Origin of the sequence: Saccharothrix sp., assembly GCF_031180885.1 — a bacterium.
GTDB lineage: Bacteria > Actinomycetota > Actinomycetes > Mycobacteriales > Pseudonocardiaceae > Actinosynnema.
Genome location: NZ_JAPSLK010000010.1, coordinates 57,672 through 115,342, shown reverse-complemented (window position 1 = coordinate 115,342; position 57,671 = coordinate 57,672). Strand labels below are relative to the sequence as shown.

Sequence of the window (57,671 nt, the reverse complement as noted above, 5' to 3'; positions counted from 1 at the left end):
TCAGGTCCTCGACGCGCGGCAGGCCGACGCGCTCCCCCGCCGCCAGCGCCAGCTCCAGGAACGCCGTGCCGGGCACCAGCACCGAGCCGTTGACGACGTGACCGGCCAGCCACGGCTGCGCGGTGAGCGACACCTCGCCGGTGAGCACCACCTCGTCCCGCTCGGCCAGCTCGACCGCGGTGGTGACCAGGCCGGTGGCGCGGGGCCGGTCGGTCAGCCAGTAGTGGTCGCGGCGGAACGGGTAGGTCGGCACGTCGTCGGCGCGGTCCGCGCCCGGCACGAACGACGCCACGTCCAGCGGCGCGCCGTGGGTGTGCGCGTGCGCCAGGCCCCACACCGCGGTCGCCGGCTCCGGCCGACCGGCCCGTCCCAGCGACACCGCCGTGACGCCGGCGGCCTGGGCGAGCGGCGCGAGCACCGCGTCCGGGCCGACCTCCACGAACACCGTGGCGCCGTGCTGCTCCAGCGCGCGGACGGCGTCCAGGAAGCGCACCGTGCCGCGGATCTGGCGCGCCCAGTGGTCGGCGTCGGCCGCCAGCGGCGCGCCGGTCACGGTGGAGATGACCGGGATGCGCGGGTCGTGGTGGGTGACCGTCACGGCGACCGCGCGGAACTCGTCCAGCACGTCGTCCATGTACGGCGAGTGGAACGCGTGGCTGACCTGGAGCTTGCGGGCGCGCGGGAACCGGCTCGCGAACGACGTGACGGCGTCCTCGTCACCCGCCAGCACCAGCGAGGTGGGGCTGTTGACGGCCGCGAGCGCCACGCCCTCGGGCAGCTCGCCGAGCTCGGCTTCGGTGGCCTGCACGGAGATCATCACGCCGCCGGGCCGGGCCGACTGCATGAGCCGGCCGCGTGCGGTGACGAGCTCGGCCGCGTCGTCGAGCGTGAGCACGCCCGCGACGTGGGCGGCGACGAGTTCGCCGATGGAGTGGCCGGCGACCAGGTCGGGGGTGAGGCCGTGGTGCTCGGCCAGTCGGAACAGCGCGGTCTCGAAGGCGAACAGGGCGGGCTGGGTGTAGCGGGTCTCGTGCAGCTCCGGGCGGTCGCCGAACATCAGCTCCTTCAGCGGCACGTCCAGGTGCGGCGCGAAGGCGTCGGCGACCTCGTCCAAAGCGCGGGCGAACACCGGGAACGCCTCGTACAGCTCACGTCCCATGCCCGCGCGTTGCGCGCCCTGGCCGGTGAACAGCACCGCCGTGCGGCCGTCCGGGACCGCGCGGCCGGTGAGCGGCGCGGCGCTCGCGAAGTCCTTCGGCGTGACGCCCACGAGCACGGCCCGGTGGTCGAAGCGGGTGCGTCCGGCCAGCGTGCGGGCCACTTCGGCGATGTCCGCGCGGCCCCGGACCCGGTCCAGGACGGCGAGGGCGGCTTCGGCGTCCCGGCCGCTGGAGATCCACGGCACGGGCGTGGTCACCTCCGCGCGCGTCGGCTCGCGGACGTCGCCCTGCTCCAGCACGAGGTGCGCGTTGGTGCCGCTGATGCCGAACGAGGAGATGCCCGCCCGCCGGGGACGGTCGGCGGGCCACTCCCGGGCCTCGGTGAGCAGCTCGACCTTGCCCTTGGTCCAGTCGACCTTCGGCGTGGGCGCGCCGACGTGCAGGGTGCGCGGCATGACACCGTGCCGCATCGCCTCGACCAGCTTGATCACGCCGCCCACACCGGCCGCCGCCTGCGCGTGGCCGATGTTGGACTTGAGCGAACCCAGCCACAGCGGCTCGTCGCGGTCCCGGCCGTAGGTGGCGAGGATGGCCTCGGCCTCGATCGGGTCGCCCAACGACGTGCCGGTGCCGTGCGCCTCGACCAGGTCGACGTCCTTCGGCTCCAGCCCGGCGTCGGCGAGCGCCTGGCGGATGACCTGCTGCTGCGAGCGGCCGTTCGGCGCGGTCAGGCCGTTGGACGCGCCGTCGGAGTTGATCGCGCTGCCCCGGATGACGGCCAGCACGCGGTGACCGTTGCGGCGGGCGTCGGAGAGGCGTTCGAGCACCACCATGCCGACGCCTTCCGCCCACGCCGTGCCGTCCGCGTCGGCGGCGAACGACTTGCAGCGCGCGTCGGCGGCGAGGCCGTGCTGGCGGGAGAACTCCAGGAACATGCCGGGCGTGGCCATGACCGTGACGCCGCCCGCGATCGCCGCGCTCGACTCGCCGCTGCGCAGCGACCGCACCGCGAGGTGCAGGGCGACCAGGGACGACGAGCACGCCGTGTCCACCGTGAGCGCGGGCCCGACCAGGCCGAGCTGGTAGGCGATGCGGCCGGACATCACGCTCGGCGTCGCGCCGGTCAGCACGTGCCCTTCGGCCTGGTCGGACGCCTCGTGCATGCGCGGTCCGTAGTCGGCCGCCGTGCCGCCCACGAACACGCCGGTCCGGCTGCCGCGCAACGACTCCGGGTCGATGCCCGCCCGTTCGACGGCCTCCCACGCGGTCTGGAGCAGCAGCCGCTGCTGCGGGTCCATGGCCAGGGCCTCGCGCGGCGAGATGCCGAAGAACGCCGGGTCGAACTCGCCGGCGCCGGCCAGGAAGCCGCCCTCGCGCACGTAGCTGGTGCCGGAGCGGTCCGGGTCGGGGTGGTAGAGGTCGCCCGACCAGCCGCGGTCGGTCGGGAACGGGCCGATCGCGTCACGGCCCTCGGCGACCAGGCGCCACAGGTCGTCCGGCGACTCCACGCCACCCGGGAAGCGGCACGCCATGCCGACGATCGCGATCGGCTCGTCGTCCTGCTCCAGCCGCTCGAACGTCTCCTCGGTGACGTCGTCCCGCCGCAGGCAGGCGATCACGGCCTGCGGGGTGGGGTGCTCGAACAGCAGGCCGGTGGGCAGGTCGCGGCCGGTCGCGGCGGCCAGGTTCTCGCGCAGCTCGACGCCCATCAGCGAGTCGAACCCCAGGTCGCGGAACGGGCGGCGGGCGTCGACCTTGCCCGGTTCCGTGCCGAGCACCGCGGCGACGTGGTGCAGCACCAGCCGGGAGACGTCCGCCGACCGCTCGACCACGACGGGCTCGGCCCGCTCGTCGAGCCAGTGCCGTTCGCGCTGGAACGGGTAGGTGGGCAGCTTGATCCGCCGCCCGACGTGCAGGGCGGACCAGTCCACGGCCACGCCACGCGCGTGCGCTGCGGCGAACGCGGTCAGCGCGGTGGTCACCTCGTCGTGGCCCTTGCGCATCATCGGGAACGCGCGCACGCCCGCCTCGGCCGCCATCGCCGAGCACACGCCGTCCGGTCCCGCCTCGACCAGCGTGGTGACGTCCAGGGCTCGCACGGCCTGCAGGAAGCGGACCGGCTCGCGGACCTGGCGGACCCAGTGCTCGGGGTCGGTGAGGTCGGCGTCGGGCCGCACGGTCGACACCACCGGGATGACCGGCTCGTGGAACGTGAGGCCGCGCACGACGTCGCGGAACTCGTCCAGCATCGGGTCCATCAGCGGCGAGTGGAACGCGTGGCTGACGGTGAGCTGCTTCGTGCGGCGGCCCAGCCCTCGGGCATAGGCCAGGACGGCGTCCTCGCGGCCCGACAGCACCACTGAGCGCGGACCGTTGACCGCGGCCAGCGCGACGCCGTCGGGCAGGTCCAGCTCGTCCTCGGCCGCCTCCACCGCGACCATCGCGCCGCCCGGGGGCAGCGCGCTCATCAACCTGCCGCGCGCGCTCACCAGGGCGCAGGCGTCGGGCAGGGACAGGATGCCGGCGACGTGGGCGGCGGCGATCTCGCCGATGGAGTGACCCAGCACGACCCGCGGCGTGAGGCCCCACGACTCGGCCAGCCGGTAGGCGGCCACCTCGACCGCGAACAGCGCGGGCTGGGTCCACGCGGTGTCGTCCAGCCCGTCGCCGGAGGCGATGACGTCACGCAGGCCGGGGTCGAGGTGCGCGCACACCTCGTCGAAGGCCTCCGCGAACACCGGGAACGCGCGGTGCAGCTGCGCGCCCATGCCCGCGCGCTGGGCACCCTGACCGGTGAAGACGACACCGAGCGTGCCGTCCCCGACCGTGCCGCTGACGACGTGCGGTGCGGGCACTCCCGTCGCGATGGCGTCCAGGCCCGCGTCGAGGGAGTCGCGGTCGGACGCGACCACCACCGCCCGGTGCTCGAACGAGGTGCGCGTGGTGGCCAGCGACCAGCCGAGGTCGCGCGGCTCACCCTCGGTGCCGCGGATGAGGGCTGCGTGCGCCCGCAACGCCTCGGGCGTGCGCCCGGACACGGGCACGACCGCGAACCGAGCGCCATCACCGGCCGCCTCGGCGCCGGCCGCCGAACCACCGCCCGGCACCGACCCGGCACCCGCCGAACCTGCGCTCGTCACCGTCGGCGCGTCGGCGGCCGCGACGGCGGGCGGTTCGGAGACGACCACGTGGCAGTTCGTGCCGCCCATGCCGAACGAGCTGACGCCCGCCACCAGCGGCCGGTCGGGGTGCGGCCACGATCCGCGTCCCGTGTGGACGGTGAGGTTGCGCTCGTCCAAGCGCAGCTCGGGGTTGGGCGTGGTGAAGTTCAGGCTCGCGGGCAGTTCGCGGTGGCGGATGGCGAGCACCGACTTCAGCAGGCCGACGATGCCCGCCGCGCCCTCCAGGTGCCCGATGTTGGTCTTCACCGACCCGACCGGCAGCGGCTCGGACCGGCCCGCGAACACCTCGCCCAACCCGGCCGCCTCGATCGGGTCGCCGACCGGCGTGCCGGTGCCGTGCAGCTCCACGTACTGCACCACCTCGGCGTCCACCCCGGCCCGCCGCTGCGCCGCCCGCACGACCGCCGCCTGCGCCGCGGGCCGCGGCACGGTCAGGCCCGGCGTCGCGCCGTCGTTGTTGACCGCGCTGCCCCGGATCACCGCGTACACGTCGTCGCCGTCGGCCAGCGCCGCCCGCAACGGCTTGAGCACCAGCACCGCCGCACCCTCGCCGCGCACGTACCCGTTGGCCCGCGCGTCGAAGGTGAAGCACCGGCCGTCAGGTGACAGGCCGCCGAACCTGTCAGCGCCCAGCGCTCCCTCGGCGAGGATGTTCAGGTTCACGCCCGCCGCCAGCGCCAGCGGCGACTCACCGCTGCGCACGCTCTCCGCCGCGAGGTGCACCGCGACCAGCGACGACGACTGCGCGGTGTCCACGACGACGCTGGGACCGCGCAGGTCCAGCGCGTAGGACACCCGGTTGGCGATGATGCCTCGGTGCGTGCCGGTGTTGGTGTGCTGCGTGATCGCGCCGCGCCCGAGCACCAGCCCGGCGTAGTCGTCGCGCAACGAGCCCACGAACACCGATGCCGCCGTGCCCGCCAACGACCCGGGCACGATCCCGGCGTCCTCCAACGCCTCCCAGGCCAGCTCCAGCACCAGCCGCTGCTGCGGGTCGGTGGCGGCGGCCTCGCGCGGCGAGATGCCGAAGAACCCGGCGTCGAAGTCGCCGACCGCGTCCAGGAACGCGCCGTACCGCGCCCCGCGCACCGCCTTCGTCTCCGGCGACAGGGTCTCCCACCGGTCCGCGGGCACCTCGGTCACCGCGTCCCGGCCGTCGCGCAGCAGCCGCCAGAACGCGGCCGGGTCGGCCGCACGGGGCAGCCGGCAGGACACACCGACCACCGCGACCGTGTCGTCCAGGTTCGTCATCGACAAGCCCTTCGCGAGCGGGATGGTTTCCGATCTCCGGTTCTACCGATGAATTCCACCGACCCAGTCATGAAACGGTCGTCGAACGTTCTCCGGTCGGCGGATTACCGGCGCGTGACCGGGTCCTGGTTAACGTCGTTCCCGTCATTCCGGCCAACCCCGAGAAAAGGACTGGTCCCCATGACCACGAACTTCCCGCTGCCCGAGGACGCCACCAAAATGACCGCGCTGTACGTCCGCGCGATGAACTCGGGCGACGTCGACGCCGTCCTGTCGCTCTACACCGAGGACGCGGTGTCGGTGTGGGACCCGGAGAACCCCGTCAGCGGCGCCGAGCACGCGCAGGCCGTGAAGGAGTTCATGGCCAAGCGCCCGGTGATGCGCGCCGAGCTCAAGGAGTCGTACGTGACCGGCGACACCGCGCTGCTGGTGGTCGACTGGTCGTTCGACATCGAGGGCGAGGAGCCGCTGTCCGGCACCGGCCTGGACGTGCTGCGCAAGGGCCCGGACGGCAAGTGGCGCTACGCCATCGACAACCCCTTCGGCGACGACTGACATGCGGCCGCGACTGGCCGAGGCGCACCTGGGTGGCCTGTTGTCCCAGCTGGGGCTGGACGCCGAGTACGTGCGCGGCGAAGCGGACACGCTGTGGTGGCGCAGGCCCGCCGGCGACGAGGTGCCGGTGGTGGACTTCGTCGGCGGCTACGGCTCGCTGGTGCTGGGCCACAACCACCCGGAGATCGTGGCGCACGCGCGGGACCTGCTGGCGCGGCAGGTCCCGGTGCACGCCCAGTTCTCCTACCACCCCTACGCCAACGACCTGGCCCTCGCGCTCAACCGCGTGCTGTGGCGGGAGTTCGGCACCGACGAGCCGTACTCGGCGATCTTCGCCAGCACCGGCGCCGAGGCCGTCGAGATCGCGTTGAAGCACGCCGAGATGGCCCGCGGCGCGCGGGTGGCGGCGCTGCGGGAGGAGATCGAGGCGCATTTGGCCGACGCGCCCGCCGACCTCGCCGAACGGGTGCGCGAGCACAACGAGAGCCGGTACGACACGCCGCCGGTGTTCCTCACGCTGGAAGGCTCGTTCCACGGCAAGCTCGCGGGCAGCGTGCAGCTGACCCACAACGCCGGCTACCGGCTGCCGTTCCGGACGCTGGCGGTGCAGGCGCGGTTCGTGTCCGGCGGCGAGGTCGCCAAGGAGGTCGAGGCGTGCCGCGTCACGCTGCTCGACGTCCAGGACGGCCGGTTGGTGGAACGGGACCTGCCGGTGATCGCCGCGTTCTTCGTCGAGCCGATCCAGGGCGAAGGCGGCATCCACGTCCTCGACGCCGAGGTGGCCGCCGACATCCGGGCCGCGGCCGACGCGGGCGGCTTCCCGGTGGTGGTGGACGAGATCCAGACCGGTGTCGGCCGGACCGGCGCGTTCTTCGCGTCGTCGCACGTCGGGCTGCTCGGCGACTACGTGCTGCTGGCCAAGGCGCTGGGCGGCGGCGTCGCCAAGTCGGCGGTGACGCTGATGCGGCAGTCGAAGTACGTGCCGGACTTCGAGCTGGTGCACAGCTCCACGTTCGCCAAGGACGCGTTCTCCTGCCACATCGGCACGCGGGTGGTCGAGCTGGTCGAGCGGCTCGACGCGTGCGGGCGTGCGGCGGAACGGGGCGCGGCGCTGGAGTCGGCGTTGCGCGCGGTCCAGGCCGAGTTCCCGACCGTGGTCGCCGACGTGCGCGGTCGCGGCCTGATGCTCGGCCTGGAGTTCCACGACCAGACCGGCGCGCCCGGCCCGGTGGGTGAGCTGGCCGGGCAGGGCCTGCTCGGCTACGTGCTGGCCGGCTACCTGCTCAACGCCCACCGCGTGCGCGTCTTCCCCACCGCGAGCGCCACCCACACCCTGCGGTTCGAGCCGTCGGTCTTCATCACCGACGAGCAGATCGCCCAACTGGCCACGGGCCTGCGCGCCGCCTGCACGGCCCTGCGCGACAACCCGTCGGTCCTGCTACCCGGCTGACCCGAACCCCCGGGGGTCGGCTGTCACCGACGGCCCACCGACCGCTCCCCTCCGGTCGGTGGGCCGTTCTCACCGCTTGAGGGCGTTGAGGAACGCCTGGAAGGCCACCGGCCGGAACACCAACGTCCCCGCCTCCCGCCTCTTCGTGTCCCGCACCGCCGCCCGTTCCGCGGACCGAGCCACCTCGACACAGTTCTGCGCCCCACCACTGCGCGACGACTTCCGCCACATGGCCGCTCCTAAGACAGCTCGCGAATACGCCGATTGATCTTCTCAACCGTGCGCTGCTCGCTCAAGGCGTTGGCCCGGAGGCTGTCGAAAGCCAGGTTGTAGGTCCGGACGTGCTCGCGCCCCAGGTAGTCCGACGCGGTCAGCCCTTCGACGTAGACGATCCCCGGTCGCCCCGCGAGCAGCGTCAGGATCGTGAAGGCGACACCGTGGGAAGCGTGCGCGCCGGCGTCGAACGGTATGACCTGCACGCACACATGCGGCAGCTTGCCCAACGCGCGCAGCTCGGCGAGCTGCGCCCGCATCACCTCCGGACCGCCGATCTCGCGGTGGAGAGCCTCTTCGCTGAGCACCAGCCACAGGCGTGGCGCACCGTCCGACTTCATCCACTCCAGGCGCTTGGCCCGGTCCTCGGCCATCCGGTCGACATCGGTCGCCGAGGCGGTCACCGACCGCTCCAGCAGTGCCCTGGCGTAGTCGGCGGTCTGGACGATGCCCGGGACGCAGTCGATGTTGAAGACCTTCAACTCGGTGGCCGCGCGCTCCAGGTTCACGTACTTCACCGAGTGCTCCGGCACCCGGGCCGGCGGCAGCTTGCGACGCGACTCGGTCGCCAGCCGCCGCAGCTCCGGCTGGGCGACCTCGGGAATCCCGTAGATCCGGACGATCTTCGCCAGGTCCTTCTCGCTGACCTGCAGGTCGCCCTGCTCGACCTTCGACAGCTTCCCGGAGTAAAAGCCGAGCGCCTTGCCGGCGTCGGCACTGGACAGCCCGGCGGCCTCTCGCGCGTCGCGCAGCTCGGCACCCAGCAGGATGCGCTGCACGATCGGACCGGGGTCGGGTGTGATCACAGCCCGGAGTCTGCCCGACCGCCCGATTGACCCGGCTGCCATTCACTCCATCGAGCGGACTCCGTGTCACCTACACATCAAACTGAATTTCAATCGCCAGCGTTGCGCCATGACCGACACCGAGCTGGTGCCTGACCTGGACACCTTGGTCGCCGAGATGGTGGCCGACGACGCGCCCGCCTGTTCGCCGTCGTCCAAGTCCACGACAACACCGACGCCGACATCGCCGCCTGGGGCCTGGCCTTCCCCGACCACGCCGAAGTCGTCTCCACGACCGGCAACACGCGGATGCGAGTGGGTCCCCGGGCCGCGCCGCCCGCCTCCTCAGCCGCCCACCCTCCACCACCGCCCGCCTGGTGAGGGTCGACCGCTGAACCGCCACGTAGGGTGCGGCGGTGGACGTTCGCTTGCGCGCAGCCCTGGTCGGCATCGCGGCCAACCCCTCAGCGCCACCGGACGTCCTGCTCCGGCTGGCCGCCCTGCCCGAGACCGCGTCGGAGATGGCCTGGCGGCAGCAGGCGCTGCCCGACGAGGTCACCGAGCGGTTGCTGACCGATTTCGGCCCGGAGGTCGCGCTCGCCCTCGACCGTCCCGACCGGTCCGACGCGGTCCGGCGCAGGATCGCCGAGGACCCGGACGCCGAAGTCCGCGAAGCCCGACGGCGGTTCGTCGAGCACACGATCGCCGCGGGCAACCGGGTCACGCCCGACGACCTCGCAGTGCTCGCCGGCCCCGACGGGCTCACCGGCCTCGCCCGTGACCAGGACCCGCTGCTGCGCGCCGCAGTGGCCGGCAACTGGGTCGACATGCCCGTCGAACTGAGACGGGAACTGCTCGCCGACCCCGACCCGCGCGTGCGACGGGCGGCGGTGGGCTATCCGCACCCTTCCGTGCCCGAGGACTTGCTCGCTCGACTCCTGGCGGACGAGGCGACCCGGGCCGAGGTCGCCGCCTATGCCGCGTTGACACCGGAGGCAATCTGTCAGTGCATGGCCGGTGACGAAGAGCTGCGCGCCCAGCTGGCGGTCAACCCGACGCTGCCGCCCGAGGCGCGCGACCGGCTGGCCGACGACCCGAGCCCGTACGTGCGCTCCCGTGTCCTGCTGCGCCAGGACTTGCCCGACGACCGACGCGGGGCGTTGTTCGCCCACCTGGTCGGTGCGGCCGAGGACGAGCACGACAGCGAGGCGTTCGTCGCGGTGGCGATGTTGGACCACGAGCGGCCTCGCTGGGTGGACGCCCTCCCCGTGGTCGACCGCGTCCGCCACCTCGACTCGCCGGTCCCGGGCATCCGGCGCGCGGGCGCGGCCGGCCGCGACCTGCCGTCGGACGTGGTCGAGCGGTTGCACCGGCACGATGACCTCGGCGTTCGCCGGATCGCCGCACGGCGTCCCGACGCCCCGGGAGACGTGCTCGAACGCCTGGTCATCGAGCACGGCGAGGATACGAAGCACCGGCCGGGCCACACCGAGCACCCCAACTTCCCGCCGGCGGCGTTCGTCGCGCTCGCCGCCTCCGACGACCCGGCCCGACGGGTGCTCGCCGCCCGCGGAACCGACCTGCCCGCCGACGTCCTCACCGCCTTGGCGCGCGATGACGACAAAGCCGTCCGCACCGCCGCCGCGCGCCACCCGCGCCTGCCGGCGGCCGTCTTGGACGACCTGCTCACCGACGACGTCACCGCTGTCGTCCAAGCGGCAGGGGCAAACCCGGCGCTGCCTGCGGACACCATGCGGGCACTGCTGGACCTGGCAGGGCTGTGACCGGTCGGCGGCTGGGGTCGCCGGCGCGCCGCCCGACGACCCCAGCCGCCCAACCGACTACAGCGGCACGTTGCCGTGCTTGCGCGCCGGGCCGCGGCGGCGCTTGTCGCGCAGCATCTCCAGCCCTCGCCGCACCGCCACACGCGTCTGCGCCGGGTCGATGACGTCGTCCACCAGACCGCGCTCAGCGGCGTAGTACGGGTGCGCCAGCTCGTCGACGTACCGCGCCACCAGCACCTGCCGCAGCTCGTCCGGGTCCGCGGCGGCGGCCAGCTCCTTGCGGTGGACGACGTTCACCGCCGCCTCCGCGCCCATCACCGCGATCTCGTTGGTCGGCCACGCCAACGACAGGTCGCAGCCGATCGACCGCGAGTCCATCACGATGTACGCGCCGCCGTACGCCTTGCGCAGGATCACCTGCACCCGCGGCACCGAGGCCTCGCAGTAGGCGTACAGCAGCTTGGCCCCGTGCCGGATGGCCCCGCCGTACTCCTGGTCGGTGCCCGGCAGGAAGCCCGGCACGTCCACCAGCGTCACCAGCGGGATGTTGAACGCGTCGCAGAACCGCACGAACCGGGCCGCCTTCTGCGACGCCGCCGTGTCCAGCACGCCCGCCAGCACCAGCGGCTGATTGCCGACCACGCCGACGACCCCGCCGCCGACCCGGGCGAACGCGCACACCACGTTGGCCGCCCAGCCCTCGTGCACCTCCAGGAACTCGCCGTCGTCCACGACCTCGGCGATCACGCCCCGGATGTCGTAGGGCCTGCTCGGCTCCACCGGCACGAGCGAGGCCAGCTCGGGCCGCACGTCGTCGTCCTCCGGTGGCTCGTACGACGGCGGCGGCTCCAGGTTGTTCGACGGCAGCAACGACAACAGGTACCGCACGTCGGCCAGGCAGCTCTCCTCGTCGTCGTGCACGAACGACGCCACGCCCGACATCGAGCCGTGCACGTCCGCGCCGCCGAGCTGGTTGTGCGTCACCCGCTCGCCGCTGACCGCCTTCACCACGTCCGGCCCGGTCAGGTACATCTGCGCGGTCTCGCGCACCATGAACGTGAAGTCGGCCAACGCCGGCGAGTACGCCGCCCCGCCCGCGCACGGACCCAGGACGACGCTGATCTGCGGGATGATGCCGGACGCCTCGACCTGGCGGCGGAAGATGCCGCCGTAGCCGTTGAGCGCCATCACGCCTTCCTGGATGCGCGCGCCGCCGCTGTCATTGAGCGCCACGATCGGCGACCCGGTGGCCACGGCCATGTCCATGACCTTGTGGATCTTCTCGGCGTGACCCGCGCCCAGCGACCCGCCGGAGATGGTGAAGTCCTGCGCGTAGACGAACACCCGCCGCCCGTCCACCGTGCCGGAGCCCGCGACCACGCCATCGGTGTGCGCGCCGGTCGTGCCCCGCCGGTACATGTCGACCTCGACGAACGAACCGGGGTCCAGCAGCAGCTCCAGCCGTTCCCGCGCGGTCCGCTTGCCCAGCCGGTGCTGGCGCTCCACCGCCACCCGGTCGCCCAGCGCGATGCGTCGGGCCAGCTCGTCGCGCCGGTCGCGCAACGCCCGCATGGTGTGCTGCGGCGGCGGCTGCGTCGGGCGCACGGCGGGCCGGATGTCGATCTCGGAGATGCTCATCGTCGCCTTTCGCTCGTGTCGACCTGCCAGAAGCCACCGTCGAGGAACACCAGCCCCGCCCGGCCGTCGCCCCGGCCCGCGCCGAGCACCCGGCCGAAGAACACGGAGTGGTCGCCCGCCTCGTGGACGTCGGCCAGCTCGCACTCCAGCCAGGCCAGCGAGCCGGCGAGCACCGGCGCCCCGGTGGCCGGTCCGGGCGCCCAGTCGACCTGCTCGAACTGGGCCGGGCCCAGCGGCCGGTCGCGGGCGGCGAACCAGCGGGCGCTGGCCTCCTGGTCGCCGTGCAGCACCGAGGCGGCGAAGTGCCCGGACGCGGTGATCGCGCCGTGCATGACCGCGGTGTGCGCCACGCAGCACAGCACCAGCGGAGGGTCCAACGACACGGAGCTGAACGCGTTCGCGGTCATCCCGTGCATGTGCTCGCCACCGACGGTCAGCACGACGACGCCGGTGGCGAAGCGGGCCAGGGTGGAGCGCATCTCGGTCGGGGACACCCCGGTCAGCTCGGGTGCCAGTTCCATCGCACACGTCCTTCCCGCGAGCAGGGCGCGGGCCGCGCCGGGCAACGCGGCCCGCGCGTGCGGCTCAGCCCTGGATGTCCTCGACGCGGTCGGCGACCGGGCGGTCGACGGCCATCACCCACTTGCCGTCCTCGCCGCGGACCAGCACGTCCGTGCACTTGCCGAGGATGCGCTGCTTGCCGCCGTCGGGCTTGGTGATCTCCAGGTCGTAGTCCACGATGATCAACGACGTGTCGCCCGCCGTGTAGTTGGCCTTGACCTTGGACTTCAGCTTCGGCTTGGTGGCCAGCAGCGCGATGATGGCCTCCGTGCGGGCCTTGCCGGTCAGCGGTCCGCCGGACAGGTTGGAAATGGAGTCGTCCCGGTAGAGGCTGTCGAAGATGGCGCCCTGGCCGGAGTTGAACGCGGCCAGGAAGACCTCGTTCTGGGTATCGGGGTCGTCGGTCAGGTCCAAGTTCTGCAAGTCGATCTGCGCGGTCATGGGCGATTCCTTTCCTGCAGTGCGGCAAATGCCCGGCACCGACGTTATCGGCCCGTTCCCGCGACCTGCCCATCGCGGAATAACCGGCCGCTCATCGGCCGATCCGGGAAAAGCGGTGAGCGGTCCGTGAGCGCGGGCCGGGGCCGGGAAGCGCGAAAGGCCCGGCCGCCGGCGAAGGGCGACCGGGCCTGACTGCCCTGCGCGGGTTACGCCGACACGACCGTCAGACCGCCGTCGGCCACCAGTTCCTGACCGGTGGTGAAGGTGGCCTCGAAGCCGAGGTACAGCACCGCCGCCGCGATCTCCTCCGGCGTGCCGTGCCGCTTCATCGGGGTGATCTGGTCACCCAGCTCGGAGAACTCCTGGCGCTCCTGCGCCGAGGCGTCGACGCCCATGCTCGGGGTGTCGATGAAGCCGGGGCTCACCGCGTTGACCCGGATGCCGCGGCCCACCAGCTCGGCCGCGAACACCTGCGCGAACGACCGCACGGCCGACTTCGCGCCCGCGTAGACGCTCATCCCGGCGGTGCCGCCGACGTTCGCGATGGACGTGGTGTACACGATCGCGCCGCCGTCCCGCACCAGCGGTGCCAGGACCTGCGTGGTGAAGAACGCGCCCTTGGTGTTGACCGCGAACGTCCGGTCGTAGGTCTCCTCGGTCACCGCCTCCAGGGGCTCCAGCTTGGCGTAGCCCGCGTTGACGTGCAGCAGGTCGATCCGACCCAGCTTCTCCTCGACGGCCTCGCCGACCGCGCGGATGTCGCCGAGGTCGCTCACGTCGCAGCTGACGACGTGCGCCCGCTCGCCCAGTTCCTGACGCGCCGCCTCCAGGTTCTTGCCGTCGCGCCCGGTGATCAGGACCTCGGCCCCACCAGCCAGCAGCGCCTTCGCCACGGCGAGGCCCATGCCGTGCGTGCCCCCGGAGATGACTGCTTTCTTACCGGCATACCGGCTCACGAGATTCCCTCTTTCCTGTTCTTCAACTCACGACCCGCACCGCGGTGGGGATCATCACCGACGGTAGCGAGCGGTCCTCTCCATCGGCTCTCGGCGCGCTCACGCCGCCTGGAGGAGGTCGAGAGCCTGCCGCGCGGCACGCATGCCGCTCTCGATCGCGCCGTCGACGTACGCGCCGTTCCAGCCGGAGGCGATGTCGCCGGTGGCGAAGGCCAGCCGCCCGTGCGGCTGCTGGATGGTGGGCAGGTGGACGAGCTGGTTCGGGCCGCGCATGCCCCAGGCGCCCAGGGAGTACCGGTCGCGGCCCCACGGCCCGTACGCGTGCTCCAGCAGTTTGGTGCCCGGCGCGATGCGCCGGATCGCCGCCTCCACCGCGGCCCGGTCGGTGATGTCGAGCGCCGGGTCCTCGGCGAAGCCGACGGACAGGACGTCGCCGTTGGCGAGCACCCGCTGCGGCAGCAGCAGCGACACCGGGTCGCCGGGCCTGCCGGTCGCGTAGACGCGGCCGTTGTCGCCCGTGGTGCGGAACCAGAACTTGACCACGTTCGGCACGCCGAGCCCGAAGCGGGAGGCGGCCGTGTGCACGGCGGGCAGGCCGGCGGTGAACCGCAGCGTGCGCCACACGTTCGCCGGGACGGCCACGATGACCGCGCGGGCGGACAGCACCCGGCCGTCCCGGGTGGTCACGTCGACCTGGCGGCCGTTGTCCGAGATCGTCGTCACCGGGGTGTTCAGGCGCAGGTCCGGTGCGGCGTCGGCGAGGATCCGCTGCAGCAGGCCGATCATGCCGCCCTGCGGGCGGGTCGCGACCTGGGCGTCCCAGCCGGCGTGGGTGTGGCCGCCGAGCGCCCACCACTGCGCCATGCTGGTCAGGCCGCGGGTGCGGCTGTCGCCGCCGGAGTAGGAGTCGGTGACGCCCTGCAGCCACAGGCGGTCCTGTGTGGACAGACCGAGCTGGTCGAGCCGGGCGGCCAGGGACAGCTTGTCCACCCCGGTCACGAGGTCGCGGGCGTACAGCGGCTCGTACGGGCGCGGGAAGTAGTCCCGCGTGCCGTCGAACAGCTTGGCCAGCAGCGTGCCGAGGTGGTCGTTGGCGGAGAGGAAGTCGAACGCCCTCGGGCCTTCGGCGGCCGGGTAGTACGCCACGTCGGGGAAGGAGTCCGGGTCGCTGATCAGGGGGATGTTGTACCGGCGGAGCTCGGCGGCGGCCAGGGGCTGGCTCTCGGCCAGCCACTGGCCGCCCAGCTCGACCTGCTCGCCCGCGAACGTGGTGGTCCACGTGCGACCGCCGATGCGGTCACGGGCCTCCAGCACCACGGCGCGCACGCCCTGCGCGCGCAGGGCGCGGGCCGCGGTGATGCCGGCGAAACCGGCGCCGATCACGATCACGTCGTTGAGGGAGGTCGACGTCGAGGCGGAGGCGGCGCCGGTCCGGGCGGCGGCTCCGGCCGCCGCCGCGATGCCGCCGACGCCCAGCGCCTTCAGCAGTGTGCGACGGCCAACAGCGCCCTGTCGGGGAGGGTTCGGCTCGGTCATCTCATCTCGTTCTTCTCAGTCCGCGGCGGCGGAGCACTGGCAAGGGGCGGTGGACGCGGTCGGGGTGCGTCCGGTGGGTCGTGCCGGGCACGGTCAGGCGCGCGTCACAGGAACGGGGTGTCGGGGTCGAGCCCGAGCAGCACGCGGCCCTGCACTTCGAGGTTGGTGGTGTTCAACAGCAGCGCGTGCTGCGCGAAGCCCTCGATGTCGCGGAAGAACCGCTGCATCGGCACGGACTTCTGCAGCACCGACGCGCCGCTCGCGCCGTAGAGGATCTCGACGGCTTCCTTCGCCAGCTGGATGGCGAACGCCGCCTCGCCGCGCAGCACGGCCCGCTCCTCGGCGGTCAACGTGCCGCCCTCGTCGGCGCGGCCCTGGAGCAGCTGCCACCAGCCCCGGGCCAGGCCCTCGGCCGCGGCGATCTTGTTGGCCGCGGTGGCGACCTGGACCTGGGTCAGCGGGTGCTGCCGCTGGTCGGTCCACGACGTGTAGGTGATGGGACGGCCCGGGACGCGCTGCAGGAACAGGTCCATCGCGCCGCGCGCGATGCCGACGCAGGCCGCCGCGCACTCGGTGAAGACCACCGGGAACAGGCCGTAGCGGCGCTCCGGCGCGAGGTGCTCGCGACCGGGGGTGCTGTCCATCAGGGCCTGCTCGAACGTCACGACGCGGTGCTCGGGCACGAACACGTCCTCGAGCGTGGACGAGGCGCTGCCGGTGCCGGCGGCGGCGAAGGTGTCCCAGTCGTCGGCGATGGTGAACTCGCTCATCGGCACGATGGCGATCGCCTCTTCCTCGGTGCCGTCCGGGCGGTGCAGGATCGCGGCGGCCATGTTCCAGTCCGCGCCGCGGCAGCCGGAGTTGAACCGCCAGGTGCCGCTGAGGGTGTAGCCGCCCTCGGTGGGCGTGAGCGTGCCGGACGGGGTGAAGCCGCCGGAGATCCGCGTGGACGGGCCGTCGGCCCAGATCTCGTCCTGCGCCTTGTCCGGGTAGAGCGTGGCGATCCAGGCGTTGGACACCCACACCATGGCGACCCAGCCGGTGGAGCCGCAGCCCGAGGCGACTTCCTTGATGATCTCGGCGGCCTCGGCGAGCGGCAGGTCCAGGCCGCCGTAGCGGCGGGGCGACACGGCGCGCAGCACGCCGGTCTTCTCCAGCAGGTGGACGTTCTCGTCCACGATCCAGCGGTTGTCCTCCGAGGCCCGGCCGTTCTCGCGCAGCGTGGGCACGATCTCCCCCACGGCCTCGAGCACGGCGGTGAACTCGCTCGTCGTCATTGCTCCTCCTTGATCAGTTCGGCGCCGCGTTCGCCGACGGCGACGGCGTGGGCGTGGGTGTGACCGCGGGGCACGTGCGGGATCACCGACGCGTCGACCACCCGGAGCCCGGCCACGCCCCGAACCCTCAGCCGCGGGTCGACGACGGAGTCCTCCGCCGTGCCCATGCGGCAGGTGCCGACGGGGTGGAACACGGTCTCGGCGTGCTCGCGGACGAACGCGCCGAGCGCTTCGTCGTCGCCGGGCCACGGCGTGAGCGGGCCGTCGAGCAGCGGCTCGAGCACCCGCGCGTCGGCGACCTTGCGGGCGAACCGCACGCCTTCGAGGAACGCGGTCAGGTCGCGCGGGTCGGTGAGGTAGCCGGGGTCGATCCGCGGCGGCGTGGCGGGGTTCGCGTCGACCAGGTCGATCCGGCCGCGGCTGCGCGGTTGCAGCAGCACCACGCCGAGGGTGCGACCGGCCAGCGGCGCGCCGTCGGCGTCGAACGCCGCCGGCACCCAGATCAGCTCCAGGTCGGGCGGGCCGTCCCCGCCGTCGGCGCGCAAGAACGCGACCGCCTCGGCCAGGTTGGAGCTGAACGGGCCGGTGCGGTCGGTGTCGTACTGCCGCCGGGCGTCCGGTCCGAGGTCGGTGAACCGGGTGCCGCCCTTGGCCCGCAGCACGAAGTCGACCACGAGGTGGTCGTGCAGGCCCTGGCCGACGCCCGGCAGCGCGACCTCGGGCTCGACGCCGGCCGCGGCGAGCCGGTCGGGGTCGCCGATCCCGGACAGCATGAGCAGGTGCGGCGACCCGATCGCGCCCGCGCTGACCACGACCTCGCGGCGTGCGGTGAGGACGCCGTCGGCCAGTCGGACGCCGGTCGCCCGGCCGTCCCGCAGCACGACCCCGTGCACCTGCGCGTTGGTGAGCACGGTCAGGTTGGGCCGGTCGGCCGCCGGGCGCAGGTAGGCGTCGGCGGTGCTCCACCGTCGCCCCTCGCGCTGGGTGAGCGGGGTGAGGGCGGCGCCCGAGTCGGGCGAGCCGCCCAGGCCGCCGTCGATGGGCCCCAGGCCCGCTTCGGCGCAGGCTTCCACGAACGCCGCCGAGCTGGGGTCGGGGTCGCGCGGCGGTGAGATCCACAGCGGTCCGTCCACGCCGTGCGTGCGGCCCGCGTCCGGCTCTCCCGCCCAGCGCTCGACGCGCCGGAAGTACGGCCCGAACGCCTCCTTCCCCCACAGCGGGCCGGCGGCCCACGTGTCGAGGTCGTCGGCGTGGCCGGGCACCCACATCTGGAAGTTGATCGTGGACGAGCCGCCGAGGCCGCGTCCGCGCGGCCACGTGACGGACCTCCCGGCCAGCCCCGGCTGCGGCGTGGTGGCGAGGTTCCAGTCCAGGTCGGTGCCGAACAGCTCCGGCGTGGCCAACGGGACCCGCACGTTCGGGTCGTCGTCGGGTCCGCCCGCCTCGACGAGGGCGACGGTGGTGCCGGGGTCCTCGGACAGGCGGGCCGCCACCACGCAACCCGCCGAGCCCGCGCCGACCACGACGTAGTCGAAGTCCATCAGCCCAACCTCACCGGCAGGCTCGCGTGCCCGTTGGAGATGAAGGACCCGAGGGGCTTCAGCTCCGTCGCGGGCACGGCCAGCTCCACCCGCGGGAACCGCGCGAACAGGGCCGGGAGCCCGATCCCGGCCTCCAGCCTGGCCAGCGGCGCACCGAGGCAGTGGTGGGCGCCGTGCCCGAACGCCACGTGCTCGCGACGGGTCGGGCGGTCCGGGTCGAACCGGTGCGCGTCCGGCCCGTGCACCTTCCGGTCCCGGCCGGCCGCGGCGAACGCGATCATGATCGGCTCGCCCCGGCGGATGGTGACGTCGTCGAGTTCGATGTCCTCCACCGCGTACCGCATGGGCAGGTTGGTGAACGGGGCCTCCAGCCGCAGCGACTCCTCGATCACGTCCTCCCACGGCAGCGTCCCGGCGGTGACGCGGGCGCGCTGCTCGGGGTGGGTCAGCAGCAGGGCGATGGTCTGGTCGAGCAGGTTCACCGTGGTCTCGTGGCCCGCGGTGAACATCAGCAGGACGGTGTCGACCAGCTCGATCTCGCTGAGCCCGTCGCCGTCCTCCGCGCGGGCCTGGATCAGGCCGGTGGTGACGTCGTCGCCGGGCCGCCGCCGCTTGATCTCCACCAGCTCGCGCAGCAGCCGGTACAACTCGTTGTTGTTGTGCTGCGCCTGCTCGGCCGTGACCGCGGTGTCCATGATCGCGTGGACGTGGTGGAGCAGGTCGTCGCGGATCTCGCCGGGGATGCCGAGCAGCTCGGAGATCACCTCGACCGGCAGCGGGTGGGCGAACTCCGCGCGCAGGTCCACCACCTCGCCCGCCGGGTGCGCGGCGAGGCGGTCCAGCAGCCCGGTGGTGATCGCCTCGACCCGGGGGCGCATCGCCGCGGTGCGGCGGGCGGTGAACGCCTTGGCCACCAGCTTGCGCAGCCGGGTGTGCTCCTGGCCGTACGCGGTGATCATGTTGCGGTCGGCCACCCACACCGCCAGCGGCCAGGTCTTCGCCAGCTCGCTCTCACCGTTGCCCCAGGCAGGCCAGTGGCGGTAGGTGTCGCGGGACACCCGCCGGTCGGTGAGCAGCTGCTTGACCAGCTCCAGGTCGGTCACCAACCAGACGAGCACGCCGTCGGGCAGCTCGACCTCGACGGCCCGGCCGAGGGCGCGCAGCCGCTCGGCCTCGCCGTGGATGTCGCGGCCCTCGACGTCGATGACCGGCGGGGTGAGCCGGCTCGTCACGACGAGGTCCCGGTGCGGGCGAGCGCGTCGGAGTCCTGGGCGCGCACGATCCGGGCCACGTCGCGCAGCGCTTCGGCGAACCGGTCGATCTCCTCGTCGGTGATGTGGATCGAGGGCTCGAACCGCAGCGTGTCGGGGCTGCTGGCGGTGGAGAAGATGCGGATCTGCTTCTCGTGCAGCAGGTAGCCCGCGACGGCGAACGCGAACACGTGGTGCTCGGCCCACTCGCGGAAGACCTCGTTGCCGGAGTTCTCCTGGCCGTGGAACTGGATGCCGAGCATCAAGCCGCGGCCGCGGACCTCCTTGAAGACGTCCGGGAACTCGGCGGCCACCGCCTCCATCGCGGCCTTGGCCTTGGCGCCGCGCTCGGCGGCCTGCCGGTAGGCGGCGCCGTCGTCGGCCTCCAGCAGCTCCAGCAGCTTGAGCGCGATCCGGCTGGAGAAGCCGTCCTTGCCGAAGGTGGACGTGTGCAGCAGCTCGAAGTCCTGCCGGTAGCGGGACTCGCGGACCAGCACGACACCGGTCTTGGCGATGCCGCCGCCCAGCGCCTTGGCCAGGATGATGTAGTCGGGGACCAGCCCGCAGTGCGCCGAGGCGAAGAACGTGCCGGAGCGGCCCATGCCGCTCTGGATCTCGTCGGCCACCAGCGGGATGCCGGTCGCGTCGCACACCTCGCGCAGCGCCCGCACGGTCTCGGCGGACAGCGGCTTGATGCCCGCCTCACCCATGATCGGCTCGGCGAAGAACGCGCCGAACACCGGGAAGTCCTGCTCGGCCAGGTGCACCGCGCCGTCGCGGACCACGACATCCAGCAGCGCGACCCGCTCCTCCTCCACGATCTTCGCGGCCAGCTCGACCTGGTCGGACGGCACGAACCGGGCCTGCGCGGCCAGCGCCCGGAACGGGGTGCGGAAGTCGGAGTTGTAGGTGAGCTGGATGCTGCTGACCAGCTTGCCGTGGAAGCCGCCCTCCAGGGCCAGGAACAGCGGCTGCCGGAGCGAGGTCTCGGTGTTGCGCCGGCGCACCTCGGCGGCCAGCGCCTCGAACGAGTCGACACCGAGCGCCCGGAGCGCGTCCTGGGCCACCGGGGTGCCGCCGCGAACGGCCTCGGCCGCTTTCTCCAGGTTGCCGTCGATGGTTTCCAGCAGCTCGGTGATCCGCATGCCGCGGTCCATCTCGGCGTGCTTGATCGCGATCTCGACCGCTTCGGCGCCGGAGTTGCCGAACAGGCCGTAGAACTTCTCGTCGGTGCCGAGTTCGCGGCGAATGATCCGGTTCAGCGCGGCGGCCACGTCGATGCCGAAGGAGTACCCGGAGAACTGCGCGTGCACCGCCACCCGCTCGTCGAGCAACCGCTTGGCGTGCTCGACGATGTGCGGGTTGTTGTGCCCGAGGATCAACGAGCCGAAGCCGGAGGCCAGGTCGAGGACGCCGATCTCGCGGCCCTCGCCGTCGACGTGGTACAGCGTGTTGCCCTCGGCTCGGACGTACTTCACGGCCAGCCCGAACCCGTCCAGCATCCCGATGAGGTGGGAGTCCGCGAATTCGGGCGCACCAGGAGAAAGGCTCATGACGTCCTCGACTTCCGTTCGGCGTTCGGCAGGAAATCGCGCGCCGGGATCGGCGCGCTCGGTTGCCAGATATATCCCACCAGCCGGCGGACCGTGGTCATCGCCGGTTCACGGGGCGGCCAGGGAATAGCCGATGAGCGTCCGATTACCGGGAAGTGGAAATTGAACCCGCGGTACCGGAAAGGTAGCCGCTAGGCGTTCGGGCACACCAGGGCGTGCGCCGTGACGGGGTCGAGCGCGCGGCCGTGCGCGTGATGGGCCGCGAACTCGTCGCCGAGCACCGCGCGCACCGCCGCCTCTATCCGGTGCACGTCGCCGCGCTCGGCAGCGGGCAGCGGCGCGCCGGCCGCCTCGCGCGCCGAGGTGGCCGCGCCGAGCAGGACGGCCGCGTCCTCGTGCCGGCCCGCCACCGCCAGAGCGCCCGCCAAGCCTTCCAGCGCCAACGCCATCGAACGCGGGTCGCCGGTGGTCTTCGCCACCGCGTACCCCTCCTGGTGCAGCGCCAACGCGCCCGCCGCGTCACCGCGCTGCTCGGCCACGAACCCCAGCTCGGCCAGGATCAGCGCCTCACCGACGTCGCCGTCCAGTTGGCGGCACCAGTCCAGCCAGCGCCGCAGGTGCGCCTCGGCCGCGTCCAGCCGGCCCTCCCTGCGCGCGCCCAGCCCCAGCCCCACCTCGGCGAACTGCTCGCCGAAGGTGAAGCTCTGCTCGGCGGCCAGCCGCATAGCGCGCTCGTGCAGCTCGCGTGCCTGCGCGTAGTCGCCCATGAGCAGCGCGATCCGGGCCAGGCCGGACAGCTTGGTCGACACCTCCGACCACAGTCCCAGCGTCTCGGCGATGCGCAGGCCCTCCCGGTGCACGCGCACCGCGTGGTCGTAGTCGCCGCGCACCTCGGCCAACGACGCCAGCGCGTCACCGGCCTGCAACTGGCCCCAGCCGTCGCCGACGTCGCGGAACAGCGCGGCGCTCTCCTCGCCGTACTGCTGGGTCGTGCTCAGGTCGCCGCGCAGCACGGCCTGGGTCGCCAACGCGGCCAGCGCCGCCGCCGTGCCCCACCGGTCGTCCAGCGCGCGGAACTCGCTCAACGCCCGGTCGATGCGCTTCTCGCTGCTGTCCTGGTCGCCGTACCCGATGCGGGCGAACCCGAGGAACCAGCGCGCCGTGGCCCGGCCCAGCGGGTCGGCGATCTCGTCGGCCAACTCGTCGTAGTTCTCCAGCGGGTAGGTCGACTCGCCCGCGCGCAGGCTGAACCCCGCCTGCCAGGCCAGCGCCTTCGCCCGTTCCGACGGGTCGGAGGGCCCTTCGACGGCCAGCGCCGCCGCGAACGCCCGCGTGGCCTCGCCGAGCCTGCCGCGCAGGAACCAGTACCACGCCAGCGCGTTGACCGTGCGCAGCGCGAGGTCGGCGCGGCCCTGGTGGGCCGCCGTGTCCAGGGCGACCCGGAGGTTGGCCGCCTCCACGTCGGCCAGCTCGAGCCACCGGCGCTGGTCGGGGCCGCGCAGGTGCCCCATCACCCGCACGGCGAAGTCGGCGTGGTAGGCGGCGTGCCTGGCCCGCACCCGGTCGCTCTCCCCCGCCTCGCGCAGCCGCTCGGCGCAGTAGGCGGCCACCGACTCGGGGAGCCGGTACCGGCGCGTGCCCGCCACGTCCGAGGCGCTCACCAGGCTGCGGTCCACCAGCCTGGCCGCCAGGTCCAGCACCTCGTCCTGCCCCACGCCGTCGCCCGCGCACACCTCCTCGGCCGCGGTCAACGGGCAGCCGCCGCTGAACACCGACAGCCGGCGCAGCACCACGCGTTCCCGGTCCGACAGCAGCTCCCAGCTCCAGTCGATCGCCGCGCGCAGGGTCTGCTGCCGCGTCGGCGCGCCCCGCCTGCCCACGGTCAGCAGGGTGAAGCGGTCCCGCAAGCGGGCCGCGACCTCGTGCACGCCCAACGCGCGCACCCTCGTCGCGGCCAGCTCCAACGCGAACGGGATGCCGTCCAGCCTCCGGCAGATCGCGTGCACGGCGTCCACAGTGGACTCGTCCAGCACGAAATCCGGCGCCGCCGCGGTCGCGCGCGCCACGAACAGCTCCACCGCCGTCGACTCGCCGTCGCCGTCGGGCAGCGTCAGCGGCGGCACGGTCCACACCCGCTCGCCCGCGATGCCCAGCGGCTCCTGGCTGGTGGCCAGGACGCGCACGCCGGGCGCGGCCATCAGCAGCATCTCGGCCACGTCCGCGACCCGCTCGACCACGTGCTCGCAGTTGTCCAGCACCAGCAGCAACTGCTTGGTGCGCAAGGCGTCGGCCAACCGCGTGGCCAGCGCGATCGGCGGCCCCGCGCCGGTCACCTCGTCCCGCACGCCCAGCACGGTCGCGACGACCTCCAGCACGCCGTCCGGCGACTCCAGCGCGGCCAGCTCGACCAGCCACACGCCGTCCGGGTGGAGGTCGGCGACCTCGGCCGCGGCGGCCAACGCCAGCCTGGTCTTGCCGACGCCGCCGATGCCGTTGAGCGTCACCAGCCTGCTCGCGTCCAGCAGCGCCCGGACCTGGCCGATCGCCGCGTCCCGGCCGATCAGCGGCGTCATCTGCGCGGGCAGGTTGGTCAGCGGGCGGGCGGCGGTCGTGATCGGGGACGGCATGGGCGTGAGCCGCAGGTCGCGCTCCAGGATCTTCTGGCGCAGCGAGACCAGCTCGGCGCTCGGCTCCAGCCCCAGTTCCTCCGCCAGCACCGACCGCAGCGCGTCGAAGCTCGCCAGCGCCTCGCTCTGCCTGCCCGCCGCGTAGAGGGCGCGCATGTGCGCGGCACGCAGCCGTTCGCGCAGGGGGTGGCGGGCGAGCAGGTCACCCAGCTCGCCGACCAGCAGCCCGTGTTCTCCGAGGCCGAGCATCACCTCCGCCCGGTCCTCCAGGGCGGTGAGCCGCAGCTCCTCCAGCCTCGCCACGACCGGCCGGGCGAACTCGGCGTCGGCGAAGTCCGCCAGCGCCGGGCCCCGCCACTGCGCCAGGGCGTCGCCCAGCAGCGCCGCCCGCGCCCGCAGGTCGGTGGTCTCGTGCGAGGCGGCCAGCAGCGCGGCGAACCGGCGCGCGTCCACCGCGTCGGCGGGCACGTCCAGCAGGTAGCCCGGCGAGCGGGACACCACCAGCTCGCCCGCGCCCGGCTCGGCGTCCTCCAGCGAGCGGCGCAGCTGCCAGACCTTGGTGTGCAGGGCGCCGGCCACGTTGCTCGGCGGCGAGTCGCCCCACAGCTCGTCGGCCAAGCGGTCGGCCGACACCGCTTCGCCGTCGTGCGCCAGCAGGCACGCCAGCAGGGTGCGCGCCTTCACCCCCGGGACGGTGACGACGCGGTCGTCCTCCGTCCAGACGGTCAAGGGCCCCAGGATGCCGAAGCGCACAAAGACACCATAACGGGGCCCGATCACCGTCACGGGTAACGGAGAGCGTGCCCACGACCACCCCCGAGAGGCCCGAGAGGTCTCCGAGAGGGGATCGGGAGGGGTCCGCGAGAGGGTGTCGACGTCACGACGAGGAGGGCGGAGATGACGGCGGGCGACCGTTCGCCTGTGACGGTGATCGGCCTCGGGCCGATGGGTTCGGCGCTCACCCGGGCGTTCGTGGCCGCGGGTCACCGGACGACGGTCTGGCACCGCTTCCACCAGCGTCCCGACCAGCCGGCGGCCAACGGCGCGATCCGCGCCGCAACGCTGGTGGAGGCGGTGTCGGCGAGTCCGTTGGTGGTCGTCCGCGTGGTCGACCACCGCGCGATGCGGGAGATCGTCAACTCGCTGGGCGACACCACCGGCCGGGTGGTCGTGAACCTCACGGCGGGCACCGCGGAAGAGGCCCGCGACACCGCTTCCTGGGCGGCATCGCGGGGCGTCGGTTACCTCGACGGCGCGATCCTCACGACCGCCGAAGAGCTGGGTGCGGACACCACGCTGACGTTCTACGGAGGTCCGAAGGCGCTGTACCAGGAGCACGAGCCGACGCTGGCGGCGCTGGGCGGCACCTGCACGTACCTGGGCGACGACGTCGGTCTGCCCGCGCTGTACGAGATGGCGTTGCTCGGCGTGATGTGGAGCGCGTGGGCAGGTCTGCTGCACGGCCTCTCGCTGGTGTCGACCGAGCGCTCGGCCGCCACCGACTTCCTGCCGCACGCCACGCGGTGGCTGCAGCGGGTCGTCGGATCGGTGCCGGAGCTGACCGCCGGCGTGGACCGGGGCGAGTACCCCGGCACGACGCTCGGCCACGAGGCAGTGGTGATCGAGCGCCTGTTCGCCGCGAGCCGGGCCGGCGGCGTCGACGACGGCCTGCCGGGCTTCCTGCTGGCCCGGGTGGAGCAGGCGATCCGCCGGGGCCACGCGGGTGACGGGTTCGCGAGCCTGATCGAGGTGCTGCGCGACCCGCACTCCGACTGAGCACGCTCACTTGCCTTGAGCTGGAAGGGGAAGGACATGGAACGCACCGAACGAGCCGGGGCCAGGGAATGGCTCGGGCTCGCCGTGCTCGCGTTGCCGACCTTGCTGTTGTCGGTGGACGCGACGGTGCTCTACCTGGCTTTGCCGCACCTGGGGGCGGACCTGCGCCCCAGCGCCACGGAGACCCTGTGGATCATCGACGTGTACGGGTTCATGATCGCGGGCTTCCTGATCACGATGGGCACGCTCGGCGACCGGATCGGCCGCCGGAAGCTGCTCGTGATCGGCGCGCTCGCGTTCGGCGCGGCGTCGGTGGCCGCCGCCTACGCGACCGACCCGGCGATGCTGATCGGCGCTCGGGCCCTGCTCGGCATCGCGGGCGCGACTTTGATGCCCTCGACGCTGGCGCTGATCAGCAACATGTTCCACGACCCCGGCCAGCGGGGTCTCGCGATCGGCGTGTGGGCGGCGTGCTTCTCGGCGGGCGTGGCCGCGGGTCCGCTGATCGGCGGCGCGCTGCTGGAGCTGTTCTGGTGGGGCTCGGTGTTCCTGCTCGCCGTGCCGGTGATGGCGGTGCTGCTGGTGACCGCGCCGATCCTGCTGCCCGAGTCGCGCGACCCGGAGCCGGGCAGGCTCGACCTGCTCAGCGTGGTGCTGTCGCTGGCGGCGATCCTGCCGGTGATCTACGGGCTCAAGGTCGTCGCGGCGGACGGCGTCGGGCTGGGCGCGATCGCGGCGGTCGTCGTCGGCCTGGTGTTCGCCGCGGTGTTCGTGCGGCGGCAGAAGTCGCTGCCGGACCCGTTGCTGGACGTGCGGTTGTTCGCGCGGCCCGCGTTCCTGGGCGCGTTGCTCGCCCTGCTCGTGGGTCTGGCGGTCGTCGGCGTGGTGTACCTGTTCGTGACGCAGTACCTGCAGCTGGTCGCGGGCCACTCGCCGCTGGTCGCGGGGCTGTGGCTGCTGCCCTCGGCGGTGGCGATGATCGTGGCGTCGATGGCGGCGCCCGCGCTGGCCAAGCGGGTCGCGCCGGGCAGGCTCGTCGCGGCGGCGTTGGCGGTGTCGGCGGTGGGGTACCTGCTGCTGGCGTTCGTGGACGGTCCCGGCGGCCTCGCGCTGGTGGTGACCGGGCTCGTCGTGGTGTACCTGGGCATCGGGCCGATGATGGCGCTGGGCACCGACCTGGTGGTGGGCGCCGCGCCCGCCGAGCGGGCCGGGTCCGCGGCGGCGATGTCGGAGACGAGCATGGAGTTCGGCCTGGCGCTCGGTGTCGCGGTGCTGGGCAGCGTGGGCACCGCGGTGTACCGGTCCGAGCTGCCCGAGGGCATGCCCGCCGACGCGGTGGAGTCGGCGGCCGGCGCGCTGGCCGTGGGCGGCGCGGACGTGGTCGAGGCGGCCCGGTCGGCGTTCACCTCCGGGTTGAACGTCGTCGGCGTGATCAGCGCGGTGGCGACGGTGGTCGTCGCGGTGGTGACGGCGGTGCTGGTGCGCCCCGCCCCGGCGTCCGACCAGGAGCCCGCGGCGGAGAAGAGCAACGCCTGACGTTTCGCTCGGCAAGACCGCGTCGGACGCGGTGGCCGGGGCGGGCACACCTGTTCCGGCCGGTGGCGACAAAAACTGGGGGAACAAGACATGGAGTTCGGATTACTGGGTCCGCTGGAAGTGCTGCACGACGGGCGGCCGGTCTCGCTCGGCGGCATCAAGCAGCGCGCCACGCTCGGTTTCCTGCTGCTCAAGGCGAACCAGGTGGTGCCGACCAGCCAGTTGCTGTGCGCGCTGTGGCCGGGTGAGGACCCTCCCGCGTCGGCGCGGAAGATGCTGCAGAACGCGGTGTGGAGCCTGCGGGCCGCACTGTCGTCGAGCGACGGGCCGGGCGCGCCCCGGCTGTCCACCCAAGCGCCCGGGTACGTGCTGCGGGTGGACCCGGCACGGGTGGACCTGTTCCGGTTCCACGAGCTCGCCGAACGGGGCCGGGCCGAGCAGGGCAGGCCCGAGGTCGCGGCGACCGTGCTGCGGGAGGCGTTGGCCACGTGGCGCGGCGCGGCGTTGGCCGACCTCGTGGAGAGCGGCATCTGCTGGCCCGAGCTGACCGTCGTGGAGAACGCCCGGCTCGACGCGATGGAGGACTACTTCGACGCGGAGCTGGCGTGCGGCAGGCACCAGTCGGTGCTGGGCGAGTTGGAGGCGGTGGTCGAGGCGGAACGGCTGCGGGAGCGCTCGTGCGGCCAGCTGATGCTGGCGCTGTACCGGTGCGGGCGGCACGCGGACGCGCTCGCCGTCTACAGCAGGCTGCGCACGGCTCTGGTGGAGGACCTGGGCCTGGAGCCGGGGCCTGCGTTGCAGAAGTTGCAGCACGCCATCCTCACGCACGACCCGTCGCTGGCGCTGCCCGCCGAACGGGAGCGTGCCGTGGTGCGGCACCTGCGGCCGGTGGAGCCGATCCCGGCGCCCAGGACGTCGTCGGGCGCGCGACGGCGGCGGCTGACCGTGGCGGTGGTGCGGGTGCGGCTGCGCTGCGGGTTCACCGACGCCGATCCCGCGGTGGTGGACCACGCGCTCGCCGCGGCGACCGCGATGGTGCGGTCGGGCATCGAGGAGCTGGGCGGCACGGTGGCCACGTCCATCGGCTCGGCGTCGTTGGCGGTGTTCGGCGGGCCGTACGCGCAGGGCGACGACGAGGCGCGGGCGGTGCGGGCGGCGTTGGCGTTGCGGGACTGCTTCGCCGACGGGATGAGCCGTGACCTCGCCGTGCACATCGCCGTGGCGACCGGTGAGGCGCTGGTGCTGACCGAGCCGGACGCCCCGCCGACGGTGAACGGCGCGTTGGTCGACCACTGCCACCAGGTGCTGTCGTCGGTGCCGGAGGGCGCGGTGTGGATCTGCCGGCGGACCCGGGAGCTGACCGGCACGGCGTTCCACGGCACGGAGGCGGCGGACGGCGCGTGGGAGATCACGGGCGCTCGCGGGCACGCCGACGAGCACGACAGCGAGCTGGCCGTGGTGCGCGGCCTGCTGGACCGGACCCTGCGTCGCGAGACGCCGCACCTGGTGACGGTGCTGGGTGAGCCGGACGGGTTCCTGGACCGTTTCGCCGGCGCGGTGGACGGCGCGCGGGTGCTGGAGGGCCGGGTCGTGGACGGCGAGCCGCTGGGCGCGGTGGCCGACGTGCTGCGCGGGTACTGCGGGGTGCGGCCGGAGGACGGGCTCGACGCGGTGCGGGCGAGGCTGTCGTCGGCCGTGTGCGCGGCCGGTCGGGCCGAGGCGGACGTGCTGGCGACCCGGCTGCTGCCGCTGTTCGACCCGGCGTTGCCGGACACCGGGGTGCTGACGGCGTGGCGGCGGTTCGTGGAGCTGGTCGCCCACGACCACCCGCTGGTGGTCGTGCTGCGCGACGTGCACCTGGCCGGCGAGGAGGTCCTCGACGCGGTGGAGTCCCTGGCGGACTCGGACAACCCCGTGCCGCTGCTGGTGGTCGTGTCGGCCTGCCCGTCACTGCTGGCCCGGCGGCCGAGCTGGGGCGGCGGCAAACCGCACGCGGCGTCCATCACCCTGGACCCGCCGCGTGACGGGACGGTCGACCGACTGCGCCGGGTGATGCTGTCCACCGCGGACAACAGCCCTTTCGGCCCCGATGACACCGTTCCCGGCGACCCCGACCCGTGGCCGAAGCGCCAGCCCGAGATCACCACCCTGGCCCTGCGGCGTCCCGACCGACGTGCCACGCACGTCATGGCCCTGGCGGGGCTGCCGGCAGGCGCGAACGGCGCCTGACCGGCCCGGACCGGCCGCGCCGGCACCGGCGCGCCGGTCCACCCCGGGGTCGGGTCGTCGATCCCGACGAGCCCCTCCACGCCGGGACGCCGCCGTGCCAGGCATCCTGGGACGGACGAGCAGGACGAGACGTCCCACTTCAACCGGTCGGTCATCCACCTGGAAGCCGCCCAGGGCATCGAACGGGTCCGCGAACTCGCCGCGGAGGGCACCCCGTGCACCCACCTGCGGTCGGTGTGGTTCTTCGCCGGTGTCCTGCTGCTGCCCGTACCGCTGCAAGCGGTCCTGATCGCCGCGAGTTCCACCCACGAGTGGTTCAGGGCCTTTCCGTCGCCGCGCGGTGGCGCACCGCAAGGTCTTCTCCGCCTGCACGGTGCTGCCGGCCACGGCTGCCGCGACGCTGGTGCCGGCCGCGTTCTACCCCGGTGTGGACCCCGGCCGGCCCTTGGTCACCGCGCTGGGCCACCCGCCGACTCACCATCGCCACCCCCTACCCCCTTCTCGTCGCGGCCGTCCGCGCCGCCGGGCGACACCGTCACGCCGCCAATGCGTAAAGCACCCTGGAAGTTACGAGACGATGTCGATCGGTTGTCCCGGGGTTGACAGCGCGAGCCGCCGATCACAACTGTGGGAGCGCTCCCATGTCTAGCTCCCACAACCCCCCGCCCACGGTGTACCGCCGCCGGAAGTCGCCTCCAGAAACCGGAGCAGCCACATGAAACGCCTCATCCGAACGCTCGTCCTCACCGCGACGATGGCCCTCGCCGCCGCCCACCTCTCCCCCACCGCCCACGCCGCCATCGGCGGCAGCTTCGTCGACCACTTCAACGGGTTCGACACCAACCGCTGGCACAAGGCCGACGGCTGGAGCAACGGCGGCATGTTCAACGTCGGCTGGCGCGCGGACCACGTCTGGACCAACGGCGGCGTCACGGGCATCAACCTGGACAAGGCCACGTGCCCCGGCGGCTGTTCCGGCAAGCCCTACGCCTCCGGCGAGTTCCGGTCCAACGACCTGTACTCGTACGGCCGGTTCGAGGTGCGGATGATGGCCGTCAAACGCCCCGGCACGGTGACGTCCTTCTTCACCTACACCGGACCGAGCGACAACCAGCCCTGGGACGAGATCGACATCGAGATCCTCGGCAAGAACACCACCCAGATGCAGACCAACTACTTCACCAACGGCGTCGGCGGACACGAAACGATCATCAACCTCGGGTTCGACGCCGCCGCCGGCTACCACACCTACGCCATCGAGTGGTGGAACAGGGGCACGATCAACTGGTTCGTCGACGGCCGCCTCGTCCACCAGGAGAACGGCTCACGCGGCCCGCTCCCCACCCGCCCGCAGCGCATCATGGCGAACCTCTGGCCCGGCATCGGCGTCGACAACTGGCTCGGCCCCTTCGTGTACCCCGGCACACCCCTGACCGCCCGGTACGACTCGGTCAGCTACACGAAGTACTGAGTTCGGGGTCTGCCACCCCGAACTCAGCGCCGGCCGACAGCCGTCCCGAGCCACCCAAGAAACCAGCAGCAGAGCCACATCGTCTGGAGGCGCTGTCCGGGGCCGACCGCCGCCGCCCCGGACAGCGCCTTCAGGCCATCGTGCGCAGTACCGCCCACCGTCGTGCGCGGGATGCTGTGACTGATCATGATGCTGGTGGGTTTGAGTTGTCGAGGGCGGCGAGCCGAGTGCGGAGCTCGGCGGCCCCGGCGAGTGGAGCCGGTCCAGGACGGCGAGTGCCCTGTGCCCACGATGCGCGGGCTTGGCCTGGCCAGCCGGTCTTGTGTCGAGCGTTGCCAAGTGCCCGGTGGGTCATGGTCTTCATCAATGTGTGCCCGGGACCGGCGCGCCCGAGGGCCGGTGGCGACGTCGACCCCGTTCACCGACATCGCCCCGGACGTCGCGGTCGTGCCGATCAGCGACGTGCCGCCCGTACCCCGCCTGCGGTTGTCCAGCCCTTCACCAGGACGGGTCACCGCCACCGTGGCAGCGTCCGGAGTGGACACTGCGTGGCTGCGTTTGCCAGCCGGCCCCGCCGAAGCCCACATCGTCGAAGTCGTCGGCATGCTGTGGGCTTGTTTCCGGCGCGGCGGTCGACGCCCGGTCCAGGCGGGCCAGTTCGGCGGCGCGGCCGGTGAACCACCGCGGCGGCGCGGGCAACTGCCGGGGCACCGGCACCCCCGCCTTCGCCGGTGTCCCGCCGCCGATCGCAGGCTGGGTCGGGGCGATCGCCGGCGAGGTCGGGGCCGGGGCGGGGTCGGTGTCGAGGATGCGCCCGTGCAGGTCCCGCAACGCGGCGCCCGGGTCCGTGCCCATCGTTCATCACGGGGCCGTTGACCGGTCCCGGCGACGGACAGGTCCTCGTCGAGAACGTCTACCTGTCCGTCGACCCGTACATGCGGGAGTTGATGGACTGCGGCGGCTGGGAACGGGGATTCGGGCTCGAAGGCCGCGCGCTGGGGCGGGTGGTCGAGTCGAGGGCGACCGCTCTCCCGGTGGGGACCGTCGTGTTCCACCGGCACGGCTGGTGCACGCACGCCGTGCTGTCCGAAGCCGACGTCCGGGTGGTCGCACCGGTGGACGGCGTCCCGCTCAGCGCTTTCCTCGGCATCCTCGGCGGAACCGGGCTGACCGCGTACGTCGGTCTCACCCGCATCGCCCGGTTGCAGCCCGGCGAGGACCTGTTCGTGTCGGCGGCGGCCGGTGCCGTCGGCGGTGCGGCGGGACAGATCGCGCGCCTGCTGCACGCGGGCCGGATCGTCGGCAGCGCGGGGTCGGCGGCCAAGGTCGAACACCTGACCACGCGGCTCGGCTTCGACGCCGCCTTCGACCGCCACGACGGCCCGATCCAGACGTCGCTCGCGAAAGCCGCGCCGGAGGGCATCGACGTGTACCTCGACAACGTCGGAGGGGACCACCTCGCGGCGGCCATCGCCGTGCTGCGCGATCACGGGAGGATCGCCTGGTGCGGTGCGGTCGCTCAGTACAACAACCTCGACGACCCGCCCGCGGCGCCGCACAACCTCTTCGACGTCGTCGGGAAGAGCATCCGGCTGGAAGGCTTCCTCGTGCGCGACCACGCGGACGCGCACGAGGAGTTCGAGCAGTTCCTGATCCCGCACGTGCGCAACGGCAGGATCGCGGTCGAGGAGACCGCGGCCGACGGCTTCGACACCATCGTCGATGCCTTCCTCGGCATGCTGCGCGGCGAGAACACCGGCAAGGCACTCGTCCGCGCCACACCGGAATGACCGCCGCGCGGTGTCCGGTGGGTGCGGGTCATCGGAACACGAGTTCGGTGAGGACGGCCGCCGCCGCCTCGTCGGCGGGGAGGAACGCCTCCAGCTCGCACTGCAGTTCGCCAAGCTCCTCGGTGCCAGGGTGATCGCCACGACGGGCCGCGCGGACAAGGAGCAACGCCTTCGCGATCTCGGCGCCGACGACGTGGTCAACGCGGCAGCCGCTGAGCACCGGGATGACCGAGGACGCGCCGGCCGAGAGCGGCCACGCCGATTTCGAAGCGCTTCGATCCCGGCCGGATCCCGGCCCCGTCAAGGGACCGCGCGACCACAACTGAGATGCCCAATGCCTCCCCTCGGTCACGTTGTCGAATACCGGATCGAACTCGCCGCAGACCTTGTGCAACCCGCCGAAGTGGCCCTAACCTCCGTCATCGAAGCGCTTCGATTGCCGGGTTGACGCATCACGTGCGAAGCGGAGTGTCACGAGGGAGTGACGACGTCATGCCGACCTCACACTCCGGCCCGAGCCGGACAACGTTCCTCTGGGTCCGGGCGATCGACGATCCCCAGTGGTTCGGGGCGCGGATGTACGGGGTGGTGCCGGACAAGCCGGACGAGCCTGTCGCGGCGCACGGTCCCGCGGCCCTCCGCATCGCGGGAGAGCGGTGGTGGCCCGCCGCCGCATCACCGTAAGCAGGGACCGCTGCCCCGGTCCGGCCGCCGTCGCCGCGTCTCCAGGGCGGGATCACGTTCCGGCACAAGGTGCGGCGGGCTCATCCCCCGGCCCTGATGACGCTGCCCGTCACCATCCCGCTGGCGGTGTTCGCGTGCATCCCGATCGCCGCCAACGCGATCGCGCTCAGCGCGGCGCCCCGGGGCGGTTGCGCATCGCCGGCGTCACTGAGGCGGACCCATTCATCCACGCGACGTCCGCGTGCCACGCGAGTCGAAGACCAGCCCGCCGCACCTCTCGTACCCATCGCAAAGGAGAACGTCATGCGACGACGCACGTTCACCGCCTCGCTCGGCGCGGCCGTGGTCGCGGTCGCGGTCGGCGCCCTGCCCGTCCCGGCTGTCGCCAGGCCCGGCCGGCCGGGCAAGGACGCCTACACCTGGAGGAACGCCGTCGTCAACGGCGGTGGCTTCGTGCCCGGCATCATCTTCAACGAGACCGAGCCGGACCTGATCTACGCCCGCACCGACGTCGGCGGCTGCTACCGGTGGCAGAAGGACTCCCAGACCTGGAAACAGCTGCTCGACTGGGTCGGCCGCGACAAGTGGGGCTACTACTACGTGGTCTCCATGGCCACCGACCCGGTCGAGACCAACCGCGTCTACGCCGCGGTCGGCGCCTACACCACCGACTGGGACCCGAACAACGGCGCGGTCCTGTACTCCGACGACTACGGCGAGACCTGGGGTGTCGCCGAGCTGCCGTTCAAGCAGGGCGGCAACATGCCCGGCCGCGGCATGGGCGAGCGGCTGGCCGTCAACCCGGCCGACAACGCCCAGGTCTACCTGGGCACGCCCGGCGGGAACGGGCTGTGGCGCTCCACCGACCACGGCCGCACCTGGGCCGCGGTCGAGAACTTCCCCAACCCCGGCAACTTCGTCGTCGATCCCACCAACGACTACCTCGCCGACAACCAGGGCGTGATCTGGATCGACTTCGACCGGACCGGCGGCCGGATCTACGTGGGCGTGGCCGACCCGGACGACCCGCTGTACGTGTCCCAGGACGGCGGCGCGACCTGGCAGCCCGTCCCCGGAGCGGCCGCGGCGCTCGGCGAGGTCGACGGCAACCGCACCATCCCCAAGCAGTCCGCGATGGACGACGCGAACGGCTACCTGTACATCATCACCAGCCACGACCCCGGTCCGTACAACGGCGCGCCCGCGTCGGGCAACGGCGGCAAGATCCAGCGGCTGTCGACCCGGACCGGCGAGTGGACCGACGTCACCCCCACCTACAACCCGAGAGGCGTGATCCCCGGCTTCGGCGCGGTGACCGTCGACCGCCGCAACCCGGGCACGGTCATGGCGTCCACGTGCAACAACTGGTACCCCGACGAGATCCTCTACCGTTCCACCGACTCCGGGCAGACCTGGCAGCTCAGCTGGGACTACGCCGAGGGGACCGACCGCACCGACCGCTTCGTCATGGACAGCACCGACGCCCCCTGGCTGTCGTGGAACGGCACCGACCAGGGGCCGGCGTACGCGGTCAAGCACGGGTGGATGATCGAGGCCCTGGCGATCGACCCGCACGACTCCGACCGCGTCCTGTGGGGCACCGGCGCCATGATCTGGGGCACCGAGGAGCTGACGCGGTGGGATGCCCAGGGCGAGCTGATCGGCCGGAACGAGGCCGGCGAGCGGATCGCCCTGCCCGTCGAGCGGTTCACGGTCGGCGTGCGGGCCCACGGCGTCGAAGAGACCTGGGTGCGCGACATCGCCGCCCTCGGCGGCACCCTCGTCTCCGCCATGGCCGACGTCAGCGGCTTCGTCCACACCGACCTCGACCGGGCCGAGCGGATGATCCGCTCCGGCTGGGCCGGCACCAGTCTCGACTACGCCCAGTACGACCCGGACGTCATCGTCGGCAGCGGCGAAGTCGACGCGGCCGTGGACACGCACGTCATCGTCTCCACCGACCGCGGGAAGACCTGGAAGCCCGCCGCGCGCCTCGAAGGCGTCCCGGGCGGCGGTTCCGGCGTCGTCGCGATCACCGCCGACGCCGCCGCGATCCTGTGGTCCCCCACCAACACCGGCGTCACCCCGGTCTACAGCACCGACCTGGGTCAGACCTGGCACCCGGTCCGGGGACTCCCGGCAGGGGCCAGGATCCGGTCCGACCGCGTCAACCCGGCAACCCTGTACGCCTTCTCCGGCGGCACGTTCTACCGCAGCACCGACGCGGGCGCGACGTTCACCGACACCGGAGCGACCGGCCTGCCCCCCGAAGGCGTCGACGACTTCCGGGTCGTCCCCGGCCGCAAGGGCCACATCTGGCTCGCCGGCCGCAGCGACAAGGCGGGTGTCGCGACCGGCTTGTGGCGATCCAAGGACGGCGGCGCGACCTGGAAGCGCATCAGCGCGATCGACTCGGCGATCGGCGTCGGCTTCGGCAAGGCCGCCCCGCGGTCCGGCTACCCGGCGATCTACACCTCGGCCACGGTCGCGGGCCAGGACGGCATCTTCCGCTCCACCGACGGCGGCACCACCTGGACCCGCATCAACGACGACCAACACCAGTGGGCCTTCGCCGGGTCCGCCATCACCGGCGACCCGCACATCTACGGCCGCGTCTACCTGTCCGCACGCGGCGTGATCTACGGCGACATCGCCGACTGACCAAGCAGGCGAGCCTCGGAACCCGTCTGTCCCACGCTCCCCCTGACGACGAAGGAAGGAGCCCATGTCCACCGTCACCCGATTGCGCCGCAGCGCGACAGCGGTCGTCGCGATCGCGCTCGTGCCGGCCTCCGCGCTGATGGTCTTCCCGGCCGCCAAGGAGGCGCAGGCCGCCCAGCTCCGGCAGATCGCGAACTTCGGGAACAACCCCGGCGACCTCGAGATGTACCTGTACGTGCCCGACAACGTCCCCGCGAACCCGGCGATCGTGGTCGCCAACCACTGGTGCACCGGGTCCGCGACCGACATGTACAACGGCACCCGGTTCGACGAACTGGCGAACCAGTACGGCTACATCGTCATCTACCCGTCGGTCACCCGCAGCAGCAAGTGCTTCGACGTCGCCTCGCCGGCCTCGCTCAGCGGCACCGGCGGCGACTCCGTCAGCATCAAGTCGATGGTCGACCACACGCTCGCCAACGTCGGCGGCGACCGGAACCGGGTCTACGCCACCGGCATCTCCTCCGGCGCGATGATGACCAAAAGATCGACCAGTGGACCAACGTCAACGCCACCGACCAGACACCGGAGTCCACCGACCACCCGCAGTCGAACTGGACCCGCACCCGCTACGGCGGCACCGGCGGCCAGGCCCCGGTCGAGGCGATCAGCATGAGCGGCACCGACCACGGCCTGCCGCACCAGCCCGCCGAGACACTCCGCTTCTTCGGCCTGACCGCGTCCACCGGCGGCCCCACCGCGATCGTCGGCGCAGCGTCGAACCGCTGCATCGACATCCCGAACTCCTCGACCACCAACGGGACGCAGGCGCACCTGTGGGACTGCCACGGCGGCTCCAACCAGCTGTTCACCCGCACCTCGGCAGGAGAGCTGAAGGTCAACGGGAAGTGCCTCGACGCCGAGGGCTGGGGTTCGGCCAACGGCACCCGAGCGGTCATCCGGGACTGCTCGGGCGGCGCGAACCAGCGCTGGACCGTGACCGCGAACGGCTCCATCACCAACGTCCACAACGGACTCTGCCTGGACGCGACGGGCGCCGCCACCACCAACGGCACCCGGATCATCCTCTGGACCTGCAGCGGCACCTCAAACCAACGGTGGACGTTCACCTAGCCCCGATCCCCGAGCACCCGGTCCGAGGTGCCTGAACTCCCCTCCAGGCACCTCGGACCGGGTTCTGCGAGCCGTGGGGCACCAGGTCCGGTCCGCAGGGCCCCAGCCTCAACGGCCCGTACACGATCGGGAAGACGGGTCGCGTACGAGTCCCACAACTACCCGGACCGCTACATCAGGCACCGCACCCTCGAACTGTGGACCGACCTGACCACCAACACCGCCCCGATCCACAACGACTCCCCCTTCGCCGCCGTCGCACCCTGACAGCGGGCGCGGGCCTCGAAAGGAGCGCATCAGCGGGCATCACGGGCGCTCCTGGCGGTCGTGCGGCAGATCGCGCGAGCGCGATCCGACAGCACTGCTGAACTCGGCAAATCCGGCCGCCTTCGGACTCCCGGATGCAAGCAACCCGAACCGAGTCGGTCGCCGTTCCCGCCGCCCACCTCCGCGGCGGCCTGTCGGTGCTCGTGCGGGTCACCAGGGCGTGCGGGCGACGAACGCGGGGCGCAGGTCGGCCGGGACGGGGTCGTAGTAGTGGTGGAACACGGGGTGGCCGAGCCGGACATCGGCGGGACCGTCCAAGTCCCTCCAAACCTCGACGACGGCACCGCCACCCTGAACGATGATCATTACCAAAAGCAAGCCCCTGCGAAGAGGAGTCCGCGTGGTGCAGGACGCCGCCCCGGCCGCGACACCGTCGACATCCGTGTTCCGCAGCCTGTCCTTCCTCCGGCTCTGGACGGGCACCACGGCGTCCGGCATGGCGACCTGGGCCCTGCCGTTCATCCTCGGCCTGGCCGTGCTGGAGCGGTCGATCAGCGCGGTCGAACTCGGCGTCGTCCTGGCCGCCCGCACCGCCGGTTTCCTCGCCGCCGTCCCCGTGGCCGGGGTCCTGGCCGACCGGCACTCCCGCCGCCGGGTAGTGCTGTGGGCGGGACTGGTCGCAGGCGTCGCCGCACCGGTGATCGCGTTCGGCGTCGGGCGATCGGTGGTGGTGATGGCGGTGGCCGCCGCGGTCGTGGGAGCCGGGCAAGGGGCCTGCCGGCCCGCGTTCCAGGCGCTGACCGCCGAAGTCGTCGCCGAGGACCAGCGGCAGCAGGCCAACGCCGCCATGACCCTCGCCGTGCGGGTCACCACCCTCGTGGCACCGGGCCTGACCGCTTTGCTCGCCGTGCTGGTCGACACTCACGTCCTGCTGATCGCCACCGGCGCGCTGTGGCTGTGCGCCGCCCTGATCCCACCGGCCGGAGCCGACCGGGCTCCCGCGGAGCCGGGCACCAAGACCCGCTTCACCGCGGACTTCCTCGACGGCATCCGCGAAGCCCGCAGGCACCCCTGGTTCCTCGCCGGGCTCGGCGCCCTGACCGCGGTGATCGCCACCGGCTACTCCGCCACCGGCGTGGTGCTGCCCCTGGTCAGCCGCGACCGCTACGGCACCGAAGCCGTGCTCGCCGCCGCGCTGACCGCCTACACCGTCGGCGCCCTCGTCGGCGCGGTGCTCATCGCCCGCTGGAAGCCCCGCGCCCCGGGCTGGGCCGCCCTCGCGGGCCTGGCCTGCTACGGGTTCGCGCCGCTGAGCCTCCTGCTGCCCGTCCCGGCGGCGGTGGTCGTCGCGGCCTACGTCCTGGCCGGGGTGGGCATCGAACTGTTCAACGTGCCGTGGTTCACCGCCACCCAGCGCGAGGTGGACCCGCGGATGCTCGCCCGGGTGTCCTCTTTGGACTTCCTGCTGTCCTACGGCCTCGCCCCCGTCGGCCTGGCGGTCATCGCGCCCGCGATCGACTGGTTCGGCCCCACGCCCGTCCTGGCGGCCTGCGCGGTGATCTGCTTCGCCGCACCCGCCGCCGCCGCGCTCGTGCCCTCGGCACGCGGCTTCCGGGCCGCGCGGTGACCGGCGTCGTCCCCGCCCGCGTCACGGCCACCGACCCCGCCGCCACAGGTCCTCGCCGACGCGGGCGCGCTCGTGCCGACCGGCCTGCCCGCGACGCCCACACCGGCGAGCGGGCAACGCACATCCAGACCCTCCGCGCGTCCGACGCAGCGTGACCCACTGCCCCGTCCGGCGCTCCGCGCGACTTCGTGGACGTTCCCGACCATGGGCTGCCCGAGCCCAGGTCCGGGAACTGCCGGGCACCCGCCGCCACGCAGTACCGCACGGCCCGCCGCCCGAACGCCCGGTTGGCCATCAGCGCGCCTCTCCGCTCCCCGCCACACCGACGCGGGGGACGAGTCCGCGGAGCCCGCCCGTCGTCGCCGCGGCCCGAACGCGGACCGGTCGCACCGGCCGCGTCCGGGCCGCGGACTGACGATGGTGCTCAGGCGGTGACGCCGCTGAGTTCGTTCGGCTTGCGGGACAACGACGCCGTCGCCGTGACCTTCCCCTCGGCGAGGTCGATGCGGTGCAGCTGCTGCTTGTTCGGGTCCGACACGTAGACCGTGCCGCCCCGGACGAAAATGGCCGGCCGCGGCTGCTGCCACTCCAGGGGTTCCTGCCACGTGTCGGTGACGGGGATGGTGCGGGTGACCTCGGCCTTGACGGGGTCGATCACGTGGATCTTGCCGTCGGTGCCGAGCACCAGCGCCTCACCCTGCGGGCCGCGCGCCAGCGAGCGGAAGGTGTAGCTGGCGCCGATGTCGACGAGCTTGAGGGTGCCGGTCGTGGTGTCGATCAGCGAGATCCGCGTGGGCCGTTCCAGTTCGGCGTCGGCGTCCTGCTTGTAGTCGCCGAGGACGATCGGGGAGTGGTCGCTGCCCGCCTGGTTGCCGATCCGGCCGTACGGGGTGGGGCTCTGCACCTTCGTGATCGTCCCGGCGCGGTAGATCAGCACACCGTTCTGGCAGCCGATGACGACGACCTCGTCCTTGGCGGTCGCCTCGCCGTGGACACCGGGGCAGTCCTCGTTGCGGGTGATCTCCTTGCGGTCCTTGTCCAGGACCGCGATCCCGACGCGCTTGTCCTTGTTGCCGAGGGTGACGACCAGCTCTCCGTTGGCCAGCTCGATCGCGACACCGTGGTGCGGCTCGGCGGTCTTGTAGGTCTCGACCTTCCGCTCCGCACCGGTCAACGTGGCCGGGTCGAGGACGCGGACCTCGCCGGTCCCGTCGGTGAACAGCACCGTGCGCCCGGCGTGCCGGACCACGTGGCCGGGCTCCGCGCCGGGGAACTCGACGTCGGTCAGCTTGCCGCCGGCGGCGTCGAGCACCCGGAACCCGCTGGACGTGGACACCATCAGGTGCCGGTCGTCACCGGCGGGGTTGAGCCGGTTGAATCCTTCCAACCTGACGTCGGCCTTGACTTCGAGGGTCTTGCCGTCCAGCACGTAGATCCCGCCGTCATAGGTGACGGCGACCGGTTCGGCCACCGGGGCCGGGACCGCGGCGGGCGGTTGGGCCTGCCGCTCCGCGCCGCATCCGGCCAGGACGAGCGCTGAGGCCACTGCGGACGCCACTGCGGTCGTCCGCGTTCGCGACCAGCTTGTCATCGCTTCTCAACTTCCTCTTCAGGGTGTCGGGTCCGTCATGGGGTGAGGCCGCGCACGATGGCCTCGGTGTTGGCGCGCGCCATCTCGACGTAGGTCGCCGCTCCGCCGCCCGCCGCGGTGAGCGACTCCGAGTGCAGGGGGATGACCCGGACGTGCACCCCGGCCTGCTCGGCGAGCACGCGGGCCAGGCGGTCGGGTTGGGAGGAGTCGGCGAAGATCGCGCCGACGCCCGCCGTGCGGACGGCTTGCGCGAGCGAGGCCAGGTCGGAGGCGCTGGGCGAGGCGAGCGTCGTGCCGCTGGGGATCACGGCGCCGACGACCTCGAAGCCGAAGCGCTGGGCGAGGTAGCCGAAGACGTGGTGGTTGGTGACCAGCTTGCGGCGCTGCGCCGGGATCGTCGCGAACCGCTCGCCGGTCCAGCGGTCGAGTTCGTCGATCTCGGCGAGGTAGCGCGCGGTGTTGGCCCGGACCGCGTCGGCGTCGACGCCGTCGACGTGTTCGATGACGCGCTCGCCGATCACCTCGACCGCCCGGCGCACGCGCTTCGGGTCGGTCCAGAAGTGCGGGTCCGGCCGGCCCGCGGCGTCCTCGGCGGTGTAGCTGATCGGGTCGATGTGGTCGCCCACCGACAGGGTCGGCACGTCGGCCTGTTCGGCCGCCTGGACGTGCCGCAGGACACCTTCCTCCAACCCGAGTCCGTTGTAGACGACCAGCGCGGCGCTTTCCAGCCGTGCGGCCTCCTGCGCGGAGATCGCGAACGAGTGGGGGTCGGCGTTGGGCTTCATCAGCACCGTGACCGGCGCGGCGTCACCGACGATGTGGCGGGTGATGTCACCGAGGATGTTGGTGGTGACCACGATCCCGTCGCGCTGCCCGTTCCCGGTGCCGCACCCGGCGAGCACCAGCAGCAGGGCGCAGGCCGCCGTGAGGAGTCGAGTCGTCGGTGTCACCGGCCGGTCTCCACCATGTGCGCCGGCTCGATCTCCAGCCGGATCGTCCGGGCGACCCGCAGGCCGTCGTTGTAGTCGATCTCGTGGACCGCTCGCACCCCGGCGTCGTTGACGTAGGCGCGGTTCGGGTCCACTTCGATCACCGGCGGTGCGCCGCCCTCGGCGATGGGCGCGGAGAGCACTCGGCGTTGCGCGATCGGCGTGCCGGACTTGGCGTCGTAGCCGTGCAGCACACCGTCCGCGGTCAGGGCCAGCAGCGGCCCCGCCTCGCCGACCGCGTTCACCGCGACGACCGGCCCGATCGGCAGCAGCGTCCACGTCTTCGCCCGCACGTCCAGCGCCCAGGCGCCGAGGTCCCCCGCCCGCGCGGCGAGCGTCGTGCTGCCGGGCCGGTGGCGGAACTCGACGGCCCGCTCGGCCTCCGGCACGGCACGCGGGTACGGGATCTTCTCGCCGGTGAAGGAACCGTCCTTCGCCGTCACCAGCAGCGCCCCGTCGGCGCAGCCGAAGACCACGCCCTTCCGGGTCACCGCCTGGCCGCGCGGGCTCTGGCACGCTTGCTCGATCGTCGTCACGTCCCCGCCGTCCCTCGTCTTGACCGCCACTCGATCGGATGCCGCCACCAGCAGGTGTTCGGCGTAGGGCAGCGCGATCCCGCCAAGCGGTTCCCCGCGGGTGGTCACCGCGCCGCCGTCGAGGCCCTGCCGGTCCAACAAGGTCGTGTCGCCGCGGCCGAGCGCCACGGCCGCGACGGTGGGGTCGCTGTCCGCGTTCACCACCGCGTCCCCCGGGACGGAACCGACCTCCCTGGCGCGGGCGCGGTAGTAGTGGACGTGGTCGCCGTGGTCGACCATCCAGGCGCCGCTGTCGACGATCCGCACCGATCCCGCACCGGTCAGGTACGCGAAACGGCCGTCGCCGGTGATCGCCCGGACACCGTCCACCCGGCCGACGTCGGTCACCTCCTCGGTGATCAGGTCGACGACCCGGACCGCGCCGGTGCGGTCGTCGGCCACGACCAGACGGGGCTGTGCCTCCGCCGTCTCCTCGGCACCCTCGACATAGCCGTGCGGCACCTCCTCCCGAGCCGGCTCGGTGCCGCAGCCGGCCGGCGGCAGCACCACGACCAGCACGGCGAGCAGCACCGCGTGCTGCCCACCCGCACCGGGCAGCCGCACCCGGTCACGCACCCGGGCACCGAGCGCGGAAAGGAAGAACAGCACGACGGCGATCAGCGCGATGGTCGCGCCCGCGGCCGTGCCCGCGTGCCACGAGACGAGCAGACCGGCCACGGTGGCGGTCACGCCCAGCACCGCCGCGCCGAGCATGATCGTCGGGATGCGGCGCGCCCAGTACGTCGCGGCGGCCGGTGGCGCGATGAGCAGACCGAACACCAGCAACGTGCCGACCACCTGGAACGACGCCACGATGGCCAGGGTCACCAGGCCCAGCAGCACCGCGTGCGCCAGCCGCGGGCGCATCCCCAGCGTCTGCGCCTTGCGCGGGTCGAAGGTCAGCGCCACGAACGCGCGGTGCCCCCACAGCGCCGCCGGCGCGGCGACCGCCAACGCCACGGCGAGATAGCCCAGGTCCCGCGCGCGCACGGCCAACACGTCGCCGAAGAGGAACGCGGTCAGGTCCACCGCGAACGACTCGGAGTGCGACACGAGGATCACGCCCAGCGCGAGCATCCCCACGAAGAGCAGCCCGATGCCGGTGTCCTGGGAGAACCGCCGGGACCGCCCGAGTGCGGTGACCCCGAACGCCATCGCGCCCGCACTCGCCGCGGCGCCGAGGAACAGGTTGCCGCCCAACAACGACGCGATCGCGACGCCGGGCAGCATGCCGTGCGACATCGCGTCACCGAGGAACGCCATGCCGCGCAACACGACCCACGTCCCGGCGACCGCGCACAGGCACGACACCAGCACGCCGGCCCACAACGCCCGCTGCACGAACGACACCTCGAAAGGGGTAAGCAACCACTCCACGAGCGGCACCGTATATTGGAAACGATTTTCGTTACAATCTCAGTGGAGCGTGCTGTGACGCAGAACTCGGACCAACCGGCCGTGCGGCTGCTCGGACTGTCGGCCGGCTACGCCCGGCACACCGTGCTGCACGAGGTGAGCGCGGAACTGCCGCGCGCCAAGGTGACGGCGGTCGTGGGCCACAACGGCTCCGGCAAGTCCACGCTGCTGGGCGTCCTCGCCGGCGTCATCACCCCCGCCGCGGGCACCGTGGAGATCAGGACGCGACGCCCCGCCTTCGTGGTGCAGCACAGCGCGGTCCCGACCGGGCTGCCGATCACCGTGTGGGAAACGGTCGCCATGGGCAGATGGGCACACCGGGGTGCGTGGCGACGACTCTCCACAAAGGACAAAGACGTGGTGCGGTCCTGCCTGGAGCGGCTGGGCATCGCCGATCTCGCGTCGCGCCGGCTGAGCACCCTGTCCGGGGGGCAACGCCAGCGCGCCCTGCTGGCGCAGGCGTTCGCGCAGGAGTCCGACCTGCTGCTGCTCGACGAACCGGACGCCGGCCTGGACTCCCGGGCCCGGCGCGACATCTCCGCCGCGCTGTCCGACGCACGGGCCGACGGCGTGACGGTCGTCCACGTCACCCACGACCTGGACGAGGCCTCACGGGCGGACCACTGCCTGCTGCTGGACAACGGCCGACCGGTCGCCGAGGGCGACCCGACCGCCGTCCTCCAGCACCTTCCGGTGGAGCGGCTGCGGACATGAGGCGGTCACGCGGCGTCCCGGCCATGTCGCCCACATCGCTCCCGCACACCCTTGCTTGTTGCAGGTGATTTGCTGTTAGCTGCACGCGGCAACAGTCGACCTACTCCGACCGAGGGTGATGCGCGTGCGCCGTGGACCGATGATCGCCGTCGTCGTGGCGGCGGGGCTCGTGGCGGCGTGCACCTCCCCCGACGGAGGCGGCACCGCGAACACCGGGCAGTCCATCGTCATCGGGGCGGGCAGCGAACCGGAGAACCTCAACCCGATCCTCGGCTACGGCCCGGACGGCGCGTCGAAGATCTTCGACGGCCTGGTCGCCCGCGACGCGCAGCTCGCCCTGGTTCCCGCGTTGGCCGAACAGGTCCCGACCGCGTCCGCGGACGGTCTGACCTGGACGGCGAAGCTCAAGGACGGGGTCACCTTCTCCGACGGCTCGGCCCTGTCCGCCCACGACGTGGTGTTCACCTACAAGTCCGTGCTGGACCAGAAGGTCAACTCCACCATCGCGTCGAGGTTCGACGCCCTCGCCGACGTCACCGCACCCGACGACCGGACCGTCGAGTTCCGGTTGTCCCACCCGTACGCGCCGTTCGCGCAGCAGTTGACGCTGGGCATCGTCCCGCGCGCGAAGCTCGAAGGCGCCGACATCAACAGCGCGCCCTTCAACACCGCCCCGGTCGGCACCGGCCCCTACACCGTCGCCGAGTGGCGCAAGGGCGACCGGATGGTGTTGAAGGCCAACGAGGACCACTGGGGCGGCGCGCCCGCGATCAAGACGGTGACCGTGGTGTTCGTGCCGGACGACAACGCCCGCGCCACCCGGATGGCCGCCGGCGAGTTCGACGGCACGGTGCTGCCGCCGAAGCTGGCCAGGACCTACACCGGCAAGCCCGGCTACCAGGTCGTGCGGAACCCGTCCGCGGACTACCGCGGCCTCGGCCTGCCGTCCGAGTCGCCGTTCACCTCCGACGCCAGGGTCCGGCGCGCGATCAACCTCGCCATCGACCGCCGGGCGATGATCGACGCCGTGCTCGCCGGCGCCGGGACGCCCGCCGCCACACCGATCTCGCCGCACCTCGCGGACTGGCACGACACCGGCGCGACGTTCCCCCGCGACGTCGCCGAGGCCGAGCGCCTGCTCGACGAGGCCGGGTGGCACCGGGGCGCGGACGGCAAGCGCGCCAAAAACGGTCAACCGGCGCGGCTGCCCGTCCTGTACCCGGCGCCGGACGTGCTGCGCAAGGAACTCGCGCTGGCCGCGGCGAGCGACATCGCCAAGCTCGGTGTCGAGGCGCCGGTCGAGGCGACCACGTTCGAGATCATGCTGCAACGGCAGAAGGACGCCGCGGCGGTCTGGGGCGGCGGCGACCCCTACGACCCGGACACCGCGGCGTACACGCTGCTGCACTCCAAGTACGCGGGCCAGGACGGCTACGTGAACATGACGCTGTACCGCAACCCGGCGGTGGACGCCGCGCTGGACACCGCGCGCAGGTCGCTGGACCCCGTCGCCCGCAAGCAGGCCTACACCGACTTCCAGCGGGCCTACGTCGCCGACCCCGGCTGGGCGTTCCTGGTGTTCCTCGACCACACCTACGTCTTGCGCGACAAGTGGGACGGCCGGCAGACCCAGGTCGAGCCGCACGACCACGGCCTGATCCACGCGGCGTGGTGGAACCTCGAAAAGTGGACGCCCAAGTCGTGAGCGACCGCGGTGTCGGCAAACTCGTGCTGCGCCGGCTCGGCTTCGCGGTCCCGGTGCTGCTGCTGGTGAGCTTCGCGTTGTTCGTGCTGGCGAAGGCCTCGCCCTTCGACCCGGTCGAGCGCTACTTCGGCGTGCGGATCATCGGCGCCTCGCCGGAACGGGTCGCGCAGATCCGCGCGAACTGGGGCGTCGACCAGCCGGTGGTCGAGCAGTACTTGGCGTGGCTGCGGCACGCGGTCGCCTTCGACTTCGGCGACTCGCTGTCGTTCCAGCAGCCCGTGTCGCAGGTGATCGGCGACCGGCTGGGCTGGTCGGTGCTGCTGGTCGCGATCGGGTTCACCCTCGCGCTGCTGCTCGGCCTGCTCCTGGGCACCGCGGCGGCGTGGTTGCAGGGCAGTTGGCTGGACCGGCTGATCACCGCCACCTCCTACACGCTCGAAGCCGCGCCGGTGTTCTGGTTGGGGCTGGCCGCGCTGTACGTGTTCGCGCTGCACCTGCGGTGGCTGCCCGGCGGCGGGCTCACCGACGCCGACGCCCCGGTGTCGTTCGGGCAAGTCGCCACGCACCTGGTGCTGCCGGTCTCGGTGCTGGCGATCTCGCAGGCGCCGTGGTTCGTGCTGTTCGTCCGGCAGAACCTGCTGGAGTCGTTCACCCAGGACCACGTGGTCGGCGCGCGCTCGCGCGGCCTGCCCGACCACCTCGTGGTCTCCGGGCACGCCCTGCGCACCTCCCTGCTGCCGTTCCTCACCCTGCTCGGCGCGCGACTGCCGGAGCTGATCACCGGGGCGTTGCTGGTGGAGACCGTGTTCTCCTGGCCGGGCATCGCACGGGCGACCGTGGACGCGGCGCTCAACGTCGACTTCGCGCTGCTCGGCGCGCTGACCGTGCTCGCGACGGCGGTGGTGCTGCTGGGCAACCTGCTCGCCGACGTGCTCTACGCGCTGGCCGACCCGAGGGTGGTGCTCGATGGCTGACCTGGCCTGGCGCCGCGCGCCGCGGTCCCGCCTCGCCGCCGCCGCACCCCGGTCGCCGCGGTGGCGGCTGATCCCGTCGGCGGTGGTGCTCGGCGTGCTCGCGGCGGCGGTGCTGGTCGTGCCGCTCGTGGTGGACCTCGACCAGCAGTACGTCGACCTCGCCGCCGCGAACCGCCCGCCCTCGGCGCGGCACCCGTTCGGCACCGACGAACTCGGCCGGGACGTGATGCTGCGCTGCGTCTACGCGTTGCGCGTGTCCATGACCGTCGGGCTGGTCGCCGCGCTGATCTCGTCCGTGCTCGGCACGGCCCTGGGCGCGTTGGCCGGTGCGGTGGGCGGCTGGGTGGACCGGTTGCTGATGCGGCTGGTCGACGCCGTCGCCTCGGTGCCGCACCTGCTGCTGGGCATCGTGATCGTCGCCGTACTGCGCCCCAGCCTGACCGCGGTCGTCATCTCGATCGGGCTGACGCACTGGCTGTCCTCGGCGCGGATCGTGCGCTCGGAGGTGCTCTCGCTGCGCGGCAGGCCGTTCATCGACGCGGCGATCGTCGGCGGCTCGTCGCGCACCCGCGTGCTGGTGCGGCACCTGCTGCCCAACGTCGCGCCCCAGGTGCTGCTCGCCACCACCCTGGCCGTGCCGCACGCGGTGTGGCACGAGACCGCGCTGTCGTTCCTGGGCCTCGGCCTGCCCCCGCACGCGGCCAGCATCGGCAACATGATCAACGACGCCCAGCGGTCCCTGCTCACCGGCGGCTGGTGGATGTCACTGGCGCCCGGCCTGGTCCTGATCGCCGCCACCCTCGCCGTCTCCGGTGTCGGCGGCGTGTGGCGGGACCGGCTCAACCCCAAGCGCCGCACGGAGCTGACATGGTGACCGAACTCGTGCTCGACCGCGTCCGCGTCCGGTTCACCCTGCCCGGCGCCACCGTCGCCGCGGTCGACGACGTGTCGCTGAGCCTGCGGCCCGGCGAGTGCCTGGCGCTCGTCGGCGAAAGCGGCTGCGGCAAGACCGTGCTCGCCAACGCCCTGCTCGGGTTCCTGCCCGGCAACGCCGAAACGGCCGGCACCGCGACGCTGCGCGGCGACGGACCCGAACTCGACCTGCTGACCGCCACCGACCGGGAACTCGCCACCACCGTCCGGGGCCGCCGCATCGGCCTCGTCCCGCAGAGCCCGGCCTCCCACCTCACCCCGGTCCGGACCGCCCGCGCCCAGATCGAGGAAGCCATCCGCGTCCACCGGTCCCCGCACACCGCGGACGCCGTCGCGGCACGCGCGGGCCTTTCGCCCGAGGACATCGACCGCTACCCCCACCAGTTGTCGGGCGGCATGGCCCAACGGGTCGCCAACGCACTCGCCCTCGTCGGCGACCCGTGGCTGCTCGTCGCCGACGAACCCACGACCGGCCTCGACCGCCACCTCGTCGACAGCCTCATCGAGGAGTTCCGCCGCATGGTCACCGCCGGCCACGCCGTCCTGCTCATCACCCACGACCTCGCCGCCGCACAACGGGTCGCCGACCGCGTCGCCGTCATGTACGCGGGCCGCGTCATCGAAATCGGCCCCGCCCGCAAAGTCCTCGAAACACCCCTGCACCCCTACAGCAAAGGACTCGGCAACGCGCTGCCCGACCGCGCGTTCACCCCGATCCCCGGACAGCCGCCGCTGCTCACCGACCTGCCGGCCGGGTGTTCCTTCGCCCCGCGATGCGACCGGGTCGCCCCGATCTGCGCCGAACGCCCAGCCCTCACCGACGACGAACACGCCGTAGCGTGCCACCGGCCGTGCTGACCGCCGAGAACATCACCGCCGGCTACCGCCACCCGGTGATCACCGACATCAGCCTCACCGTCCACCCCGGACAGACCGTGGGCGTGGCCGGCCCCAGCGGCAGCGGCAAGTCCACGCTCGCGCGCGTCCTCGCGTTGCTGCACAAGCCCTTCAGCGGGACGGTGCGCATCGACGGCACGCCCGTCACGCGCTACCGGCACCGGGCACCACGCGCCCTGCGCACGCGCATCGGCGTGCTGTTCCAACAACCCCGACTCTCCGTCGACCCGCGCATGACCCTGCGGCAAGCCATCGCCGAGCCGCTGCGCGCGACCCGATCACCCGACCGGGTCGACGAACTCGCCGACCTCGTCATGCTCACCGCCGACCTGCTCGGCCGCCGCGCCCACGAGGTCAGCGACGGCCAACTGCAACGCGCCTGCCTGGCCCGCGCCCTCACGCTGCGCCCCGCGTTCCTCATCTGCGACGAGATGACCACCATGCTCGACGCCTCCACCACCGCCGCGCTGGTCGGGGTCATCCGGGACTACCAGCACGCCACCGGAGCCGGCGTGCTGGCCATCTCCCACGACACCGCCCTCCTCGACCGCTGGGCCGACCACACGCTCCTTCTCCCGGGTCGACGGCGCACGGACTCGCGCACGGACCCACCCCACACGTCCACGGTCGAGTAGGGGCCTCGACGCCGGTCCGCGCGACGTTCTCATCGTGGTGTCACAACACCGTCCTCGCCGGTCGGGGCCCCTCGTCGGCGGCGCCGCTCCTGCGGTCCGCGCGTCGGCGGGTCAGGCCGATCAGTGCGTCCAGGACGAGGAAGGCGAGCAGGCTCAGGCCGAGCAGGGGATGGCCCTGCCGGTCGCGATGAGCGAGACCGGTGCCGTCGGTCACAGCGCCGGTCGCGGCCCCTGCCGGAGGTCAGCCCACTTCGGTGGCCTCGTCACCGGTGGCGCGCAGCAGGTCGTCGCGGGCCCGCGCGACCCGGGAGCGGATCGTGCCCACCGGGCAACCGGCGATCTCGGCTGCGTCGGCGTAGGGCAGACCCAGCACCTGGGTCAGCACCAGGGCCTCGCGGCGGTCCGGGTCGAGGGCGTCGAGCAGCATGTTCAGCTCCACGACGGCCTCGAAGCCGGTGACGACCGCCTTGCGGTCGGCCTCCGACGTCCAGTCCGCACCAGCGGACAGCCGGGGACGCGACTGGGCCATCCGGATCTGGTCGACCACGACCCGGCGGGCGATCGCCAGCAGCCAGGTGCGCGCCGACGAGCGACCGGCGAAGCGGCGCAGGCTGGGCAGGGCGCGGGCGTAGGTCTCCTGCGCCAGGTCGTCGGCGAGGCTCACGCCGGCCAGGTGGGCCACGAAGCGCCACACGTCGCGCTGGGTCGCCCGGACGAACCGCTCCAGTGCGTCGCGGTCACCGGAACGCGCCTCCAGTGCCCAGCGGGTGACGTCGTCGTCGGGTGCTGTCACGATTCCGAATCGTAACCACGTGGTGTCGGGAACCGGTGAGCCGAATGGAGCGACTACTGGTGAGTGGACTGCCAATCCTGCCGTGAAGCGCTCTCGGCCCGCCTGGACGGCGAGGCCGAGCCCGTGCCCGCCGCCGAGACGGACGCGCATCTGGCACAGTGCGCCGCCTGCACCCGCTGGCAGGCGAGCGCACAGGCGCTGACCAGGACCATCCGCGTCCGGCCCGCGGAGCCCGAGCCGGACCTGGTCGACGCCGTGCTGGCCGCCGCCCCACCCCGCCACACCGCCCTGGTCCCGCGCCTGGGGCTGGCCGCCGTCGCCATCGTCCAGTTGTGGCTCTCGTTGGCCCAGTTGCTGGCCGGGGCGACCGGCGGGGACACCGGTCACGGGACCTCCACCCACCTGTTCAACGAGGGCATCGCCTGGAACCTCGCGCTGGCCGTCGGGCTGCTGGTGGCCGCCGTGAGCGAGCACCGCGCGGCCGGCCTGCTGCCGACGCTCGGCGGGTTCGTCGCGGTGCTGGTCGCGTTCTCCGTCAACGACCTGCTCGACGGCACCGCGACCACCGCCCGGGTCGTGTCCCACCTGCCCCTGCTGCCCGGCTTGGTCCTGCTCTACCTCGTCGCCCGCGCCCACCGGCGCCGGCCGACCCCGGGCACTCCCGCCGAGCAAGGCCACGACCGCGGCGACCGCCACGACCGGGACGGCGTCGACGCCACCCCGCGTCCCGGCGGGAACCGCAGGCAGCGACGTCACCTGCGCCCCAGCGCGCATCACCGACGCGCCGCCTGACCCGACGCCACCGCCCGGTCGCGGCGACTCGACCGCGACCGCGCGGACACCCACGACCGCGCACCGTGCTCTAGTCGTGCGCCCGGACCACGGGGGTGATGCCGCCGGCGGCGGCCTGCGCCCGGTGCAGCGCCAGCTCGGCGGTGGGGCCTTCGGCCACGACGATGCCGGTGCAGGAGCGCTGATCGGTCAGGTGCTCCAGCACGTCGCCGGGGCTCGCGGTCGGGTACCACTCGGGGTTGCCGGGCAGGTCGGCCAGGCGGTCCAGGCCGGTCCACCCCTCCAGGACCCCGGCCGCGCGGGGGTAGAGCGCCACGAAGCCGGTCGCGGTGCCGCCGCCCGGTTCGCCGTCGAGCAGGTCGGGTCGTTCGCCGAGGGCGATGCGGACCATCGCGTCGTAGACGTTGGTGCCCAGGGCGCGGCAGAGGGCTTCGCCGACGAGGGCGCCGCCGATGCGGGCGTTGATCTCGACCACCTCGGGCCCGGTGGTGGTGAACACGAACTCCGTGTGCGCGAAGCCGCTTTCGTGGCCGGCCGCTTTGAGCACGTGGCCGATCCACTCCCCCAGCTCGGCGAGATCGGCGTCGGGGAGGGCGACCGGGAACGCGGAAGCCTCCTCGCGGCGCACGGGTTCGGGCGAGAGCACTCGGCTGAGCACGCCGAGCAGTCGGGTTTCACCCCGCCAGGTGACGGTTTCGGTGCTGTAGAGAGGACCTTCGAAGTACGGTTCCGCGATCAACCGGCCCTTGAGCGGGGTGACGGCGGCCTCGCGAAGGGCCGCGTCACGCTCGGCGGGTGTCCGGCACAGCCACACCGCGCGGGACGAGGTGCCCGCGGAGTCCTTGAGCACCAAAGGGAAGTCCTCCGCCGCGGCCGGGTCGAGCGGACCGCTGCGGCTCAGGCCGTGGGCGTGCAGCCGGGCCCGGACGGCGGCCTTGTCCCGCAGCACCCGCACCGCCGCCGGCGCCGGTCCGGGCAGGCCCAGCCGCTGCGCCAGGTCCGCGCCGGGCACCGCCCAGGTGTCGGTCGAGCTGATCAGCCCGGCCACGTCCGGCAGATCGCGCAACGCCTTCTCGCACTCGGCGACGTCGGTGGTGTCGACGTCCACCACCCGCACGCGGTCGCCGCAGCGGGACAGCTCGTGGCGGTAGATGGTCCGGTCGCCGGTGAGCAGGACGAGGTCGTGCCCCGCGTCCCGCGCGGCGTCGGCGAGGCGGCCCAGGCCGAAGGTGAGGGCTTCCAGCAGCACGACGGTCATGGCACGGGGTCCTTCCTGAACTCTCGGAGGCGTTCCTGCACGGGCACGGCCGGTCCGTGAGCACGGCGCGCCCAGTCGATCGCCGACCACGGCGGGGCCAGCTCGTCCAAAGAGGCGATCTCCACCGGCTGCAACGACGCGGGGTCCAGGGCTTCGCGGTGGCGGGTGAAGACGCGTTCGGTGTAGCGGTGACCGGTGTCCGCGCCGAGGACCACGTGGGTGCGGTCGGGGTGCCGCGCGGCCTCCCAGGTCGCGGCGAGGTGGGCCGCGCCGGTCGACAGGCCGGCGAACACGGCGTGCGTGCGCATCAGGTCGACGGTGGCGGCCATGGCGTGCTGGAAGTCCAACCAGTGGATGCGGTCGTAGAGCTGGTGGTGGACGTTGGCGAACGGGATTGCGCTGCCGATGCCCGCGATGATGGCGTCGGGATCGGTGAACCGCTCGCTGCCGAAGGTCACGCTGCCGAACGGCTGCACGCCCACCAATGGCACCAGCGGATCGTGCGCGCGCAGCGACCGCGTGAGACCGCCGGTAGAGGCCCCCGTGCCGACGCAGCCGACGACGGTCAGCGGTTCGCCCGGTAGCGCGCGCCGCAGCAGGTCCGCCAGTTCGGCGTAGCCCAGGTGGTGCACCGGGTCGTGGTACTGGCGCATCCAATACATGTCCGGATACCGGGAGAGCAGTTCCTGCACGCGGGCCACCCGACGGCTCTGGTCCAGGCGCAGGTCGTCGGAAGGCGGCATCTGGTCCACGGTCACGCCCAGGATCTCCAACTGCGCGCGCATGGTGTCGTTGACGGTGGTGGAGGCGACGATGTGGCAGCGCAGGTCGTAGCGGTGGCACGCCATCGCCAGGGCGAGGGCGTAGATGCCGCTGGAGCTGTCCACCACGGTCTGCCCCCGGCGGACCACGCCGCTGTCGACCAGGTGGCGCACGGCTCCCAGCGCCGCGTACACCTTCAGGGTTTCGAAGCGGACCAGCACGGTGTTGGGCGAGAGCCGGATGAGGGAGGGTGCCTTGACGGCGTCGGTGATGTGCTCGTGGACCGGGGGCCGCACGGCGTCGTGGTCGAGCACGGTCCTCACCTCCCCGTCGGACGCCGGCGGCGGGCCGCTGTCGCCGCTGGAGGAACCGTCGGGCGGGGCAGGGTCATGGTCGAGCCCTTCCGGGTGTCGGCTCGTCGTCGGGCGACGATGGTCTGGACGGGATCGCGCAGTCGTACTGGTCGTAGGAAGGCCCCCTCTGGTTCCCGCCGGCGGTGGAATCGGCTGCGGTGAGCCGGGAATCGTTGCCCGATCATGCGGAATCGTCGCGACCGGCGTGAATCTGGCGAATTCGTGGGAACCGAACCACGGCACGGCACGACCTTTGTGGTGGTGGCCGGATCGACAGCGGCCGGAGGGGGAGGAACGGGTGCGCGGTGTCGAGTAGTGGCACGGGTGTCGAAGACGCGGTCGACGACGTAATCACCGCACCACCACGAAAAACGCGGGCGCGTCGGCGCACCGGGTACGTGGCGGGGCTGTTCGCGCTGCTGGTCGTGCTGGTGCTGGGCGCGGTGGTGGTCCTGGTCGCGCAGGGCTCGATCGCCGTCCCGATCGGGGACGTGCTGCGCATCCTCACCGGCCAGGACGTCGAGTCCCCGGTCAGCCGCACGATCGTGCTCGACGCGCGGCTGCCGAAGGTCGTCGCCGGGCTGTTGGCCGGGGCGGCGCTGGCGGTGGGCGGCGCGCAGATGCAGACGCTGTTCCGCAACCCGTTGGCCGACCCGTTCGTGCTCGGCGTCAGCTCCGGCGCCATCCTGGGCGCCGCGGTCGTCATCCTGGGCACCAGCGGCGTCGGCTGGCTGTCCGGGCTCGGGGTGGTCAGCCAGCTCGGGGTGACCGGGGCGGCCGTGGCGGGTGCGGGCGGGGTGCTGCTGATCGCGCTGGGCATCGCCCGGCGGGTCGGCGACCCGGTGGTGGTGCTGGTCGTGGGCGTGATGCTGGGTTACCTGGCGGGTGCGGTGGTGGACATGCTGGTCTACTACACCGACCCGGACCGGTTGCAGGCGCTGGCGACCTTCACCCGCGGCTCGGTGCGCAACGTGACGTGGAACGAGTTGCAGGTCGTCGCCGCGTCCTGCGCGGTGGTGCTCGGCCTGTCGGTGTTCCTGGCCCAGCCGCTCAACGCGCTGCTGCTGGGCGACCGCTACGCCGGCAGCCTGGGGATCAACGTCCGCCGCGTGCACTTCCTGTCCCTGGCCGGCGTCGCCGTGCTGTCGGGCATCACCACCGCCTACTGCGGCGCCATCGGGTTCGTCGGCCTGGCCGCCCCGCACCTGGCCCGGGGCCTGCTGCGCACCGCCGACCACCGGGTGGTGCTGCCCGCCAGTGCCCTGATCGGCGCGGTGATCGTGCTGGTCGCCGAGTACGTCGCGGGCGGCAACGGGCTGACCAGGACCTCGCTGCCGTTGAACTCCGTCACCGCGTTCGTCGGCGCGCCGGTGATCCTGTGGGTGCTGCTGTCCGGCCGGGCGAGGAGGCAGGCGTGACGATCGAGAACCCCAGGCCCGCGCTGCAAGCGGTCGCGGTGAGCGCGGGCTACCGGCGGCGCCGCAGGCATCCGGCGATCACCGTGCTGCGCGACGTGCACCTGGCCGCGCGGCCCGGCGAGCTGATCGCGTTGATCGGCCCCAACGGCGCGGGCAAGTCCACCCTGCTGCGCACCCTGGTCGGCGCCCAGCCCCCGCTGGCCGGCCACGTCCTGCTCGACGGGCAGGACCTCGCGACGCTGTCCCCGCGGCAGCGGGCCCGACGGCTGGCGGTCACGCTGACCGAACCGGTCGACGTCGGGCAGATGAGCGTGGAAGCCGTGGTGGCGCTGGGCCGGATGCCCTACCGGTCCTGGATCGGCCGGGAGAAGGCCCGCGACCGCGCCGCCGTGGACCGGGCACTGCTCGACGCCGGGGTCGTCGACCTGCGCGAGCGCCCGCTGACCGACCTGTCCGACGGCGAACGCCAGCGGGTCATGGTGGCCCGCGCCCTGGCCCAGGAACCGGCCGTGCTGGTGCTGGACGAACCCACCGCCTTCCTGGACGTGGCCCGCCGCATCGAGTTCGCCGCGATGCTGACCCGGCTCGCCGCCACCACCGGCGCGGCGATCGTGCTCTCCACCCACGACCTGGGGTTCGCGCTGCGCCGCGCGGACCAGGTGTGGCTGGTCGGCGGCGACGGCACGGTCACCGCCGGCGCGCCCGAGGACCTGGCCTACGGCGACGCGGTCACCCGGACCTTCACCGGCGAGAACATGTCCTTCGACGACGCCGCGGCCACCATCGTCGTCGCCGACACCACCGAACCCGGCGCCACCGTCCAAGTGATCGCTGACGGGCGACTGCGGCAGTGGGCCGAACACGCCGTGCGACGCGCCGGGTGGGAACCCACCGCAGACCCGTGCGGCCACATCCTGACCGTCGAACACGGCACACCGTGCCGCTGGACCGTCAACGGTGCACAGGGAGTCGGCTTCGACGCCCTGGTCACCCACCTCCGCAGCAACACCGCGCCACTGCCCGAAAACGCGCGGACCGCGTAACCGCCCTCCCACACCGAAATGCAGGAGAGCACCACCGTGAACACACGCATCCGCACGGCGTTCGCTCTGCTCGCGCTACCCCTCGCCCTGGCCGGTTGCGGCGGAACGAGCCCCGGCGCGTCCAACGGCCAAGGCGGCGCGGAAGGTTGCGTCACCGACTACGCCGAGGGTCGGGACTACTTCCCCGACAAGAGCACCGTCACCGAATCCGAGCTGTGGAAGATCAGCTACCACGGCTCCTACAAGACGATCACGCTCACCGACACCGAGAACGCCGACGGCCCCGAGCTGAAGTACGTGCTCTACCAATGCGGCACCCCCGCGCCTGCGGCCACCGGCGAGTTGGAAGGCGCGCTGGTCGTCCAGGTGCCGGTCACCAACGTGTCGGTCACCTCGTTCAACGCCCTCGCGATGGTCGACCGGTTGGGCAAGAACAAGACCATCACCGGCCTGAGCGGCCAACTGCTGGGCAACGCCGAGAAGGACGAGTGGTACGCCGGGGTCGTCGGGGCGGCGGGCAAACCCCTGTCCATCGGCGAGTACACCGACCTGGACAAGGAAGCCGTGCTGGGCCTGAAGAACCAGGTCGTCCTGATGTCCGGGTTCGGCAAGGGCTTCGACGACATCAGCAACGCCCGCGCCGCCGGGATGCCCGGCGTGAGCGTGTCCAACCGGTTGGAGCGCCACGCCCTGGCCTCCGCCGAGTGGATCAAGATGGTGGCGGCGTTCTACAACGCCGAAGCCGCCGCGAACGCCGAGTTCGACAGCATCAAAGCCGCGTACGACAAGGTGGTCTCCACCGTCTCCGGCAAGATCGGCAACCGCAAGGCCGGCTACCTCTGCGTCGCGCCCGAGCGCGGCTGCGAGTTCGTCCACGGCCACGGCGCCGAAACCCTCGTCGGCAGGCTGCTGACCCAACTCGGGGTGGACAACGTCTTCGCCCCGGACAACCCCGCGCCCAACGGACAGCCCTACGACTTCGAGAAAGCCGTGGGCACCGCGGCCGACGCCGACTTCTTCATCGTCTACGACCCGATGAAGATGACCCGCGCGACCCTGACCGCAGACCCGCGCACCACCCGGTTCAAGCCCTTCCGGGACAACAACTTCATCGCCGGCGTCGACGAGAACTTCGAGGAGTGCCGCGCCAAGACCTACCTCGACGTCGACGTGCTCATCCGCGACTTCGCCCTCGGCCTCGCGCCCGAGTTGTTCCCCGACGCCAAGGGCACCTGCTTCGCCCGAGCATCCTGAACCCGGCGGTCCCGGTCCGCGCTTGGCGGACCGGGACGCTGCGGCTCACCTCTTCGTGCCCCGCACGATCAGCCGTCGGGCGTGGTTGTCGTAGGGCGAGCAGTCGAAGTCGCCGAAGCACTCCACATCGGTGAACCCCGCCGCCTCGAACAGGACCCGCAGTTCGGCGGCGCTGTAGAGGGTGGAGTACAGCGACGTGCGCCGCACCTCGTCACCGCGCACCCAGGTCCAGTCGCTGCGCAGGCGCGTCCAATCGTCCAGCACGGTGTCGCGCATGAACACCGTGCCACCGCCGACGTCCACCGCCTGCGGACGGCCGACCCACCCGGCGAAGACCTCCTTGCCCAGGACGTCCACCAGCAGCCGCCCGCCCGGGGCGAGACTGGTGTGCGCGTTGCGCAGCACGGCCAGGTTCTCGCCCGGTTCGGTGAAGTAGCCGAACGACGTGTACATGTTGATCACCAGGTCGTAGGCGCCCGGTTCGACGTGCTCGCGCATGTCCGCCCGCACCAGTCGCGCCTCGACTTCCGCGTGCCCGCACGCCTCGCGCGCCCGCGCCAGCATCGCCTCGCTC

Annotated in this window: 47 protein-coding genes and 1 pseudogene (2 of these 48 cut by a window edge); 25 read left to right on the top strand and 23 right to left on the bottom strand. The window is 72.7% G+C overall.

The window, feature by feature from the left end; translation table 11 throughout:
• A protein-coding gene (locus RIN75_RS15475; protein ID WP_309112605.1) for a type I polyketide synthase crosses the window boundary here: on the bottom strand, positions 1 to 5,593 show its beginning. Its footprint begins 6,929 nt before the window's first position; 5,593 of the gene's 12,522 nt are visible here — the first part of the coding sequence; its start codon is at positions 5,591 to 5,593; its stop codon lies off the left edge, out of view.
• Positions 5,594 to 5,773: 180 nt separating this feature from the next.
• Between RIN75_RS15475 and RIN75_RS15470 the strand changes: the two genes are divergently transcribed.
• Complete coding sequence (locus RIN75_RS15470) at positions 5,774 to 6,148, top strand: nuclear transport factor 2 family protein (protein ID WP_309112604.1); 375 nt, start codon at positions 5,774 to 5,776, stop codon at positions 6,146 to 6,148.
• A 1-nt stretch (position 6,149) separates the two neighbouring features.
• Positions 6,150 to 7,598, top strand: a complete 1,449-nt coding sequence (locus RIN75_RS15465; protein WP_309112603.1) for an aminotransferase class III-fold pyridoxal phosphate-dependent enzyme — start codon at positions 6,150 to 6,152, stop codon at positions 7,596 to 7,598.
• A 69-nt stretch (positions 7,599 to 7,667) separates the two neighbouring features.
• Here the strand turns inward: RIN75_RS15465 and RIN75_RS15460 are convergent, their stop codons facing one another.
• Both RIN75_RS15460 and RIN75_RS15455 read right to left on the bottom strand, forming a co-directional pair.
• Positions 7,668 to 7,829, bottom strand: coding sequence for a DUF397 domain-containing protein (locus RIN75_RS15460; protein ID WP_309112602.1), 162 nt, complete (start codon positions 7,827 to 7,829; stop codon positions 7,668 to 7,670).
• Positions 7,830 to 7,837: 8 nt separating this feature from the next.
• On the bottom strand, positions 7,838 to 8,677 hold the full coding sequence (locus tag RIN75_RS15455; RefSeq protein ID WP_309112601.1) for a helix-turn-helix transcriptional regulator: 840 nt from the start codon (positions 8,675 to 8,677) through the stop codon (positions 7,838 to 7,840).
• A gap of 395 nt (positions 8,678 to 9,072) precedes the next feature.
• Here RIN75_RS15455 and RIN75_RS15450 point away from each other — a divergent pair, with 395 nt between their 5' ends.
• Positions 9,073 to 10,440: a hypothetical protein gene (locus RIN75_RS15450; RefSeq protein ID WP_309112600.1), complete on the top strand. Its 1,368-nt coding sequence runs from the start codon at positions 9,073 to 9,075 to the stop codon at positions 10,438 to 10,440.
• Between the two features lie 57 nt (positions 10,441 to 10,497).
• On the opposite strand, the gene RIN75_RS15445 is transcribed toward RIN75_RS15450, so the two are convergent.
• The 10 genes from RIN75_RS15445 to RIN75_RS15400 form a co-directional block, all read right to left on the bottom strand.
• Complete coding sequence (locus RIN75_RS15445; RefSeq protein WP_375295967.1) at positions 10,498 to 12,078, bottom strand: acyl-CoA carboxylase subunit beta; 1,581 nt, start codon at positions 12,076 to 12,078, stop codon at positions 10,498 to 10,500.
• Positions 12,075 to 12,599 (bottom strand): flavin reductase family protein, encoded by a 525-nt coding sequence (locus RIN75_RS15440; protein ID WP_309112599.1) that lies wholly within the window; start codon positions 12,597 to 12,599, stop codon positions 12,075 to 12,077. Before RIN75_RS15440 ends, RIN75_RS15445 begins: the two co-directional genes overlap by 4 nt.
• A gap of 64 nt (positions 12,600 to 12,663) precedes the next feature.
• Positions 12,664 to 13,080 carry a nuclear transport factor 2 family protein gene (locus RIN75_RS15435; protein ID WP_309112598.1) on the bottom strand — a complete coding sequence of 139 codons (417 nt, stop codon included), beginning with the start codon at positions 13,078 to 13,080 and terminating at the stop codon, positions 12,664 to 12,666.
• A gap of 206 nt (positions 13,081 to 13,286) precedes the next feature.
• The gene (locus RIN75_RS15430) at positions 13,287 to 14,036 is read right to left on the bottom strand and encodes an SDR family oxidoreductase (RefSeq protein WP_309112597.1); all 750 of its coding nucleotides are present in this window, start codon (positions 14,034 to 14,036) and stop codon (positions 13,287 to 13,289) included.
• Positions 14,037 to 14,135: 99 nt separating this feature from the next.
• The gene (locus tag RIN75_RS15425; RefSeq protein ID WP_309112596.1) at positions 14,136 to 15,572 is read right to left on the bottom strand and encodes an NAD(P)/FAD-dependent oxidoreductase; all 1,437 of its coding nucleotides are present in this window, start codon (positions 15,570 to 15,572) and stop codon (positions 14,136 to 14,138) included.
• Between the two features lie 104 nt (positions 15,573 to 15,676).
• Positions 15,677 to 16,849, bottom strand: a complete 1,173-nt coding sequence (locus RIN75_RS15420; protein ID WP_309112595.1) for an acyl-CoA dehydrogenase — start codon at positions 16,847 to 16,849, stop codon at positions 15,677 to 15,679.
• Positions 16,846 to 18,390: a GMC family oxidoreductase N-terminal domain-containing protein gene (locus RIN75_RS15415; RefSeq protein ID WP_309112594.1), complete on the bottom strand. Its 1,545-nt coding sequence runs from the start codon at positions 18,388 to 18,390 to the stop codon at positions 16,846 to 16,848. Before RIN75_RS15415 ends, RIN75_RS15420 begins: the two co-directional genes overlap by 4 nt.
• Positions 18,390 to 19,622, bottom strand: coding sequence for a cytochrome P450 (locus RIN75_RS15410; RefSeq protein WP_309112593.1), 1,233 nt, complete (start codon positions 19,620 to 19,622; stop codon positions 18,390 to 18,392). The genes RIN75_RS15415 and RIN75_RS15410 overlap by 1 nt, the downstream gene beginning before the upstream one ends.
• Positions 19,619 to 21,193 (bottom strand): aminotransferase class III-fold pyridoxal phosphate-dependent enzyme, encoded by a 1,575-nt coding sequence (locus tag RIN75_RS15405; RefSeq protein WP_309112592.1) that lies wholly within the window; start codon positions 21,191 to 21,193, stop codon positions 19,619 to 19,621. Before RIN75_RS15405 ends, RIN75_RS15410 begins: the two co-directional genes overlap by 4 nt.
• 191 nt (positions 21,194 to 21,384) lie before the next feature.
• Entirely contained in the window at positions 21,385 to 24,549 is a 3,165-nt protein-coding gene (locus tag RIN75_RS15400; RefSeq protein ID WP_309112591.1) for a BTAD domain-containing putative transcriptional regulator, read from the bottom strand.
• Positions 24,550 to 24,741: 192 nt separating this feature from the next.
• Here RIN75_RS15400 and RIN75_RS15395 point away from each other — a divergent pair, with 192 nt between their 5' ends.
• The 4 genes from RIN75_RS15395 (at position 24,742) to RIN75_RS15380 (ending at position 30,832) form a co-directional block, all read left to right on the top strand.
• Positions 24,742 to 25,596: an NAD(P)-binding domain-containing protein gene (locus tag RIN75_RS15395; protein WP_309112590.1), complete on the top strand. Its 855-nt coding sequence runs from the start codon at positions 24,742 to 24,744 to the stop codon at positions 25,594 to 25,596.
• A 36-nt stretch (positions 25,597 to 25,632) separates the two neighbouring features.
• Complete coding sequence (locus RIN75_RS15390) at positions 25,633 to 27,132, top strand: MFS transporter (RefSeq protein WP_309112589.1); 1,500 nt, start codon at positions 25,633 to 25,635, stop codon at positions 27,130 to 27,132.
• 90 nt (positions 27,133 to 27,222) lie between these two features.
• Positions 27,223 to 29,361 carry a BTAD domain-containing putative transcriptional regulator gene (locus RIN75_RS15385; protein ID WP_309112588.1) on the top strand — a complete coding sequence of 713 codons (2,139 nt, stop codon included), beginning with the start codon at positions 27,223 to 27,225 and terminating at the stop codon, positions 29,359 to 29,361.
• Positions 29,362 to 30,076: 715 nt separating this feature from the next.
• Positions 30,077 to 30,832: a glycoside hydrolase family 16 protein gene (locus tag RIN75_RS15380; protein ID WP_309112587.1), complete on the top strand. Its 756-nt coding sequence runs from the start codon at positions 30,077 to 30,079 to the stop codon at positions 30,830 to 30,832.
• A gap of 498 nt (positions 30,833 to 31,330) precedes the next feature.
• Here the strand turns inward: RIN75_RS15380 and RIN75_RS15375 are convergent, their stop codons facing one another.
• Complete coding sequence (locus RIN75_RS15375; RefSeq protein ID WP_309112586.1) at positions 31,331 to 31,687, bottom strand: hypothetical protein; 357 nt, start codon at positions 31,685 to 31,687, stop codon at positions 31,331 to 31,333.
• Positions 31,688 to 31,704: 17 nt separating this feature from the next.
• Here RIN75_RS15375 and RIN75_RS15370 point away from each other — a divergent pair, with 17 nt between their 5' ends.
• The 7 genes from RIN75_RS15370 to RIN75_RS44100 all read left to right on the top strand — a co-directional run bounded on the left by RIN75_RS15370 (position 31,705) and on the right by RIN75_RS44100 (position 37,368).
• Positions 31,705 to 32,622 (top strand): NADP-dependent oxidoreductase, encoded by a 918-nt coding sequence (locus RIN75_RS15370; protein ID WP_309112585.1) that lies wholly within the window; start codon positions 31,705 to 31,707, stop codon positions 32,620 to 32,622.
• Positions 32,555 to 33,070, top strand: a complete 516-nt coding sequence (locus tag RIN75_RS44105; RefSeq protein ID WP_375295966.1) for a zinc-binding dehydrogenase — start codon at positions 32,555 to 32,557, stop codon at positions 33,068 to 33,070. The genes RIN75_RS15370 and RIN75_RS44105 overlap by 68 nt, the downstream gene beginning before the upstream one ends.
• Positions 33,071 to 33,114: 44 nt before the next feature.
• Positions 33,115 to 33,306: a hypothetical protein gene (locus tag RIN75_RS15360; RefSeq protein ID WP_309112583.1), complete on the top strand. Its 192-nt coding sequence runs from the start codon at positions 33,115 to 33,117 to the stop codon at positions 33,304 to 33,306.
• A gap of 303 nt (positions 33,307 to 33,609) precedes the next feature.
• Positions 33,610 to 35,967, top strand: a complete 2,358-nt coding sequence (locus RIN75_RS15355; RefSeq protein ID WP_309112582.1) for a xyloglucanase — start codon at positions 33,610 to 33,612, stop codon at positions 35,965 to 35,967.
• Positions 35,968 to 36,031: 64 nt separating this feature from the next.
• Positions 36,032 to 36,643 (top strand): PHB depolymerase family esterase, encoded by a 612-nt coding sequence (locus tag RIN75_RS15350; protein ID WP_309112581.1) that lies wholly within the window; start codon positions 36,032 to 36,034, stop codon positions 36,641 to 36,643.
• Positions 36,640 to 37,101, top strand: coding sequence for an RICIN domain-containing protein (locus RIN75_RS15345; RefSeq protein WP_309112580.1), 462 nt, complete (start codon positions 36,640 to 36,642; stop codon positions 37,099 to 37,101). Before RIN75_RS15350 ends, RIN75_RS15345 begins: the two co-directional genes overlap by 4 nt.
• A gap of 27 nt (positions 37,102 to 37,128) precedes the next feature.
• A complete protein-coding gene (locus RIN75_RS44100) occupies positions 37,129 to 37,368 on the top strand; it encodes an AbfB domain-containing protein (RefSeq protein ID WP_375295965.1) in 240 nt (79 codons plus the stop codon).
• 210 nt (positions 37,369 to 37,578) lie between these two features.
• On the opposite strand, the gene RIN75_RS15340 is transcribed toward RIN75_RS44100, so the two are convergent.
• A complete protein-coding gene (locus tag RIN75_RS15340) occupies positions 37,579 to 37,734 on the bottom strand; it encodes a hypothetical protein (protein ID WP_309112579.1) in 156 nt (51 codons plus the stop codon).
• A gap of 76 nt (positions 37,735 to 37,810) precedes the next feature.
• Between RIN75_RS15340 and RIN75_RS15335 the strand changes: the two genes are divergently transcribed.
• Positions 37,811 to 38,995, top strand: coding sequence for an MFS transporter (locus RIN75_RS15335; protein WP_309112682.1), 1,185 nt, complete (start codon positions 37,811 to 37,813; stop codon positions 38,993 to 38,995).
• 424 nt (positions 38,996 to 39,419) lie between these two features.
• Here RIN75_RS15335 and aztD read toward each other — a convergent pair whose 3' ends face one another.
• From aztD to aztB, 3 genes and pseudogenes are all read right to left on the bottom strand, one after another.
• Positions 39,420 to 40,586, bottom strand: a complete 1,167-nt coding sequence (gene aztD, locus RIN75_RS15330) for a zinc metallochaperone AztD (protein WP_309112578.1) — start codon at positions 40,584 to 40,586, stop codon at positions 39,420 to 39,422.
• A gap of 35 nt (positions 40,587 to 40,621) precedes the next feature.
• Positions 40,622 to 41,536, bottom strand: a complete 915-nt coding sequence (gene aztC, locus RIN75_RS15325) for a zinc ABC transporter substrate-binding protein AztC (protein WP_375295964.1) — start codon at positions 41,534 to 41,536, stop codon at positions 40,622 to 40,624.
• Positions 41,537 to 42,708: 1,172 nt separating this feature from the next.
• A pseudogene (gene aztB, locus RIN75_RS15320) lies at positions 42,709 to 43,527 on the bottom strand (zinc ABC transporter permease AztB); the annotation flags it as partial.
• 54 nt (positions 43,528 to 43,581) lie between these two features.
• Here aztB and aztA point away from each other — a divergent pair.
• From aztA to RIN75_RS15290, 6 genes are all read left to right on the top strand, one after another.
• On the top strand, positions 43,582 to 44,280 hold the full coding sequence (gene aztA, locus RIN75_RS15315; RefSeq protein ID WP_309112577.1) for a zinc ABC transporter ATP-binding protein AztA: 699 nt from the start codon (positions 43,582 to 43,584) through the stop codon (positions 44,278 to 44,280).
• A 124-nt stretch (positions 44,281 to 44,404) separates the two neighbouring features.
• Entirely contained in the window at positions 44,405 to 45,985 is a 1,581-nt protein-coding gene (locus tag RIN75_RS15310) for an ABC transporter substrate-binding protein (RefSeq protein ID WP_309112576.1), read from the top strand.
• Positions 45,967 to 46,959, top strand: a complete 993-nt coding sequence (locus RIN75_RS15305; protein ID WP_309112575.1) for an ABC transporter permease — start codon at positions 45,967 to 45,969, stop codon at positions 46,957 to 46,959. Before RIN75_RS15310 ends, RIN75_RS15305 begins: the two co-directional genes overlap by 19 nt.
• Positions 46,952 to 47,833: an ABC transporter permease gene (locus tag RIN75_RS15300; protein WP_309112574.1), complete on the top strand. Its 882-nt coding sequence runs from the start codon at positions 46,952 to 46,954 to the stop codon at positions 47,831 to 47,833. Before RIN75_RS15305 ends, RIN75_RS15300 begins: the two co-directional genes overlap by 8 nt.
• Positions 47,827 to 48,750, top strand: a complete 924-nt coding sequence (locus RIN75_RS15295; protein ID WP_309112573.1) for an ABC transporter ATP-binding protein — start codon at positions 47,827 to 47,829, stop codon at positions 48,748 to 48,750. The genes RIN75_RS15300 and RIN75_RS15295 overlap by 7 nt, the downstream gene beginning before the upstream one ends.
• Complete coding sequence (locus tag RIN75_RS15290; protein WP_309112572.1) at positions 48,732 to 49,424, top strand: dipeptide/oligopeptide/nickel ABC transporter ATP-binding protein; 693 nt, start codon at positions 48,732 to 48,734, stop codon at positions 49,422 to 49,424. The genes RIN75_RS15295 and RIN75_RS15290 overlap by 19 nt, the downstream gene beginning before the upstream one ends.
• Positions 49,425 to 49,464: 40 nt before the next feature.
• Here RIN75_RS15290 and RIN75_RS15285 read toward each other — a convergent pair whose 3' ends face one another.
• Both RIN75_RS15285 and RIN75_RS15280 read right to left on the bottom strand, forming a co-directional pair.
• Positions 49,465 to 49,638 (bottom strand): hypothetical protein, encoded by a 174-nt coding sequence (locus tag RIN75_RS15285; RefSeq protein ID WP_309112571.1) that lies wholly within the window; start codon positions 49,636 to 49,638, stop codon positions 49,465 to 49,467.
• A 27-nt stretch (positions 49,639 to 49,665) separates the two neighbouring features.
• Entirely contained in the window at positions 49,666 to 50,217 is a 552-nt protein-coding gene (locus RIN75_RS15280; protein ID WP_375295963.1) for a sigma-70 family RNA polymerase sigma factor, read from the bottom strand.
• Positions 50,218 to 50,280: 63 nt separating this feature from the next.
• Here RIN75_RS15280 and RIN75_RS15275 point away from each other — a divergent pair, with 63 nt between their 5' ends.
• A complete protein-coding gene (locus RIN75_RS15275; protein WP_309112570.1) occupies positions 50,281 to 51,009 on the top strand; it encodes a zf-HC2 domain-containing protein in 729 nt (242 codons plus the stop codon).
• 70 nt (positions 51,010 to 51,079) lie between these two features.
• Here the strand turns inward: RIN75_RS15275 and RIN75_RS15270 are convergent, their stop codons facing one another.
• Complete coding sequence (locus tag RIN75_RS15270) at positions 51,080 to 52,267, bottom strand: ATP-grasp domain-containing protein (RefSeq protein ID WP_309112569.1); 1,188 nt, start codon at positions 52,265 to 52,267, stop codon at positions 51,080 to 51,082.
• Entirely contained in the window at positions 52,264 to 53,343 is a 1,080-nt protein-coding gene (locus tag RIN75_RS15265; protein WP_309112568.1) for a pyridoxal-phosphate dependent enzyme, read from the bottom strand. Before RIN75_RS15265 ends, RIN75_RS15270 begins: the two co-directional genes overlap by 4 nt.
• A gap of 344 nt (positions 53,344 to 53,687) precedes the next feature.
• On the opposite strand from RIN75_RS15265, the gene RIN75_RS15260 reads away from it, so the two are divergent.
• Genes RIN75_RS15260 through RIN75_RS15250 form a run of 3 tightly spaced genes read left to right on the top strand, consistent with a single transcriptional unit; the run spans position 53,688 to position 57,097 of the window.
• Positions 53,688 to 54,800 (top strand): iron ABC transporter permease, encoded by a 1,113-nt coding sequence (locus tag RIN75_RS15260; protein WP_309112567.1) that lies wholly within the window; start codon positions 53,688 to 53,690, stop codon positions 54,798 to 54,800.
• Positions 54,797 to 55,843 (top strand): ABC transporter ATP-binding protein, encoded by a 1,047-nt coding sequence (locus RIN75_RS15255; RefSeq protein WP_309112566.1) that lies wholly within the window; start codon positions 54,797 to 54,799, stop codon positions 55,841 to 55,843. The genes RIN75_RS15260 and RIN75_RS15255 overlap by 4 nt, the downstream gene beginning before the upstream one ends.
• Positions 55,844 to 55,879: 36 nt before the next feature.
• On the top strand, positions 55,880 to 57,097 hold the full coding sequence (locus tag RIN75_RS15250; RefSeq protein ID WP_309112565.1) for an ABC transporter substrate-binding protein: 1,218 nt from the start codon (positions 55,880 to 55,882) through the stop codon (positions 57,095 to 57,097).
• Between the two features lie 45 nt (positions 57,098 to 57,142).
• On the opposite strand, the gene RIN75_RS15245 is transcribed toward RIN75_RS15250, so the two are convergent.
• A protein-coding gene (locus tag RIN75_RS15245; protein WP_309112564.1) for a class I SAM-dependent methyltransferase crosses the window boundary here: on the bottom strand, positions 57,143 to 57,671 show its 3' portion. The gene runs 209 nt beyond the window's last position; 529 of the gene's 738 nt are visible here — the last part of the coding sequence; its start codon lies off the right edge, out of view — the gene reads right to left on this strand; the stop codon is at positions 57,143 to 57,145.

Bases quoted from the DNA above. Each gene is read 5' to 3' on its own strand.
- RIN75_RS15295 (WP_309112573.1), top strand. From the start codon at position 47,827: ATGGTGACCGAACTCGTGCTCGACCGCGTCCGCGTCCGGTTCACCCTG.
- RIN75_RS15445 (WP_375295967.1), bottom strand. From the start codon at position 12,078: ATGAGCATCTCCGAGATCGACATCCGGCCCGCCGTGCGCCCGACGCAG.
- RIN75_RS15435 (WP_309112598.1), bottom strand. From the start codon at position 13,080: ATGACCGCGCAGATCGACTTGCAGAACTTGGACCTGACCGACGACCCC.
- RIN75_RS15340 (WP_309112579.1), bottom strand. From the start codon at position 37,734: ATGATCATCGTTCAGGGTGGCGGTGCCGTCGTCGAGGTTTGGAGGGAC.
- RIN75_RS15380 (WP_309112587.1), top strand. From the start codon at position 30,077: ATGAAACGCCTCATCCGAACGCTCGTCCTCACCGCGACGATGGCCCTC.
- RIN75_RS15390 (WP_309112589.1), top strand. From the start codon at position 25,633: ATGGAACGCACCGAACGAGCCGGGGCCAGGGAATGGCTCGGGCTCGCC.
- RIN75_RS15375 (WP_309112586.1), bottom strand. From the start codon at position 31,687: ATGGGCACGGACCCGGGCGCCGCGTTGCGGGACCTGCACGGGCGCATC.
- RIN75_RS15385 (WP_309112588.1), top strand. From the start codon at position 27,223: ATGGAGTTCGGATTACTGGGTCCGCTGGAAGTGCTGCACGACGGGCGG.
- RIN75_RS15405 (WP_309112592.1), bottom strand. From the start codon at position 21,193: ATGAGCCTTTCTCCTGGTGCGCCCGAATTCGCGGACTCCCACCTCATC.
- RIN75_RS15270 (WP_309112569.1), bottom strand. From the start codon at position 52,267: ATGACCGTCGTGCTGCTGGAAGCCCTCACCTTCGGCCTGGGCCGCCTC.
- RIN75_RS15440 (WP_309112599.1), bottom strand. From the start codon at position 12,599: ATGGAACTGGCACCCGAGCTGACCGGGGTGTCCCCGACCGAGATGCGC.
- RIN75_RS15300 (WP_309112574.1), top strand. From the start codon at position 46,952: ATGGCTGACCTGGCCTGGCGCCGCGCGCCGCGGTCCCGCCTCGCCGCC.
- RIN75_RS15350 (WP_309112581.1), top strand. From the start codon at position 36,032: ATGTCCACCGTCACCCGATTGCGCCGCAGCGCGACAGCGGTCGTCGCG.
- RIN75_RS15355 (WP_309112582.1), top strand. From the start codon at position 33,610: ATGCGACGACGCACGTTCACCGCCTCGCTCGGCGCGGCCGTGGTCGCG.
- RIN75_RS15425 (WP_309112596.1), bottom strand. From the start codon at position 15,572: ATGACCGAGCCGAACCCTCCCCGACAGGGCGCTGTTGGCCGTCGCACA.
- RIN75_RS15470 (WP_309112604.1), top strand. From the start codon at position 5,774: ATGACCACGAACTTCCCGCTGCCCGAGGACGCCACCAAAATGACCGCG.
- RIN75_RS44105 (WP_375295966.1), top strand. From the start codon at position 32,555: ATGCCTTCCTCGGCATGCTGCGCGGCGAGAACACCGGCAAGGCACTCG.
- aztD (WP_309112578.1), bottom strand. From the start codon at position 40,586: ATGACAAGCTGGTCGCGAACGCGGACGACCGCAGTGGCGTCCGCAGTG.
- RIN75_RS15415 (WP_309112594.1), bottom strand. From the start codon at position 18,390: ATGGACTTCGACTACGTCGTGGTCGGCGCGGGCTCGGCGGGTTGCGTG.
- RIN75_RS15420 (WP_309112595.1), bottom strand. From the start codon at position 16,849: ATGACGACGAGCGAGTTCACCGCCGTGCTCGAGGCCGTGGGGGAGATC.
- RIN75_RS15465 (WP_309112603.1), top strand. From the start codon at position 6,150: ATGCGGCCGCGACTGGCCGAGGCGCACCTGGGTGGCCTGTTGTCCCAG.
- RIN75_RS15460 (WP_309112602.1), bottom strand. From the start codon at position 7,829: ATGTGGCGGAAGTCGTCGCGCAGTGGTGGGGCGCAGAACTGTGTCGAG.
- RIN75_RS15360 (WP_309112583.1), top strand. From the start codon at position 33,115: ATGCCGACCTCACACTCCGGCCCGAGCCGGACAACGTTCCTCTGGGTC.
- RIN75_RS15345 (WP_309112580.1), top strand. From the start codon at position 36,640: ATGAGCGGCACCGACCACGGCCTGCCGCACCAGCCCGCCGAGACACTC.